This window comes from Paractinoplanes deccanensis (genome assembly GCF_016862115.1).
GTDB classification, from domain to species: Bacteria; Actinomycetota; Actinomycetes; order Mycobacteriales; family Micromonosporaceae; genus Actinoplanes; species Actinoplanes deccanensis.
Genome location: NZ_BOMI01000114.1, coordinates 1 through 55,103 on the forward strand (window position 1 = coordinate 1; position 55,103 = coordinate 55,103).

Genomic DNA, 55,103 nt, shown 5'->3' on the forward strand with positions numbered 1-55,103 from the left:
GCCGACACGGCCCGAACAACGCCCGCCGACACGGCCCGAACAACGCCCGCCGACACGGCCCGAGCAAACCCCGGCTGACGCGATTCCGAGCAGCCCTCGCTGACGGGACCGCAACCCCGGCCACAGCAGCTCCCAGCACCCGTCGCGCCCTCACAACCACCGGCCGGAGCGGAACCGACGTCGCCCGCGGCCCCGGAGCGGGAGCGTGGTGGGCGGCAGGCCGCTCCGCGGGCAGAAGCCGACCGCACGGCGGCCATCAGTCTCTGCCGATAAGCGCCTCCACTGCCGTTGCCGACTCCGGGAAAGCGGCGAGCAAGCCCGCCGCGGCCGTTGCCGGGGACGAGGGCTCCGCCGGCGCGGGAGCCGGCCACTGCCCCGGGCAGCCGAGCAGGGCCGCGACCGCCTCCCCGGCGGTGGGGTGCTCGGCCAGGAACGCGGCGGCCGGTCCCGCACCGGGCGAGGCGACGGCGGACGGCGACTCGGGGGCGCGCCGGGCGCGCCAGGGTGGGATCCAGGCGTCGAGGGCGTCGAGCGTCGCCGGGAAGGTGCGGCCCGCCTCGCGGGTGAGGACCGGCACAAGCTCGGCCGCCTGATCGCGCAGCGTGGTGATCAGGGTGGGCAGCCAGGGCAGCAGCACCGGGTCGGGCAGGCGGCCGAAGGCCTTGGAGAGGATCTCGACCACGAACGGCGCCAGGCGCGGCACCGGTTCGAGCGCCTGCACGAAACCGCTCACGTATTGCGGGACGGTCGGCACGACCAGCGGGTTGCCGAGCAGGTCGTCGACCCTGGTGCGCAGGCCGGTGAGGGGCAGCGAGCCCAGCTGGTGGTGCGCCGCCCACAACAGGGCGATCTTCGCCGGCGTCTCGGGGTGGGACTGGCGCACCGCCAGCTCGAGCTGGGTGCGGTCGCAGCCGAGCGACAGGGCCAGGCTCTCCATGCTGAACAGGAAGCCGAGCATCGCCCCGACCTGGCGGACCCCGGTCTGGTCGTCGACGAAGGCCGTGGGCAGCAGGGTGCAGTAGTGGGCGTACCCCTCGGTGACGAACCGCCCGCACCAGGCCGGCAGCCCCGAAGCCGTGCTCCGGTAGTGGCCGAGCAGCCGTCGCACGCGGCGCAGGACGACCGGGGCCTCGTCGACGGTGCGCTCGGCCGCGAGCAGCTCGACCGCGCGGGCGCCCAGCTCGTCGGTGAGCCTGGGGCTGGCGAGGAAGAGCAGCGAGTCCTCCACCGCCTTGAGGGCGACCGCCGCGGTGGCCGCCGGGCCCCACGCCACGCGGCGCAGGCGCTGCTCCAGGACCTGTTCGAGGGTGACGCCCTCGTAGCCGAGCTCGATGATGCTGCGCTGGTGCCGGCCGAGGTCGAGGTCCCAGCTCTCCTGGAAGTGCCTCTCGCCGAGCCGGCGCGAGCCCATGATCGGCCGGACGGCGTGGTCGGGCAGCAGGTAGCGCAGCATCCACAGCAGCTGGGAGCAGGCCGCGAGCTCGGGCCGGGCGGTCAGGTCGAGCAGCGCCCGCTGGATGGTGCGCTGTTCGAGGTTGAGCCCGAGCGGGGCGAGCCGGTCGAAGACGTCGCGCGCCAGCGGCGGCAGCGCGTCGTAGCCGACCTGGCCGATCCGGTCGCCGCCGAGCAGGATCTCGCAGAGCCGCCGCACGTCGCGCCGCCCGGGCACGACGTCCTTCTCGATGCAGGTGACGGCGGCGTCGGCGAAGTCGTACGGTGTGGGCCGCACCCGGCCGCGCATGCCGGCGAGCAGGACCGACGTCTCGAAGACCGCGATCGCGTCGGCCGTGCTCGCCAGGTATCCGTTGCGGCGGGCCAGCCGGACGATGTCGACGCACCAGCCGCGCAGCTCCTCCTCGTCGAGCCCGTCGAGCGCCGGCGGCCCGGAGAGGTAGCCGGTGAGCTCGTCCGCCGTCGGCTTCGCGGCCACGGGCGGGGGCAGCGCGCGTTTCTTGCTGTTGCGGCCGCCCTTCTGCCCGGCCAGCTCGAACGGCTTGAGCCGGGTCCTGCTCAGCTGCTTCTGCCACGTGGCCGCCGCGATCGACACGGAGCCCGGTGCCAGGCCGAACTGCGCCTCGATCGCCGAATGGCTGGACGGGATGAGGCCGTAGAGCCATGTCGTCCCCGTACGAGGGCTGATCTCGAAGCTCGGCGTGCCGGGGGCCGATCCGACCTCGGGCAGCCGGCTCGCGGCGTGGAAGGCGCCGCAGACGTAGAGGCAGTCGGCGGGATCGGCGCCGGTGGCGGCCAGATGGCCGCGGATGCGCGTCCACATGTAGCGCTCGCGGTCCTCGTCGCTCTCCCACCGGGCCGAGTCGTGCGGCGCGAGGCGGCGGAACAGGCTTCCGATCAGGACCATGACCTGCCTGTACGTGTCGTGGTCGGCGTGCGCGAGCGGCTGCTCGACGTATTGGTCCCACCACTCCGACCAGTGCCGGACCCGGCCGTGGTGCAGCAGGTGCTCCTCCAGCTCGGCGAAGCGCGGCCGCAGGTCGCCGATCTCGACACCGACCGCGTCGCCGTGCAGGTCGTCCTCCGGCGCGCCGCCCGCGTGCTCGGGCCGGGCGCCGGGCTGCCACTGGAAGACGTGGTCGGTCGAGCGGTCGACGAGCACGAGCTCGACCCCGGGCGTCTCCAGCGCGTACGAGATGGCCTGGTATTCCGCGGAGCTCTCGGTGATCGGCGCGATGACGCTGAGCGGCGCCGACTCGGCCGGGAACCCCTCGAGCTCGGCGGCGAAGGCCTGCAACGCCACCGGCAGCCGGCAGTTGCGCAGCTCGGTGAGGAGCGGCGCGAGGTCCTCGCACAGCTCCAGATAGATGACCTTCGGCTGCTTCTCGCGCAGGCGGCGCACCATGGCGAGCGCGGAGGCCGGCGAGTGGTGGCAGACCGGGAAGATCTCCAGCGGCTCCCGCAGCGCGTGCTCGACGTCGTCGACCATGCCGGTGAGGATCTCCGGCAGGGTGGCCGGTCCGCCGGCCAGCGCCTCGGCCGCGCCCAGCAGCTGGGCGCGGAGCGGGTCGAACGGGCTGCTCATGACAACGTCGCGATCGCCTCGCGGCCGCCCTCGAGGAAGCCGGTCCACTCGCCGCCGTCCTGCTTGCTGCGCGGCTCGATCACGCCGTGCCAGTACTTGTTGAGGATGGCGAGGTCCTCGGGGCTGCGCCGGGCCAGCGAGCCGACGAGGGAGCCGGCGAGCGTCTCGGCGGTCAGCTTCTCGGCGCCGAAGAAGGTGCTGTGCAGGATCGCGTCCTCGAGGACGCCGATCTGCTCGGCGGTGGACAGGGCCGACTCGAGCTTCTCGTCGTCGCTGGTCGCGGAGCCGGCGGCGGCGCGCAGGTCGGCGAAGCTCTGCAGCAGCACGTCGAGCAGGGTGGGCGGCACCTCGAGCTCGATGTTGTGCCGGCGCAGCAGCTCCTCGGTGCGGAACCGGACGATCTCGGCCTCGCTCTTGCGGTTTGTCACCACGGGGATGCGGACGAAGTTGAACCGGCGCTTGAGGGCCGAGGAGAGGTCGTTGACGCCCCGGTCGCGGCTGTTCGCGGTGGCGATGATCGAGAAGCCCGGCTTCGCGAAGACGATGTTGTCGTCGTCCAGCTCGGGGATGGAGACGTACTTCTCGGAGAGGATGGAGATCAGCGCGTCCTGCACGTCGCTGGTGGAGCGGGTGAGCTCCTCGAAGCGGCCGATGACGCCGCCCTCCATCGCGGTCATGATCGGCGACGGGATCATCGACGCGCGGGACTGGCCCTTGGCGATGACCATCGAGACGTTCCACGAGTATTTGATGTGGTCCTCGGTGGTGCCGGCGGTGCCCTGCACGACCAGCGTCGAGTTGCGGCTGATCGCCGCCGCGAGCAGCTCGGCGAGCCAGCTCTTGCCGGTGCCCGGGTCGCCGATGAGCAGCAGGCCGCGGTCGGAGGCGAGGGTGACGATCGACCGCTCGACGAAGCTGCGGTCGCCGTACCACTTCTGGCCGATCTCGCGGTCGAGACCGTCGGCGCGTTCGGAGCCGAGGATGAACAGGCGCACCATCTTGGGGCTCAGGCGCCAGGAGAACGGCTTCGGCCCGTCGTCGATCGACTCGAGCCAGTCCAGCTCGTCCGCGTACTTGATCTCGGCAGGGGGTCGCAGCATCTCGCTCACGGGGTCGTTCTCCTTCTCGAGGGTTCTAGGCGACGAAGTTCTTGAGCTCGGTGACGAGCTTCTGGATCTTGCCGGAGATCACGGGGGTGCCGAGATCCGTGAAACGCTGGCGGAACCACGGGTTGACGCTCTGGGTGCCGGAGCTGTTGACCGAGCCGACCGGGATGAAGCGCACCCCGGAGCGATGCACCGCCTCGATGCCGTCGAACAGCGGCTGGGAGCGGTCGAACTCGTAGAAGTCGGAGATCCACACGAGCACCGTGTTGCGCGGGTCGGCGATCTTGGGGCGGGCCATGGCCATCGCGACCGGGCCGTCGTTGCCGCCGCCGAGCTTGGTGCGCAGCAGCACCTCGAACGGGTCGTGCACCCACGGCGTGAGGTCGAGCGCCCTCGTGTCGTAGGCGATCAGGTGCACGTCGACCTTGGGCAGCCCCGCGAAGATCGAGGCGAGGATCGTGCAGTTGACCATCGAGTCGACCATCGAGCCGGACTGGTCGACCACCACGATCATCCGGGCCGGGGTGACCCGCTTGGCGGTCTGCCGGTAGAAGAGCCGGTCGACGTAGAGGCGCTCGTCCTCCGGGTTCCAGTTGGGCAGGTTCTTCCAGATCGTGCGGTCGAGATCGAGGTTGCGGAAGACGCGTTTCGGCGGCACCGACCGGTCGATCGTGCCGGCGCTCGCCTGCGCGACCTGGGTGCGCAGGACCTGGGCGACCTCGTCGACGAACTGGCGGATCAGCCGCTTGGCGTTGGCCAGCGCGACACCGTCGAGGTTGCTCTTGTCGCGCAGGAGCTGCTCGATCAGCGACATGCTGGGCGTGAGCTGCCGGGCCAGCCGGGGATCGGCGAGCACCTCGCGCAACCGCATGCGCCTGACCAGATCGCCCTCGATGCCGGCGAGGACCTTGCCCTCGGGGCGGCCGCGCAGCTCGCCCGGCTCGTGCCCGAGCGCGCGCTCGAACCACCCCGCGTCGGCCTGCCACCGCGCGAGCCGGCCGGCGCTGACGTCGCCGCTGCCCGTGTCGAAGACGTTGAGCAGCAGCTTGGACGCGAGCGCGGCACGGCGCACCTCGCCCTCGCGGTCGTCCGATCCGGGGGTCATCAGGCCGTCGAGCTCCGCGGCGAGGTGCGGGTGGCGCTGCACCAGGTTGTCGACGGAGGCGCTCGGGTCGAGCAGGGCCGCCGGCAGCCCCAGATCGTCGACGATCGCGACGCTCGCGGACTCGAGCGCCGGCTGCTCCTCGGGATCGAAGAGGCGGGCGAGCAGCCGCCAGTAGAGGACCTGGCGCCGGTTGTCGTCGGTCATTTGCGCAGCAGCCTTCCCGCTCGTTCGCGCAGCACCTCGACGGCGCCGCCCGCTGCCTCCTCGGCCTTGGCGGCCTTGGCGTCGGTGGGGCCGAGCGCCCAATCGCCGGTGTGCACGGCGAGCTGCTTCTTGCGCACGGTCGCCTGCACCCCGAGCGGCTGCACCGCCCACCCGCCGCCGTCGAAACGCAGCAGCCCCAGGCAGGCGGTGGCGGAGGCGACCAGTTCGGCGGTGAGCGGGCCGGCGGCCGGCAGCCTGCCGGTGGCCGTGTCGAAGCCGCCCGCCTCGAGCAGGACCGGCTCGGCGATGGCCGCCGGGTGACGGTCGAGCGGGGCCGGCGACGAGGCGACCGCCCCGGCGAGCAGCACCCGCGCGGTGGTGAACGGATCGGCCGACTCCCCCGCCACCGCCACCGCCGCGCCCTCGTCCCAGACGAGGTCGCCGCCGGCGGTCAGCCTCATGCCCGACACCTCGACGCAGCGATGCTCCGCGAGCGCCCCCAGCAGCACCGGGAACGCGGCGAGCATGCGCCAGGCGGACGGGCCGCTGATGGTGTCGACCTTGGCGGCGGCCACGCTGGTGCGGACCAGCCGGACGGCGCCGCCCGTCTCGAGCAGCCCGTGCACCTGGCAGCGGAAGGCGGTCGGATGTTCGTGCAGGTCGGCGCCGAGGATCAGCAGCCGCCCGCCGACCGGCGCGGACGGTTCCGCGGGCAGGCCCTCCTGCGACAGCACCAGCGCGCGGGTCCACAGGTCGGCCCAGCGCCGCACGGGCACCCGCGGCATGGTGGCCACCGGGGCGGCGGCCCGCAGCTCGGCCGAGAAGCCGTCGAGCAGCACCGCGAGGCGCCGCTGGGACGGCTGGGCGAGCAGCGCCTGCACCGTCTGGGCGCCGCCGGCGGCGAGCTCGTGGTCGACGCCGCGCCAGCCGGCGATCGCGAGCTCGCGCAGCCACGACCGGCTGCCCGCGGCGAGCGGGGACGGCTCGGCGGTGCCGGTGGCCGCGCGGTACGGCTCGCGGACACGGCCCGCCGCGGCGTCGAGCCCGGCCAGCAGCGCGTCGTGGGCGGCGCCGAGCAGGGCCACCCGGCAGCCGGCGAGAGCCGCGAGATGCTCGTCGGTGACCGTCCCCGCGACGATCTTGCCGATCGCGTCGGCGGCCCGGCCCGCGAGCGGGGACCCGCCGAAGGCCGCGGCGACCGCCTCGAGGGCGGCGGCCCGGGTGTCGTCGAGCCGGGCCAGGCCGTGCACGAGCGCGTCGTCGAGGCCGTCGACCAGGGCGAGGACGTCGTCGAGCCCGGCGGGGCGGGCCTGGAGCACGTCGGTGAGCATCACCGCGCCTCCCGGCCGGTCGCGGGGAACCACTGAAGGTCGGGAAGCGGATCGGTGCTCGGCGGCACCTCGAGATAGGCCAGGTGGCGCAGGAAGCTGCTGAACACCTCGGCGGCCCGCTGGGGAGCGGCGGCCGGGCGCAGCGCCGGCCAGAGATCGGGCTCGCCCGCCGGCGGCTCGACCTTGAGGTAGCGGGCGACCCGCTCCATCCCGTACTGCGCGACGGCGGCCTCGACGAGGGCCTTCAGGTGGTTGCAGGGGCGCGAGCCGCCGCCGAGGCCGCCGCACGGGCGGTTGTTGTTGGTGTTGCAGCTCAGGCCGTGCTCGGCGGCGGTGATCGACGAGACGTAGACCCGCTCGACGTCGGACCCGCTGGAGACCACCCCCTGCAACCGCCCCTCGGCGAGCTCGACGAACGGCACCTTGGCCAGCTTGCGCGGCCGCACGGGCGCGATGACTGGGGCTGCGCTGTGCCGCTCGTAGGCGACGACCTCGCTTGTCACAACCGCTCCTCCTCACGATCAGGTGCGCGTAGTTCTATCGGATGGGTCCGACAAAACCTCGCCACCAGGCTCAACTCACCGGCCGAGCCGCCGATCATGGCCAGAGCGGTCCCTCCCCCCGGACCGCTGTCGACAAAGGCGGAGGTACACGCCTTGAGCATTGCCCGCTACGGCGCCCGCTCGGCCGGGTTCGCCCTGCTCTACCTCCTGGCCCTGGTCGCCGGGCAAGCGCTGGACGGCGCGCTCTGGCCGGCGGCGGCCGTCGGCGCGGTCTGGCTGGTGGCGCAGGGCGCGCACGGCCCGCGCCGCTTCGACGCGCTCGTGATGATGGTCCTGGCGGCACTGGTGCCGGACACCGACGCGCTGCTCGCGGGCGTGACCCAGGCGCTCCCGCAGGTGCTGCCGGCGGTGCTCTTCGCCTGGCTGCTCGACCGCTGGCTGCCCCTCTACTGGCAGGGCCTGGGCGAGCGGTTCTACGGCGCGTGGCCGGCGCTGGGCCGCCTCGCCGGCGCCGCCGCGGTCGCCGGGCTGTCGGGAGCGGTGCTGCGAAGTGTGCTGTTCCCCGCCGACTTCGCGGCGGGCGAGGCCGTCTGGGCCGTGCTGCGCGACACGCTCTCGGTGGCGGTCACGATCTTGGTGGTACGGGCGATCAACCAGCGGTACGGCACGCGGGCGCCCGAGCCCCGCACCGCCGCACCGTCCGAGGTGAACTACCGCGAGGAGCTGCGGCACCGGCTCGACGAGGTCTTCGCCGAGTCACCCGGCGCCCGCGCCGAGTCGCCGCGTCCCGCGGCCGGGCGCCGCCGGCGCAAGCGGGGTGACGGTCCCGACGGCCGGCCGCACCTGACTATCGTCAAGTGACGTCAGAGAGGAGCCGGCCCATGACCACCGTCGATCCCGCCGCCCGCGAGGCCGAGCGCGCCCGCCTGCGCGCCGAGCACCTGAGGCCGCCCGGCCAGCGACCGGCCTCGACCGCGCGGGGACTGCACCACACCGCGCTGATCAGCAGCGACGTCGAGCGGACCATCCGGTTCTACCAGGACGTGCTGGGCTTCCCGCTGACCGAGCTCATCGAGAACAGGGACTACCCCGGTTCGTCGCACTTCTTCTTCGACATCGGCAACGGCAACCTGATCGCCTTCTTCGACTTCCCCGGCCTGGACGTGGGCCCGTACGCGGAGGTCCTCGGCGGCCTGCACCACATGGCGATCAGCGTCGAGCAGGACCGCTGGCACGCGCTCGTCGGCCGCCTCGCCAAGGCCGGCATCGAGCACGAGGTCCACAGCGGCGTCTCGGTCTACTTCCGCGACCCCGACGGCGCCCGCATCGAGCTGATCGCCGACCCGCTCGGCGAGATGTACGGCCAGCAGGTGCTCTGACGGTTGACCCATCGGCATTCGTCGATGCACACTCTCCGAGGAAAGCGCTTACCTCACCCCGGAGACCGCCATGAGCCCTCGCTTGGCGTACACCGCAGTGCTGCTCGTCGCCGCCGCCCTGCCCACCCCCGCAGCCGCGGCGCCGGGTGAAGGCTCGGCCTCGCCCGCGATGGAACGCCTCGATCGCGGGCTGGTCGTGGCCACGACGAGCGAGGGCCACTTCCTGAGCTGGCGCGTGCTGGGCCGGGAAAAGGCGGCCTTCCACGTCTACCGCGACGGCCGGCGGATCACGACAGTCTCCGACAGCACCAACTACCTGGACCGCGAGGGCTCCCCCGCCGCGCGGTACCGGGTCGCGCCCGTGGGCCCGGGCCCCGCCGGCACGGCCACGGCCTGGGACGCCACCTACTACGATCTGCCGCTGCGCAAGCCGGCCGACGGCGTCACCCCGGCCGGCGAGGCGTACACCTATTCGGCCAACGACATGAGCGTCGGCGACGTGGACGGCGACGGTCAGTATGAGTATGTCGTCAAGTGGGACCCTTCCAATTCCAAGGACGTCTCGCAGGTCGGCTACACCGGCCCGGTCTACATCGACACCTACGAGCTCGACGGCACGCTGCGGCACCGCATCGACCTGGGCGTCAACATCCGGGCCGGCGCGCACTACACGCAGTTCCTGGTCTACGACTTCGACGGCGACGGCCGCTCGGAGATGATGCTCAAGACCGCCCCCGGCACGAAGGTCGTCCGTTACGCCCCCGACGGCAGCGTCCGGTCGCAGCGCCACATCACGATGCCGAGCGCGGACGTACGGGCCGGTTATGCGCACACCGACGACTACCGGCTCAGCGCCGCCGGCTACCACGAGCACCTGGTCGGCGTCTTCCAGGGCTGGCACGCGCATCCCGAGGTGGTCGCCGGCCGGTGGCCCGCGACGCTCGAGGAGGCCTTCGGCATCGCCCCGCGCTACTCCTATCCGCTGAGCCGGGCCGACGCCACGGCACTCGCCGACTACTTCATCGACGTGTACGCGCCCTCGCGCAGCACCCGCAACAACCTGCGGGCCTTCGCGGGCTTCATCGTCGACGGGCCGGAGTACCTGACCGTCTTCGAGGGCGCGACCGGCCGCGAGCTCCAGACGATCCCCTACAAGCCGGGCCGCCACGACGACGGGCTGATGTGGGGCGACTACGCGATGGCCCGCATCGAGCCGGGCAACCGGGTCGACCGCTTCCTCGCCGGCGTGGCCTACCTCGACGGCCGTCACCCCTCCGCCGTCTTCGCCCGCGGCTACTACACCAGGTCGACGCTGGTCGCCTACCGCTGGGACGGGCGGCGGCTCACCGAGAACTGGTACGCCGACAGCGGCTGGACGCCGATGACGAACCCGTTCAACGACGCGCCGCACGGCCGCGACGGCACGGATCCCGAGTTCGCGACCCTGACCACGCAGGGCTTCCACTCGCTCAGCGCCGCCGACGTGGACCGCGACGGCCGTCAGGAGATCGTCTACGGTGCGGCGACCATCGACGACGACGGCAGCCTGCTCTACTCGTCCTTCGGCGTGCTCCCCGAGGGAAGCGCCGCGCCCGGGCAGCGGGTACGGCTCGGCCACGGCGACGCCATGCACGTGACGGACATCGACCCCGGCCGCCCGGGACTCGAGATCTTCACGGTGCACGAGAACGCGACGCTCGCCCCGTACGGCATGGCCATGCGCGACGCGGCAACCGGCGAGGTCCTCTTCGGCACCTATTCCGGCCGGGACACCGGCCGCGGCATGATCGGCGACGTGCTGCCCGGCACGCGCGGCATCGAGTCGTGGGCCAGCATGCCCGGCGGCTCGGAAGCCCTCGGCGTGCACACCGCGACCGGCCAGGTGGTGCCCGGCCCGATCCCCGGCACCAACCAGAGCATCCACTGGGCCGCCGACGGCTCCACCCAGATCGTCAACGGCGCCCTCGACGTGACGCCCACCATCGACGACTGGCAGCGCGGCCGGCTGCTGACCGCCGACGGCACGCTGGCCAACAACGGCACGAAGGGCAACCCCAGCCTGGTCGCCGACGTCTTCGGCGACTGGCGCGAGGAGTTGCTGCTGCGCACGGCCGACAGCTCGGCCATCCGCGTCTATCTGAGCACGGAGCTCACCGATCACAAGCTCACCACCCTGATGCACGATCCGCAGTACCGCGCCGAGGTCGCCCGCCAGCAGACCACCTACAACCAGCCGTCCTACCCGAGCTTCTACCTGGCCGCCGACCGCGACTGGACCGCCACGCACGGCTGAGCGCGCCGCGCCACGGCCGGTCGGCCGGGGACGGCAGCTCTGCCGGAAGGGTGTCCTGAGGCGCATCGGGCCATTCTGCCGAGGCGCCAAAGATCATCGGAGTTATCCACAATACGGGTTATCCACAGGCTGGAAATTCGCCCGGCACGACCGGGACCCGGCCCGGAAGAATGGGCGCGTGACCGAATCTCGCGCCGTCAGCCCACTCCACCGCCCCCTCGACGCCACCGTCCGCCCGCCCGGCTCCAAGAGCATCACCAACAGGGCCCTGCTCTGCGCCGCGCTCGCACCCGGCGAGTCCACGCTCACGGGTGCGCTCTTCGCCGACGACACGCGCGCCATGATGCAGGCCGTGGCCGCGCTGGGCGCGTCGGTCACCGCCGACCCCCCTTCCCGTACGGTCACGGTCGCCGGCGGAGGCGCGCCGGCGCCGGGAGCGATCGTCGACGCGCGGCAGTCGGGCACGACGTCCCGCTTCGCCCTGCCGGCGGCGGCCCTCTTCCCCACGCGGACGGTCGTCGACGGCACCGCGCAGCTGCGCGCCCGGCCGTTCGGCCCGGTGCTCGACGCGCTGCGCCAGGTCGGCGCCAAGGTCGAGGAGCTGGGCGAGCCGGGCTTCCTGCCCGCGGCGGTCAGCGGGCCGATGCACGGCGGCGCGGTCCACGTCAGCGGCCACATCTCGAGCCAGTTCCTCTCCGGGCTGCTGATGGCGGGGCCGCTCATGCGCGACGGGCTCGAGGTGTCGCTCACCTCGGAGCTGGTCTCGGTGCCCTATGTGGAGATGACCAAGGCGGTGATGGCGTCCTTCGGCGTGACTGTCGAGGGCCTGACCGTGCGCCCCGGCGCGTACACCCCACGCGTTTACGACATCGAGCCCGACGCCAGCGCCGCGTCGTACTTCCTGGGCGCCGCCGCAATCGCCGGCGGCCGGGTCACCGTGAGCGGGCTCGGCACGGCCAGCCTCCAGGGTGACGTGCGGTTCGCCGACGTCCTCGAACGCATGGGCGCGACCGTCACGCGCACCGGCGACTCCCTGACGGTGACCAGATCCGGCCCGCTGCACGGCATCGACGTCGACATGGCCGACATCTCCGACACGGCGCAGACCCTCGCGGCCGTCGCGGTGTTCGCCGACTCGCCCACCCGCGTGCGCGGCATCGGCTTCATCCGCGGCAAGGAGACCGACCGCATCGCGGCCGTCGTGACCGAGCTGCGCCGAGCCGGCATCGACGCCGTCGAGGACGAGGACGGCTTCACCATCACCCCCGGCACCCCGGCCCCGGCGAGGTTCGAGACCTACGAGGACCACCGCATGGCCATGAGCCTCTCCCTGCTGGGCCTCCGCGCCCCCGGCATCGAGATCCTCGACCCCACCTGCGTCGCCAAGACCTACCCCGACTTCTTCGCCGACCTCGACGCTCTCACCCGCTGAAGCGCCCTCACCCGCTGAAGCGCCCTCACCCGCTGAAGCGCCCTCACCCCACCACGGCGCCCCCTGTCCCACGGAAAGGCCGCCGATACATTCGGCGGCAGGGCACACGACGGCTGCGGACGGCGAGGGTGCGTCGAGCTAGGGTCAGCGACTTCGGTCGGCGGCGAGGCGTGCGCGGAGGTGGGTCATGGCGCGCAGCATCTCGTCTCGGTGCTTCGCGGACTTCATCCAGGCGGGCAGGCGGGCGGCCATTGTCATGTTGCGGCCCGTCCGCTCGCCGCGTTCACGGAGCCGGGCGGCGACGAAGGACTCCAACTCGTCGAGATGGCTTCGGTTGAACGCCCACAGAATCCTCCCGTGGCGGCAGGGGGCGCGCAGCCAGAGCGGGCGGCGGAAATACGGGTCCACCGGACCGCCCCAGCAAGACCCGGATCGCTTGTCCGTCCAGTCCTTCGCGACGCCGCAGTGGTGGCAGATCAGCCGTCGCGGAGAGGAGATCGGGTATGGATCGTCACACGGCAGCCGGCGCACGGCAGCGCGCCTGGAGCAGCGCGGACAAACGACGTCGATGTCCGCGACGGCGAAGTCGCACAGCAGCGCCTTGCTGTCCCGATGGCGGTCGTCCATCGGGACAGCATCTGGCAGATGCTGGACAGGCGCCTCTCGATTACGCGTTCTTCAACACTTCTGTCGACTGTTACGCGTTTCGTAGGTACGGTGGTGGGCATGTCGAAACCGCTGCTGATCCTGATCGCTGGGCCCTATCGGTCCGGCACCGGCGATGATCCTGAGCTGATGGCCGCGAACCTGGCTCGGCTGGAGGAGGCTGCTTGGCCGATTTTCGAGGCGGGGCACATTCCGATGATCGGGGAGTGGGTTGCCCTGCCCGTGCTTCGCGGGGCCGGCGGCACCGGGGTGACCGATCCGATCGCCGAGCGGGTGATGTATCCGACGGCCGAGCGGCTTCTTCAGCACTGCGACGCGGTGTTGCGGCTGCCCGGCGCGTCGACCGGCGCCGATCAGGACGTGGCGATCGCTCGGAAGCGGGGCATTCCGGTCTATCACCGGGTCGAGGAGATCACTTCCGCCGTGTGAGGGTGTCGATCGCGCTCTCCCAGGAGCTCAGGAAGTTCGCGTAGTCGGCGGCGAAGGCGGCCAGCCACTGCCCGCCTTCGGGGGTGAGTGGGGTGAGGCGGTAGGTGACCGTAACGCGACTGCCACTCCCGGACGGCGCCAGGGCGACCTCGACCGTCCCGGCGTCGCGGCCCGTGGCCACCCGGGCATAGCGGATGAGGCGGTCGCCGATGCGGTCGATCACGATCCACGTGATGTGCTGACCGCCGGCGTCGGTTTCGAAGACGGTGCCGACCTCGGCGTCGTCTTCGATGGGGAGGGGGAAACGCGGCTCCCACCCCTCCACCCACGCGCGCTCGCCGCGCGCCGTGAAGAGCCGGAACGCCGCCGCGAGCGGCAACGCGACCCGAAAATCCCCCGTCAACGTCATGCCTGACGCCCCTCTCGCCGCGCAAATGATCACCCGACGCCACCCTTCGCGGCAAGGGCAAGGGCAAGGGCGGAGAGGAGCGTGGCGGGCGGGGCCGCCGGCCGCACATGACTCGGCTTGCGTGCGCCCGGTGGCCAGCACACCGGGCGCACGCGGGCATGTCAGGCGGGGACGGCGGGGAGCTTGGCCATCGCCTCCTTGACCGCCTCGCTCGACAGCTCGTGGTCGGTCATCTCGCCTGCCAGGTAGCGGCCGTAGGCCGGCAGATCCAGGTGGCCGTGGCCGCACAGGGCCGTCAGGATGACCTTCGGCTCGCCGGTCTCCTTGCAGCGCAGCGCCTCCTCGATGCAGGCGGCCAGGGCGTGCGTCGGCTCGGGGGCCGGGATGATGCCCTCGCTGCGGGCGAAGCGGACGCCCGCCTCGAAGCATTCGCGCTGGTCCTTGGCGACCGCCTCGATCAGGCCCAGCTCGTAGACGTGCGAGATCAGCGGGGACATGCCGTGGTAGCGCAGGCCGCCGGCGTGGATCGGGTCGGGGATGAAGTCGTGCCCGAGCGTGTGCATCTTCATCAGCGGCGTCATCCCGGCCGTGTCGCCGAAGTCGTATGCGTAGACGCCCTTCGTCAGGGACGGGCACGCCGCCGGCTCCACCGCGCGGATCACCGTGTCGATGCGGCCGGCCAGCTTCTCGCGCAGGAACGGGAACGCCAGGCCGGCGAAGTTGGAGCCGCCGCCCGTGCAGCCGACGATCACGTCCGGCACCTCGCCGGCCTTCGCCAGCTGGAGCAGCGCCTCCTCGCCGATGACCGTCTGGTGCAGCAGCACGTGGTTCAGCACGCTGCCCAGCGCGTAATTCGTGTCGGCGTTCTGCGCGGCCACCTCGACCGCCTCGCTGATCGCGATGCCCAGCGACCCCGGCGACCGCGGGTCCGACTCGAGGATCCGCCGGCCGGCCTCCGTCAGGGTGGACGGCGACGGGTGGATCGTGCCGCCGAACGTCTCGATCATCATCTTGCGGTACGGCTTCTGGTCGTACGACGCCCGCACCTGCCAGATCTCGCACTCGAGCCCGAACTGCACCGACGCGAACGCCAGCGCGGTGCCCCACTGGCCCGCGCCGGTCTCGGTCGTGAGGCGGCGGATGCCGGCCGCCGCGTTGTAGAACGCCTGCGGCACCGCCGTGTTCGGCTTGTGCGAGCCGGCCGGCGAGACACCCTCGTACTTGTAATAGATCTTCGCGGGGGTGCCGAGAGCCTTCTCGAGCCGGTGCGCCCGATAGAGCGGGGACGGCCGCCACAAACGGTAGACGTCGAGCACCTCGTCGGGGATCGGCACGTACCGCTCGGTGGTCACCTCCTGCTCGATCAGCGCCATCGGGAAGAGCGGGGCCAGGTCGCCGGGGCCGACCGGCTGAAGCGTGCCGGGGTGCAGCACCGGCGGTGGCGGGCTCGGCAGATCGGGCACGACGTTGTACCAGTTCCGCGGCATCTCCGACTCGGACAGCAGGATCTTCGTGGCGGTCATGCCCGGATTCTGCCCGGATCGGCCGCTTTCCAGTAGACCCGATCAAGCGTTCACCCAAAGTGGTTGACTTGCAACTCTCCGTAATGACTACTAGCCTCGAAGGCTACGCCTCGGAAGTCGTGAAAGCCCCTTTCGCGCACTTCGCCATTATCCACGGCTTGCGGTTACCGGAACAGAGGTCCGGTCTGATCCCGCCGCACAAATGGTGTCCGGTCTCTCCACTGTGGACACGATGGGCCGCTCGGCATGAGCTGCGTGTCGGCAACCCGACAGTGTCCGGTACGCGCACGCTCCGTACACGATCGGGCACTTGACTGGGGAAGGCTAGTCAGGCGCCACCCGACGGACAGCTAGTGCGACTACGCCTTGTGAAGGCCACGATCAGCGTGAGAGTTTTCCCGAGGCCCCCCAGCCCCGTGACTCGCCGTTCGCGTCAGCCGGAGACCCGGACGACGGGTGCACACGGCGCCCGAACGAACAGAGAGTCGAGATGATCGATCTACCGACAATCGCGTCGATCGCCGCCCTTCTCGCGGTGGCGGTCTTCCTGGCGGCCCAGCAGCAGCAGACGCGCGCCGCGCAGATGACCGACATCCGCGAACGGCACTTCGAGCTGATCAAGCTGATGCTGGAGCACCCCGAGCTGGACTACAACGCGACCGACCGGCCGGCCGGCGACGAGCGGATGACGGCCATCGGCATGAGCATCTGGGTCGCACACTGGAACACCCTGTGGCACATGGGGCAGATGGACGAGAAGGCGCTGCGTTTCAACCTCGCCGACCTGTTCCGCAAGCCCGAGGCGCAGAAGTGGTGGACCGAGGTGGGCGACGGCTGGTCCTCGAAGGCCAACCGGCGGGAGCGCCGCTTCATCACGATCGTGACGGAGGAGTGCCGCGCTGCCGCCACCACGCGCCCGGTGGCACACACCGGCGTCAGATGACCACCCGGTCGAGTGTGGGGGTTGCCCGCCCGGAGCAATATGGATCCTCCGGGAGAGAAGGGCACCCCCATGCTGATCCAGATCACGTCCAGCGACGACGCGAGCCTGCACAGCCTCGCCGAGTGGCTCGAGGCCGATGACCACCGGGCGTCGCTCGCGTCCTCCGGCGCGAGGCGCGGCGCCCAGAGCCCGGTCGACCTGATCGACGTGGTCCTCAGCAACGCGACCGCCATAGCAGCCTTGATCCTCTCCTACGCCCAGTGGCGCCGGTCGAAGGAGCACGACGCGGCCTCGAAGATCACCTTCCGCAGGGGTGACGTCGAGATCACCGCCGAGGACGCCGACGAGGAGACCGTTCAGCGCATCATCAAGGCCCTGGACGACGACGAACGGCCGTGAACCTCCCCGACCCCGCACGCTCCTGGGCGGTGCTGATCGGCGCGGCGCACTTTGCGTCCATGGACGACCTCCCCGCCGTCACGAGAAACCTGGAGCGGCTCGCCGAGCTGCTGCGCGACGAGCGCGTCTGGGGCCTGCCCGACGATCACGTGGTCGTGGTGCCCGAACCCCAGTCGCCCGGCGAGGCCCTGGAAGAGGTGCACCGGGCGGCCGCCGCGGCGAGCGACACCCTGCTCGTCTACTACGCCGGCCACGGGCTCCTCGACGGCGGCGACGAGCTGCTGCTCGCCCTTCCCGGCACCGACCGGGCCAAGCCTTTCACGGCGATCAGGTTCGATGACGTACGCCGTCAGGTGCAGCGCTCGCACAAGCGGTCGGCCAAGGTGATCGTGCTCGACTGCTGCTACAGCGCCCGCGCGATGTCCGGCGGGATGACCCCGGACGAGCCGCTCGCCGACAACCTCGCCAACCGGGCCGCCGTCGAGGGCAGTTACCTGCTCGCCGCCGCCGCCGAGACGAAGACCGCGCTGGCGCCGCCCGGCGAGACCTACACCGCGTTCACCGGAGAGCTCATCAAGATCCTCGAGGAGGGCATCGAGGACGCGCCGGAGCTGATCACGGTCGAGCAGATCTACTGGCGCATGCACGGCGAACTGCTCGCCAAGGATCGGCCTATCCCCCAGCAACGGGTACGCAACGCGGGCGCCCGCATCGTGCTCAGCCGCAACCGCTGGTCGCCGGAAGCGCCCCCGCCCTCGATCCCGGCGACCGAAGCGTCCACGGCAACGACCGGCGCGTCCACGGCAACGACCGGCGCGTCCGCAGCGCCCACCGAAGCGTCCACGCCGCCCACCGGAGCGGCCGCGACCACCGGAGCGGCGGCGACCACCGGAGCGGCGACGGCCACCGAAGCGGCGACGGCCACCGAAGCGGGTTTGGTGACGGAGAAGGACGACCCCGGCGCGGAGCTGGAGCGCGCCGGACGGGAACGGCCGGACCAGGAGATCGCCGGCATGCTGCTGACCCTGAGCGCGGACGAGGTGCGGCCCGTCCTGCGCGGCGCGGCGACCCGGCCGCCGGCCGTCGTCCGGGGCATCCTCGAGCTGCTCGGCGACATGGAGGCCGATCAGCTCGCCGACGGCCTGCTCCGGGCCATCGCCGACGGCGCCGCGGAGCGGACCGTCGACTTCATCGCGAACCTGCGGGACACGAGGGACGCGCGGCTGTGGAGCGACCGCCTGCTCCGGCACGCCGTCGCCCTCGCCGCCCGCGGCCACCCCCGGCGGGTCATCGACCTGATCTCGGGGCTCTCGGCGCGGGGCCTGCGGGACACCGCCGACAGCGCCATCGACCAGGCCGTCGCCCTGATGGAGGGCGAGGACGCCGCGCGCGTCGCCGACACGCTGCGCGAGGCGGGCCGGGACAGCGAGGCAGCCCGGTTGTACGCGGCCGCGATCCCGGCCATCGCCGGCCGCGAGCCGGAGGAGCTGGCGGCGATCGCCCGCCACATGAGCGACCAGCGCTTGTCCCGGGCCGCCCAGGAGCTCGCGGCGCGCGCCGCCGAACGCGACGCCCCGGCCGCCGTCCGCGCCGGCCTGCTGATCGCCTTCAGTCGCGAAAATGCCGGCGGCGCGACCGGTGGAAAAGACAGCGGCAACAGCGGCAGCACAAGCAGCGGCAGCACAAGCGGCGCCAAGGACAGCGGCAACGGCGGAGACGATCTGGCGCGATGCCGAGCTCTCGTGATCGAGCGACTGGCCGCATTGGACGAGAACGAGCTCGACGCCATCGTGGCGGAGCTCGGCAGACGCGGCGAGGGCGACCCCGTCGAGCTGTACATCGCCGCCGCCACGGATCGCCCGATCGAGCGCCTGACGAGATTCGTCCGGATCCTGCTCGGGCACAGCCGTCTGCGGGACGCCTTCCACCTGGTGGAGTGGGCGGCGCGCCACCGGCCCGCCGGCGACCTCGCCGAGCTGACCGCCTCGCTGACCCCGCCCCACCGCGCCGGCCTGCTGCGCAAGCTGATCGCCGCCCTGCCCGGCCCGCCGGACGCCGGTCTCGCCGACTTCGCCCTCCTCGCCCACAGGACGAGCGACAACCAGGCAACGAGCGACAACCAGGCAACGAGCGACGACCACGCAACGAGCGACGACCGGCTGGCTGCGATCGAGCGCGAGATCAGCAACCGCCCGGACGACCAGTTCCTGCGCCTCATCGCCCAGCTCTCGGTGCGCGGCAGGACGGACCTGGCCGCCGAATGGCTCGGCGCGCGCTCCGGCGGCTTCAACCCGCGAAGCCTCCCCGACGACACCGAACTGTGGCGCGACCTCATCCCCGTCGTCGCCCGGATCCCGGTGCTCGCGGCCGGCCTGGTGCGCCTCGTCTGCAACACCCCGCAATGGACGATCGCCTCCCTGCCGGCCGCCTCGATCGCCGCCGTCGTCCAGGCGTTCCGGGAACACGCCGACAGCACCCAGCGCGCCACCCTGGACGGGCAACTGGCCACGCTTCCCGCCGAGCAGGCCGAGGCGGTCCTCACTGCGATGGCCCAGCACGGCCGTCCGGACGCCCTCGAGCACGTCTTGCGCACCATCGGCGCCGTCGGCGATCGGATCGCCGCCGCCCTCGGCGCACTGCCCCCGCAACGCCGGTCCGCCCTGCTCATCGCCTTCCGCGAGGTGGCCCCCGCTGCCGAGATCTTCCGGCTCGGCGCCCTCCTCTGGCGCTCCGGCGCCGCCGAGGAGGCGCGTGTCGTGCTGGACGGACGCCTCTTCCTGCCGATCGAGGAGGCCGGCGACCCCGTCGCGCTCGCCGTGGCCGAGCTGGCACACGACCGCGCCGGCCGCTACGGCATGTCGGTGAGCCATCCCGTCGACCAGGCGGTGCTCGACGAGCTGGTGCAGCGCGGCCAGCTCGGCGCCGGGGAGACCTGCCTGCTCGTCTTCCGTTGGAACATCTTCACGAAGCGCAATCCGATCGTGTTCACGCCCACCGAGGCACGGTATTGGCTGCCGTCCGCGACCCGCGTGGACTATCGCGATCTCGCCACCCTCGGTGACATCGGCACCGAGGGCAGGCAGCTCACCTTCCGGTCGGCCGACGGCGAGCTGCCGTTGCGTGGCTGGCGGCTGAACACGGCCGACGAGGCGGCGACCGTGCGTGACCTGTTCCGCGAGATCCGGCTGGCGGTGCTCGCCGTCGGGGTGACGCCGGACACGCCGTCAGGGGGCAGCATCGATCCGGCTCGCTGAGTAGGGTCGAGGTTCATGGATCTTTCACGCCGCTCCCTGTTGATCTCGGGAGCCGTCGCCGGCGCCGGCCTTCTCGGCGCCGCCACGCCCGCCGCGGCCGCCCCGAACGAGCACGAGCGCGACCCGCTCGAGCGACTGCTGGCCGGCAACCGCCGCTTCATCTCCGGCCGGGCCCGCCACCTCGACCAGAGCCTCGACCGCCTGCACGAGGTCGCCACCGGCCAGCACCCGTTCGCCGTCACGATCGGCTGCGCCGACTCCCGCGTACCCCCGGAGGTCCTCTTCGACCAGGGCCTCGGCGACATCTTCGACAACCGGGTCGCCGGCAACATCGTGGACGACCTGCTGCTGGGCAGCATCGAGTTCGCGGTCGAGGAGTTCGGCAGCCCGCTCATCGTCGTGCTCGGGCACGAGCGCTGCGGTGCGATCACCGCGACCGTCGACGCCATCGAGAGCGGCGGCACGGCACCCGGCCACATCGGCGCCATCGTCGACGCGCTGCGCCCGATCGTCGAGCCGCTCGTCGGCGGGCCCGGCGATGTCGTGGAACGTGGCGTGCGGGCCAACGTGGTCGCCCAGGTGGCGGCGCTGACCGCGCGCAGCGAGCTGATCGCCGGGCACGTCGCCGCCGGCGAGCTGCGGATCGTGGGTGCCCGCTACGACCTGGACACGGGCAAGGTCACGCTGCTCCGGTAAGGGCCGGGAAGCGGTCGATGTTCGCCACCGCCCACCGCCGCAGGGCGGCGAGCGGCACGCACGCGTCCTCGCCGAGGGCGGTGAGCGAATATTCGACGTGCAGGGGCACGGAGGGATAGACCGTCCGGTCGATCAGCCCCTGCTCCTCGAGCCGCCGCAGGGTGGCGGTGAGCACTTTCGGGCTGACGCCGTCGAGGCGGTCGCGCAGCGCGCCGAAGCGCCGCGGGCCGTCCTCGAGGGCGCCCAGCGCGAGGGCGCTCCACTTGTTGGCCAGCAGATCCAGCAGTTGACGGCACGGGCAGGACGCGTCGTAGACGTCGTGCTGCCGCGAGCAGGAGTCGGTCCTCACTCGCCCATCGTAGTACCCAAAGGGAACTAAGATCCCTTGCCGGTAACTAGGGCCATCGGAATACCGTTCCCGTCATGAGCGACACGATGCGCGCGGTGGGCTACCGCAAGAACCTTCCGATCTCCGACCCGGCGGCCCTCGAGGATCTCACCCTCCCCGTTCCCGAGCCCGGCGAGCACGACCTCCGGGTACGGATCAAGGCCGTCTCGGTCAACCCGGTCGACGTCAAGCTGCGCGGCGGCAGCGATCCGGGCGGCGAACCCCGCGTCCTCGGCTTCGACGCAGCCGGCGTCGTGGAGAAGGTGGGTGCCGCGGTCACGCTCTTCCGCCCCGGCGACGAGGTGTGGTACGCGGGCTCGATCGCCCGCCCCGGCACGGACGCCGAGCTGCACCTCGTCGACGAGCGGATCGCCGGGCCGAAGCCGGCGTCGCTGGACTTCGCCGAGGCCGCCGCGCTGCCGCTGACCGCCCTGACCGCGTGGGAGGCGCTGTTCGACCGGCTGCGCCTGACCTCGGAGAGCACCGGTTCGATCCTCGTGCTCGGCGCCGCCGGCGGGGTCGGCTCGATCCTCGTGCAGCTGGCCAGGCGCCTGACCAACCTCGAGATCATCGGTACGGCGTCACGCCCCGAGTCCCAGCGGTACGTGCTCGACCGCGGCGCGCACCGGGTGGTCAGCCACCGCGACGACCTGCGTGCCGCGCTGCCGGACGGCGTCGACTACGTCTTCAGCCCGCACTCGGCCGGGATGATCGAGACCTTCGCCGACATCGTCCGACCGTACGGCACGGTGGTGGCCATCGACGACCCCGAGGGCCTGGACCTGCTGCCGCTGAAGTCGAAGAGCATCGCCTGGCACTGGGAGCTGATGTTCACGCGGCCGCTTCACGACCCGGCGAGCCGGGCGCAGCACGACATCCTCACCCGGGTGGCCGAGCTCGTCGACAAGGGCGTCCTGCACACCACGCTGACCAAGCGCATCGAGGGCATCGACGCCGCCGGGCTGCGCGAGGCCCACGCGATCGTCGAGGCCGGCTCGGCCATCGGCAAGACGGTGCTGGTCAGCCGCTGATCTCGCGCGCCCACGGGATGAGGACCCGCTCGATCGCGGCGACCGTGTAGAAGAGCGTGACGCTGAGCGCGGCGAGCAGCATGATCGCCGCGAACGCGAGCGGCGTGTCCGCCGACGTGCTGGAGAGGACGACGACCGCGCCGAGACCGCCGTCGGGATTGCTGATCTCGGCGACCACGGCCCCGATGACGGCGAGCGAGACGGCGACCTTGAGGCCCACGAAGATCTGCGGCAGCGCCCAGGGCAGGCGCAGCCGCAGGTAGGCCTGCCAGCGCGGGGCGTCGAGGGACTTGACGTATTCGGTCAGCTCCACCGGCGTCGAGGTCAGCCCGGCGGCGGACGCCAGCACGATCGGGAAGAACGAGATCAGCACCACCAGCACGATCTTGGGCTGAGCGCCGAACCCGAGCCACACCACCAGCAGCGGCGCCACCGCCACCTTGGGCACCGCGTTCACGGCGATCAGCAACGGCAGGATCGCCCGCTCGACGGTGCGCGAGGTGGTGAGCACGACGGCGAGCAGCACACCGGCGACGGCGGCGAGCGCGAAGCCCGCCGCCGTCTCGGCGAACGTGCGGCCCAGCTCGCGCAGCAGGTAGCCGGGCTGCCGGCGGAACGCGGCGACGATGTCGGGCGGCGCCGGGACGAAGAACGGCCGGATCCGCAGCGTGGCGGTCGCACCCCACCAGAGCGCGACCGCCACCACCGCCGCGGTCAGCGGCGCGACGACGCGAGGCACCCTCATGCCCGGCCCGAGGCAAAGCCCGAAGCAGAGCCGCCCGAAGCGGAGCGGCCCGACGTGGAGCGGCCCGACGTGGAGCGGCCCGACGTGGAGCGCCCCGAAGCGGAGCGGCCCAGAGTCGAGTAGACGAGATGACCGCGCAGCACCGTGCCGGGATCGGCCATCATGGCGACCACCCGGTCGAGGGTCTCGGCGGGCACTCCCGCGCCGATCAGGGCCGTACGCTGCTGCGCGATGTTCGCCACGATCAGCCGGCAGCCGGGCGAGCCGCCGGTCCAGGAGCGCGCGTGGATCTCGGTGTCCACGCCGGTCAGCCCGAGATCGATCAGCTCCGCGTGCACCCGGCCGGCCCAGGCGGGGTCGTTGCCCCGGGCCGGAAGCACCGACCCGATCAGCGCCGCGTGGTAGCGCTCGTACGCGGCGACGTCCTCCTCGCTCGCGGCGCGCATCACCGCCTTGCCGTACGTCGTCTCGAAGTCCTCGACGAGCAGCGCGCCGCCGGGAGCGAGCGCACCGGCGAGCCGGCGCAGGATCTCGTGCCGGCCCGGCAGGTGCATGAGCAGCAGGCGCGCGTGCACGACGTCCCACTCGCCCAGCGGCAGCGGATCGGCGGCGAGGTCGTGGCGCAGCACCCGGTAGGGCGCGCCGGCCGGCAGGTGGCGCACGTTGATGTCGGTGGCGGTGACCTCGGCCTTGCGGGCGGCCAGCCAGGACGCGACGCTGCCGGCGCCCGCCCCGAGCTCGAGGCAGCGCCGCCCGGCGAGGTCGCCGAGCGCGGCCAGGCGGCGGGTGGTCAGCTCGTCGAGCATGGCGGCGAGGCTGCTCAGGCGGCCCGCGGACGCCGGGTCGTCGTTGTCGAAGGCGTACGTCACGGCGCGATGACCTGCTCGGCGGTGAGCCCGGCCGGGAACAGGCCGGTGTCGCTGAGCAGCGCGAGCGCCCGGGTCACCTTCGCGCTGTCGAGGGCGCCCAGCGGCTGGGTGTACGGGGTCATCAGCTCGATCTCGGCCCGCGCGGCCTCGGCGGAGCTCGCCGGATGCTCGCGGTGCAGCAGCTCCGCGGTGGCCGCGGGGTCGGCGATCGCGTCGGCCAGGCCCTGGAGCGCCGCCTCGCGGAAGCGCTTGACCAGGTCGGGTTCCGCGCCGAGCAGGTGCGTGGTGGTGACGATGCCGTTGCCGTACAGGTCGGGCAGGTAGTCGCCGTAGGGCAGCACGATCATCGGCTTTCCGGCGGCCTTCTCGATGCCGGGCCGTCCGATGAGGAAGGTGCTCAGCGCGTCGACGCGGCCGGCGGCGAGCAGCGCGGGCACCTGCTGCGGGCTCGCGTTGACCCAGCGGACGGCGGCGGGGTCGAGGCCGGTCTTCTTCGCGTACGCCGGGAAGAGCAGCTGGTTGACCGAGCCGGTCGCCGCGCCGAGGGTCTTGCCGTTGAGGTCGGCGGGCTTGCGCACGGGCCCGCCGGCGGGCGCGACGATCGACACGAGGGTCTGCTGGTGTATCGCGGCGATGGCCCGGAAGTCGGTGTATTTGCCCTGGCCGGCGAGGATGAACCCACCGATCAGGTCGAGCATCGCGAACTGGGCCTGCCCGGCCGCGAGGGTCTTGAGATTTTCGGCGGTGGCCGCGCCGAGCTTGATGTCGACGTCGAGCCCGGCCTCGCGGAAGTAGCCCTTCTCGCGGGCCGTCCAGATGAACGCGTCGCGGCCGGCGGCGCCGAAGGCGGTGATGTACGTGACGCGGCGCAGGTCCGGCGCGGCCTCCTCGCCGCCGCCGTCGTCGCCGCAGGCGGTGGCCGCGAGCAGGATCGCGCAGGCGGTCAGGATTCCCAGGAACTTCTTCGCTCGGCCCATCGTGGGGCCTCCCCGTGAGTCGAAAGATCCTCGAAATCCGAGACTATCGATTTATGGCATTGATCGGCACCGTTTCGCCCGGTCTGATCAGAATCGGCCGCCGCCACCCCGCCGTCCGCCACCGCCGGACCGGTGACCGCTGCCGCCGAAGCCGCCCGTGAAGCCGCCGTGGCCCCGCCCGTGCCCGCCGCCGCCCGCCAGGATGCCGCCGAGGACCGCGCCGGCGAACGCTCCCGCGTCGAAGCCGCCCGCCCGGCCGTAGCCGCCGCCGGACCAGCCCTGCACGTCCACCCGGGCCGCCTGGCCGGCGCGGGCCGCCAGCTGCTGGGCCTGCTGCGCCTCGGACAGGGCGGCCGCCGGGTCGGAGGCGGCCAGGCTCTCGGCGAGGGCCAGGTGGCGCTGCGCCTCGGACAGGGCCGCGCGGGCGCCGTAGTCGACCGCGCCCCGCCGGGTGGTGATGAAGTCGTTCGCGGCGAGCACCTCGGCGCGGGCCACCGGCAGGGCCTGGGCCAGCATGCTCCGGGCCCGGGCGCCCCGTTCGGCCGCGTCGCGGGCGGCCGCCAGCGCGGCGTCGAGCGCGGCGTCCGCCGCCTGGAGCCGGGCCACCGCGCCGACCGGATCGGGCCGCGGCCCGGCCAGGGCCGCGCGCACCTCGGCCAGGACCTGTTCGCCGCCGGCCACCGCGGCGGCCAGCCCGGGCGGCACCTCTCCCCCGCCGGTCAGCGCCGCGCGCCCGGCGGCGGTCTCGGCGGTCACCTCGGCCAGCAGGCCGTCGGCGGCGGACCGGGCCGCGGGCAGCTCGGCGGCGGCCCGCTCGACCGCCTCGACCAGATGGGCGGCCTGGTCGACCGCCTGCTCGGCGCCGCGCACGGCCAGCGCGGCCTCGGCCTTCCCGCCGCTCGCGAGGGCCTCACGGGCCTGGCGCACGGCGTCGGCGGCGAAGGCCAGCCGCTCCCGGGCCTGGCCGGCGTTGCCGGCGATCGCGGTGAGCGCGCCGCCGGAGAAGCGGGTCTGCAGATCGTGGACGGTGGCCTCCGCCGCGGGCAGCGCCGCCTCGATCGCGGCGCGGCGGCGGTCGACCTCGCCGGCCACCTCGGCGGCCCGGCCCTCGAGGTCGCGCAGCCGGTCGAACGCGTCGGACTCGGCGTCGAGCCGCTTGTCGGCGGTCTCGCAGAGCTCGATGATCCGGATCAGCTTGGCCCGCTCGTCGGGGGTGGGCCGCTCGTCGAGCGTCATCCGCAGCTGGAACGCCTCCCCGACGTTGGCGCGGGCCTCGTCGAGCGCGGCGCGGAACGGGGCGGTGGCGTCCTGGCCGTACTGGGCGGTGGCCAGCTCCAGCTCGCGCTCGCTCGCCCGCAGCTCGTCGTCGAGCTCGACGAGCAGCGCGTTCGCCCGGCCGGACAGGTCGGCGAGGCTCGGCCCCGCGGGCTCCTGAGGAGCCGCCCGGCGGTGGCGGCGGCGCAGCAGCACCCAGGCGAGCCCGGCCACGACGATCAGCCCCACGACGAGGACGGCCCAGATCAGGCCGCTGCCCGAGCTCGCCGCGTCCTGGTACCCCTGTGCCGCCGCGACGACCGCGCCGGACCAGTCGCCCGCCGCGAGCGCCGGCTCGATCCGCTTCTCGGCGACCTCGGCGAGCTCCTGGTCGGACAGGCGCGAGTCGGCGGGGAACGAGTACGCGTACGCCCGGTCCTCGACCGCGATGGCCAGCAGCGCGTCGCGGTCGCCGAGATCGCTGAGCCGGGCCGTCTCGTCGGTCCAGCTCTGGGCCGGGGTGCCGTCGAAGGAGTCGACGAGCACGACCCAGAGCTGGAGGCCGGTCTTGTCCTGGAGCTCGCCGAGCGCGTCGTCGACCGGCGCCCGGTTCTCGATCCAGCCGGACGCGTCGGTGACCTGGCTCGCGAGGCGCTGGGGCGGCTCCGCCCGGGCCGGCGCCGCCACGAGCAGGGCGGCCAGCAGGACGATCAGGGCGGGAACGACTCGGCGCGGCATGCCTTCAACTTAGGCGAACGCCCGGTCGTAGAGGTCCTGGAGGCCGGGCGCGTCCGCCTCGCCGCTGTAGCCGCAGATCAACATGTTGCCCCCGGCCGACGCGACGAGGTATTTCTTGCCGTTCTCGAACCTGCCGCTGCCCATCATCTGCTCGGAGCTCTCGCCGGCCTGGGCGATCCGGACCTCGTGGACGGTGCTGCCGCGATAGACGCGGGTGACGTCCAGCGTGACGGTGCCGTTCGCGAGCGCGGTGACCGTACCGGCGAAGGCGAAATCGGCGCGGCTCGCCAGCGTGTCGGCGGTGGGCTCGACACACTTGGCCTGGACCGCGGGGGCGGTGAGCTGGGCGACGATGCGGGGCAACGCCTGCACCAGCGGAGGCTGCGGCTCGGGGCGCAGGGCCAGCCAGCCGATGCCGGCGGCCACCAGCACCAGGGCGGCCGCGGCGAGGACGAGCACCGGCCGCCGCCGGGAGCGGGCGGGAGCGGGCGTGGCGGTGGCGGTCATGGTCTCCTCCAGGAGTCGCGAGACGCGGTCGGGGGCGGCCGGCGGCAGGTCCCGGGCCGGGTCGGCGCGGCGCAGGCGCGCGCGCAGCTCGTCGTCGGTCATGGCCGGCTCCCCTCTGTCTCCCCCTCATGTCCGGCGGGCGTCCCGGCCTTTCGCAGCTCCTCGCGCAGCTTCTCCTTGGCCCGGTGCAGGCGGATCGACGCGGCGTTCGCCGAGATGCCCAGCACGACGGCGATCCGCGGCGGCGTCAGGTCCTCCCAGGCCCACAGCCGCAGCAGCTCCGCGTCGGCGTGGCGCAGCCGCGCCATGGCCGCGGCGAGATCACCGTCGGGCGGCTCGGGACCGTCGGTCACCCGCCGCGGCGGGTCGATCGCCGCGATCCGCGCGAACAGCCGCGCCTGCCTGCGCCGCGACCGCTCCGCGTTGGCCAGGCAGTGGCGCGCCACGCCGTACGCCCAGGGAAGGTGATCCTCGGGCATGTCGCCGAGCCGGCGCCAGCACACAAGCAGCGTCTCGGACAGCACGTCCTCCGCGGTGGCGGCGTCCGTGCGCCGCGCGAGATAGCGGCGCACCGCCTCGATCACCGCGGGGGCCAGAGCCTCGAACCGGGCCCGGCGCCCCTCCACACTCACAGGGTCCACCCTCATCCATGTCCGGGAGCGGACCGCTCCTTTCACCGGGCGGCATCCTCGCACGCTACGACGGCCGTCACTTTCGGGGCGGCTGCGCCGTTGTGCGGCTGGCGGTCGGCGCGCGCGGGCAACCGAGGACGCGCTCGCTGCGTACACCACGGGGAGGAGCTTGGTGGGAGGGTGGACTCGTGCGCACGGCGCAGGGCTGGGCTGGCATCGGGACGGTGGCGGTGGAGACGATTCGCACGCTGATCGTGGACGACGACGCGGCGTTCCGGGAGGGGCTGCGGGCGCTGCTCGAGACGGCCGACGACATCGAGGTGGCCGGCGACACCGCGGACGGCGAGCAGGCACTGGTCGTCGCGCCGCGGGTGCGTCCCGACGTGGTGCTGCTCGATCTGACCCTGCCGGGGATGGGCGGGACCGCGGCGACCGAGCGGCTCCTGCTCGCCACGCCGGGGGCGCGCGTGCTGCTCATGGCCCTGGCGGAGGACGACGAGCCGGTGTTCGAGGCGCTGCGGGCGGGGGCGCGCGGCTACGTGCTCAAGGGGGCCGGCCGGGCCGAAGTGCTCCGCGCGGTGCGCGCCGTGGCGGCGGGAGAGATCGTGGCCCCGGCACTGTAGAGTGTCCACGTCGTCACTCTCGGTGAATCTTGGGGATGGGATGCGTCGCTGGCACGTCATCGCGCTCGCCTTGCTCGGAGTCTTCGCGCTGGCCTGCGAGGAGGGCACGGGGGCGGCGGATCCGAAGCCCACGGGCTCGTCCAAGTCGTACCCGTCGTCGATGGCCGCCCTCGGTGACTCGATCACCGCCGGGTTCGCGAGCTGCTTCGCGCTGATCGCCTGCGAGCGCCGCTCGTGGTCGACGGGCAGCGACGCGGCGGTGGACAGTCACTACCGGCGGATCCGCGACGCGAACGCGGCGATCAAGGGCAAGGCGTACAACTACGCCGACTCGGGCGCCGAGGCCGCCGACCTGGCCGGCCAGGCGAACAAGGCGGTCGCCGCCAAGGTGCAGTACGTGACGGTCCTGATCGGCGCGAACGACGCCTGCGCCGCGACCGCCGAGGGCATGACGCCGGTCGCCACCTTCCGCAAGCGGGTCGACGCGGGCCTGGCCCGGCTCAAGCGCGGCCTGCCCAAGGCGCGCGTGCTCGTGGTGAGCATCCCGGACCTCTACCGGCTGTGGGAGGTGGGTCACGAGGACGCGAAGGCGGTGCGCGCCTGGAACGGCGGCATCTGCCCGTCGCTGCTGGCCCGCCCCACCTCGACCGCGGCCGCCGACGAGAACCGGCGGCGCCAGGTCGACAGGCGCATCGACGCCTACAACGACGCGCTGGCGGACGCCTGCCGCGCGTACGGCAAGAGATGCCGCTGGGACGGTGGCGAGGCACACAGCGTGCGCTTCGACCTCGAGCTGGTGAACCGCATCGACTACTTCCACCCCAGCACGGAGGGGCAGGCGATGCTGGCGAAGGTCAGCTATCCGGGGCGCTTCACCTGGTGATCATCGCTTGCCGGCCGCCATGTCCATCAGGCGGCCGAGCACGTCCTCGCCCGCGGTGCGCAGGCCGTCGTGCTCGTGCTCGTTGGTGATCCAGGTGCGCACGTTCGGCACGGCGGCGGCCGTCTCCAGCGACAGGCCCATGTCCACGTACATGTCGTCGGCGTAGACGGCGGCGACGACCGGCACCTCGTTCGCGGCGAGCCGCTCGACGTCGTAGAGCGGGGGCCAGTCGTCCGCGGCGGCGAGGATCTCGGCGGCGCCCGCGAACGGCCGCAGCGCGCGGATCTGCTCGAACATCCAGGGATACATCATCTCGCCGGTGAACAGCAGCGGGCTGGCGCCGGCGGCGAACTCGGGGCGCTGCTCCATCGCCCGGGCGGCGGCCCAGTTCGTCGGGCCGGTGCCCTGGCCGTAGCAATACTCCTGGAGCGCGAACAGTGGCTGGTCGACGAAGCCGGTGAGCCGCATGGCCTCGTACAGGAAGGTGTCGGTGAAGGCCTCGTCGAGGAGCCAGTGCAGCTGGGCGTAGCCGTAGCTCATGCCGAACGCACTGCCCAGGAACCGGAAGCGCTCGACGGTGAGCCGGTCGCCGTCGGGCAGCCGCACGTCCTCGCCGGCCAGGCGGTCGGCGATCGCGCGGACCGCGGCGACGTCGTCCGGGAACGCGCGGTAGTACTCGGCGTTCTTCGCGGCGACGCGGGGGTACGTGCGGGCGTACACGTCGTCGGCGGTGGCGGTGAGACCCGGCAGGCCGCCGGTCACGTAGCTGGTGCGCACGCCGTGCGGGGCCCGGGACAGGTAGGTCATGGTGACGAACCCGCCGTAACTCTGCCCGAGCGTGTCCCAGCGCTGCCCGCCGGCCAGCCGCGCCCGCAGGATCTCGCAGTCGGCCACGATGCTGTCGGCCCGGAAGTGCCGCAGGTATGCGGCCAGCTCCTCGGCCGTCCGGCCGGCGGCCGTGCGCGCGCTGATCGGCGTGCTCCGGCCGGTGCCCCGCTGGTCGAGCAGCAGCACCCGGTGGGTCTGGACGGCGCGGGCGATCCAGCTCTCCGAGCGCAGCGGCCGCGTCGCCTTGCCGCCGGGGCCGCCCTGGAGGAAGACGAGCCACGGCAGATCGTCGCCGGCCTTGTCGGACGCGACGACCTCGCGGGCGAAGACCTCGATCGTTCCCTGGCCCGCGTCGCTGTGGTCGAGCGGCACGGTGACGGTGTGGTCGGCGAAGCGGAGTCCCGGATGCGCGATCATCCGACCACCCTACGCACATCAAAGATCTTCAGTCGTTATGACCCGCCGTTCGAGGAGCCGGTCGATTTAGGTTAGCCTCACCTCATGACCAGGGACGCGGCGCTCACCGGAGCCGATCTGACGCTCGCCTACGACGGCAGGACCGTCGTGCACGGCGCGGGACTGGAGCTGCGCGCCGGGACCGTCGTGGCCCTCGTGGGCCCCAACGGCTCCGGCAAGTCGACGCTGCTGCGGTCGCTCGCGCGGCTGCACACCCCGGTCTCGGGGACCGTCGCGCTGACCGACGGCACCGAGGCCACCGACGCCTTCGCGCTGCGGCCGAAGGACTTCGCGCGGCGGGTCACGCTGCTCACGCAGTCGCGGCCCACGCCGGGCGGCGTCTCGGTGCGCGACGTCGTGGCGTACGGGCGGCACCCGTACCGCGGCCGGTTCGGCTCGGGCGACCCGGACGGGGCGGCCTTCGTGGACAAGGCGATGGCGATGACCGGCGTCGCCGCGATGGCCTCGCGCGCCGTCGACGAGCTGTCCGGCGGCGAGCTCCAGCGCGTCTGGCTCGCCACCTGCCTGGCCCAGGACACCGGCGTCGTGCTGCTCGACGAGCCGACCACCTATCTCGACCTGCGGTACCAGGTGGAGATCCTGGACATCGTCCGCGAGCTCGCCGACGACCACGGCGTGGCGGTCGGCGTGGTGCTGCACGACCTCGACCAGGCGGCCGCCGTCGCCGACCGGGTCGTGCTGATGTGCCAGGGCGTCGTCCGCGCCGACGGCCGCCCCGCCGAGGTGCTCACCTCCGAGCTGCTCACCGAGATCTACGGCCTGCGCATCGAGGTGGCCGTCGGCGACGACGGCCACGTCCGCACACGCCCCATCGGCCGGCACACCAGCCGGTCACTCACCTCCTGAAACAGATAATCCGAAAGGGACCCCCTCACATGGCTCTCACCCGCCGCGCCTTCACCGCCGGCGCGGTCGCGATCAGCGCCCTGCTGCTCACGGCCGCCTGCGGCACCACCGAGGACCCCGCCGACGAGGCCGGCGCCGCGTCCCCCGCGGTCTCGAGCGGACCGGTCGAGATCAAGGACGAGCGCGGCACGGTCAAGCTCGACGCGCCCGCCAAGAACGTCGTCTCGCTGGAGTGGGGCCTCACCGAGAACCTGGTCGCGCTCGGCGTCAAGCCGGTCGGCCAGGCCGACGTGAAGGGCTACAACAACTGGGACAAGAGCGCCCCGATCGACGCCTCCACCCCGGACGTCGGCCAGCGCGGCGAGCCCAGCCTCGACTCGATCGTGGCCCTCAAGCCCGACCTGGTCGTCACCACCAAGGACCTGCCCGAGAACGTCATCGCGCAGATCGCCAAGCAGGTGCCGGTCCTGACGCTGCGCGGCTCGGACGGCACCGACCCGATCGGCTACATGCGCAAGACCGTGAACGTGCTCGCCCAGGCAACCGGCACCGAGGCGCAGGGCACCAAGCTGCTCGCCGACTTCGACGCCAAGGTCACCGCCGGCAAGGACGCGCTCGCCAAGGCGGGCAAGACCGGCGCCGCCTTCACCATGGGCGACGGCTGGGTCGACGCCGGCACGGTCTCGCTGCGCATGTACACCCCGCAGTCGTTCTTCGGCGCGATCGCGGCCGAGCTGGGCCTGAAGAACCAGTGGACCACCGGCGGCGACAAGGACTACGGCCTGGCCCAGACCGACGTCGAGGGCCTCACCAAGATCAAGGACGCGTCGACCACCTACATCTACGTCGCCAACGACGCGGACGGCGGCGACTTCACCGACTCGCTGAAGAACAACGCCGTGTGGAAGCAGCTGCCGTTCGTCACCGGCAACAACGTCAAGCGCATCCCGGACGGCATCTGGATGTTCGGCGGCCCGGCCTCGGCGAACGCCTACATCGACGCCCTCACCACCGCCCTGACCGCCTGACACACCGATGAGCAGCGCGACTCTCGCTCCCTCCCCTCCGCCCTCTCTGGAAGGCGGCAACGGCCGGCGTGTCCACGGCGTCGTCGCCGTCTTCACCGCGGCGGTCGTGCTGCTCGCCGTCCTGGCCGCGGTGCACCTCACCCAGGGCACCGCGAACATGGGCCTCGGCGAACTGCTGACGGCCCTGAACCCGTGGGCCACGGACAACGACGAGGCCGTGGCGGTGCTCGTCGCCAGCCGCTTCCCGCGGCTGGCGGCGGCCCTGCTCGTCGGCCTCGCGGTCGGCGTCGCCGGCGCGGTGCTCCAGTCGGTGGCCCGCAACCCGCTGGCCTCCCCCGACACCCTGGCCGTCAACGCCGGCGCGTACGTCTCGGTGGTGGCCGTGGCCGCCTTCGGGATCGCGCTGCCGTTCGCGTTCAGCGGGCTGGTCGCCTTCGTGGGCGGCCTGCTCGCGGCCGGCGTCGTGCTGCTCGTCTCGCGCGGCGGCGCGGCCGGGCCGACCCGGCTCGTGCTCGCCGGCTCCGCTGTGGCGCTCGCGCTGAACGCGCTCACCTCCGTCCTGCTGATGCTCTTCCAGCAGAACACGGTGGGCCTGTTCGCCTGGGGCAGCGGCACGACCGTCCAGTCCGGCTCCGAGAACGTCAAGCTGACCGCGCCGATCGTCCTCGTCGGCCTGATCGCCACGATGCTGCTCGCGCACCGGCTCGACGTGCTCGGCCTCGGCGACGACTCGGCCCGCGTGCTCGGCGTCGACGTGCGCCGCACCCGGGTGCTGTCGGTCGTCGCGGCGGTGCTGCTCTCCTCGATCGCGGTGACCGTCGCCGGCCCGATCGGCTTCGTCGGCCTCTGCGCGCCGGTGATCGCCCGCCTGATCGCGCGGCGGGTCCCCGGCCTCGGCAGGCACCTGCTGCTGCTGCCGTTCACCGGCCTCTGCGGCGCGCTCGTCGTGGTCGCCGCCGACGTGCTGCTGCGCCTCGCCCTGCCGGCCGACGTGGCGATCTCGGTGCCGACCGGCGTGGTCACCACCCTCGCCGGCGCGACCGTGCTGGTCTGGCTCGCCCGGCGGCTGCGCGACGGCGGCCCGGCGGCCGCACCGGCGCGCGGCGCGCACGGCACCGTCCACTCCCGCGCCTGGGTCGTCACCGTGGGCGTCCTGCTCGTGGTCCTGCTGGTCGCGGCCTTCGTGGCGGCGCTGCTGCTCGGCGACCGCGTGGTGCTGCTCGGCGACGTGATGAACTGGATCAGCGGCAACGCCGGACGGCAGGTCGGCTTCGTGCTCGACCAGCGCTGGCCGCGCGTGCTCGCCGCCCTGCTCGGCGGGGCGGCGCTCGCCCTGGCCGGCGCGATCATCCAGGCCGTCTGCCGCAACCCGCTCGCCGAGCCCAGCCTGCTCGGCGTGACCCCCGGCGCCAGCGTCGGCGCGGTCGCGGTCGTCCTGCTGCTGCCCGGCATCGGCGCCTGGCCGGTGATGGGTGTGGCCACGCTCTTCGCGCTCGGCACGTTCGCCCTGGTCTACTGGCTGGCGGCCGGCCGCGGGATGGCCTCGGACCGCATCGTGCTGGTCGGCGTCGGCGTCAGCGCGGCGGCCACCGCGATCACCACGCTGGTCGTCGTGGTGGTCTCGCCGTGGAACGTCAGCGTCGCGCTCACCTGGCTCGCCGGGTCCACCTACGGCCGCAGCATCGGCCAGGTCGTCCCGGTGGCGCTGGTCCTGCTGGTCGCGCTGCCGCTGGCCCTGGTCGCCGGCCGCACGCTCGACCTGGTCGCGCTCGACGAGGACGTGCCCCGGCTGCTCGGGGTGCCGCTCAACCGCTCCCGCCTCGGCCTGCTGACCGTCGCCGCGGTGCTGACCGCGGCGGCGGCGACGGCGGTCGGCGCGCTCAGCTTCGTCGGCCTGGTCGCCCCGCACGCGGCCCGCGCCCTGGTCGGCTCGCGCAGCGCCCGCGCCGTCCCGGTGGCGGTCGGCCTGGGCGCGCTGCTGGTGAGCGTGGCCGACACCCTCGGCCGTACGGTCATCGCGCCCTCGCAGCTGGCGGCCGGCCTGGTGACCGCGCTGATCGGCGCCCCCTACTTCGTCTGGCTGCTCTGGCGGAGCCGGCCGGTCAGCTGAATCGCCGTCCGATCGATAGGGTGCGGCGGTGAGTCAGCAGATGTACGCGCCGCCGCACCACCCACAGTGGAACGGCAAGACCAACGGCTTCTCCATCGCCGCGCTGACGCTGTCCCTCTTCGGCTGCGCCGGCCTGGTCAGCATCGTCCTGGCCGTGGTCGGGCTGCGGCAGAGCCGGCGCAACGGCGACAAGCGCGGCAAGGTCCTCGCCATCGTGGCGCTGTGCGTCTGCGGCCTGTGGATCTCTGTCATCGCCGCGGTCGCGGGCATCGCCATCGCCCGCGACGTCGCCGACGGCCCCGACCGCGACGCGTCCGGCGCCCTGCGCGGCGAGCGCTCCATCAGCCTGGACGACCTGCGCCCCGGCGACTGCGTCAAGGACCTGATCCACGAGACCGGCGACTATGTCGACGCGCTCCCCTGCTCCTCCCCGCACAGCAGCGAGCTGGTCGCCACCTTCGACCTGCCGGTCGACGCGCCGGAGGCGTCCGCCGACGCCGGCTGCGAGAAGCGCTTCGAGGCGTACGCGGGCCGGAAACGCCCTGCGGGCGCCGAATACATCGTCTTCACAGCGCGCATGACGGAGCTCGGCGAGACCGACGACCCGGGCGTGCTGTGCTTCGCCCATCAGGTCACCGGGACCACCACCGGATCGCTCCGGCGCTGACGGGTACCGTGCCGGGTGGCACAAACCATGCGAGGTGCCCCGCCGGCCGCAAGCCACGGGGAGAATCGGGAAGCCGGTGCGAATCCGGCACGGGCCCGCCGCGGTGACCGGGGAGCCGCCGCCCACACGCTGTTCGCGTAGCCACTGGCCGCAAGGCTGGGAAGGCGGGCGGTGAGGCGACGATCCGGGAGTCCGAAGACCGGCCTCGCACACACCACAGCGGGAGCCTGTCCATGGACCTGTACGACGTCATCCACACCCGCCGCGACGTGCGCGGCCAGTTCACCGGCGAGCCCCTCGGCGAGGACGTCCTCGACCGCGTCCTGACCGCCGCGCACGCCGCGCCCAGCGTCGGCATGTCCCAGCCGTGGGACTTCGTCGTCATCCGCGACCGCGCGACCCGCGAGGCGTTCCACCGGCACGTGCACCACGAGCGCGACGTCTTCGCCGCCACCCTCGGCCCGGACGCGGCGGCCCGCTTCGCCCGCATCAAGATCGACGGCGTCCTCGAGTCCACCCTGTCCGTCGTGGTCACCTACGACCCGTCCCGCGGCGGCCCCGCCGTCCTGGGCCGCCACGCGATCGCCGACGCCGGCCTCTACTCGGTCTGCCTGGCCATCCAGAACCTGTGGCTGGCCGCCACGGCGGAGCGCCTCGGCGTCGGCTGGGTCTCCTTCTACCGCGAGGACTACCTGCGCGACCTGCTCGGCATCCCCAGCGGCGTGCGCCCGGTCGCCTGGCTCTGCCTCGGCCCGGTCACCCACCTCGAGGAGGTCCCGGACCTGGAACGCCACGGCTGGCGCAGCCGCCGGCCCCTGCACCAGGCCCGCCACGAGGACCGTTGGGATCCCGGCCTCGCCGAGACGGGCGCGTGACCCGCTCGTTCGCCGGCGTCATCCATCCGGTTAGTTGGTAGTGCGCGGCAGACTCTCCGCACCCGAGCGACCGGGGCCAGGCAGCGTTGCCGCGACGGTTTCCGTCGCCACGCGGGTTCGGCAGCGGCAGTCAGTCATGCCCGGCCGAGCGGCTCGCGGCAGGGGACGCTCAAAAGCTTCCCGTGACCTGACGGCCGTCGCCGATGAGCGTGGCGCCCGTCCGGCCCGGCCGCCAGGACGGGGCGTTCTCCGTTGTCACCTGGATCCGGGGTGGCCGGCCACCGAGCCCGAAGAGTGCGTCCCACCAGCGCCTTCCCGCGGCGATGAACTCCTCGACGGGCTCGGGCACGCCGTCCGCGCGGATGATCTGAAGACTGTCGAAGTCGACGGCCCCTTCGATGCAGTATCGGGTGCCGTCGCCGCGTGTCCAGCATTCGGTGAACCAGAACAGTGAGTGCGAAGCGGGCCCTGGTCGGATGTCTATGGTGAGGCTCGGCTCCGCGGGCCAGTCATCGAGGCGCCCAGGGCGGTCGATGTAGTCCCAGCCATACATCGCGTCCCCTCCGCCGAGGGACGCGAAGAAGGCTTCCACGTCCGCCAGATCGGTCAGCGGCATTGCCGGACCGTAACCGTCGCGCTGCTCCTCGCGGAGAAGCACCCGAACCCGCGTGGTGCCGAGCAGCCGAAGCACCCGTCGTGGATCCGGGTCCGGCCCCCCTTGCTCCGGTTGAGCGCAAACGTGCGGAAGAAGCTCGCAAACAGAACCCGGAGAGCCGATACGCAGGCCCAGCACTTCCGCCTCGTTCGGGCCGCGGTAGCCACCTTTTTGTGGGTACTTGCCGGGGGTTGGCGCCTGCCCAAGACTTGATCGTGCGGGCCGGCGGGAACGGGAGGTACGGCGTGTCAGGAGACCGGTAGGGAATCGGTCAGCTTCGCCAAGCGGCGGTGCCCCCAGTCGGCGAGCGGTGCCAGCGCTTCGGAGAGGTCGCGGCCGAACGGGGTCAGGGAGTACACGGTCTTGAGCGGCCGTACCTCATGCACCTCCCGGTGGATCAGCCCGTCGGCCTCCATCTCCCGCAGCGCCTGGGTCAGCACCTTCTCGGTGAGGCCCGGCAGCCGCCGGCGCAGCTCGCCGGGGCGGCGCGGACCGGACTCCAGCAGCCACAGCAGGGCTGTCTTCCACTTGCCGTCGATCACAGCGATCGCGGCCGTCACCCCGCAGACGTTCGGATCCCGGGCGCGGCTACGCGTCATCATCGGCCCCATTCATCCCAGTTTGCTCGCCTTCAAGGAGTTGAGGAATGACCTCGCACATGGACCATTCTGCCGTCACCGTGCTCGGCCTCGGGCCCATGGGCCGGGCCCTGGCCGGGGCGTTCCTGGACGCCGGCCTGCGGGTCACGGTCTGGAACCGCACGCCCGGCAAGGACCGCGACCTGGTCGCCCGGGGTGCGGCCGGCGCCCGGTCGCCCGAGGAGGCGGTCGCCGCGAGCGGGCTGACCGTGGTCTGCGTGGTGAACTACGACGCGGTGGACGCCGTCGTGCGGCGCGATGCGGTGGCCGAGGCGCTCAAGGGGCGTACGGTCGTCAACCTGACCGCCGACACCCCCGATCGGGCCCGGGACGCCGCGGCGTGGGCGGCCGACCACGGCATCGGCTACCTGGACGGTGCGATCATGACGCCCACCCCGACCATCGGGACACCGGCCGGGGTGTTCCTGCACAGCGGCCCGGGGGAGCTCTACGCCCAGCACCGGCCGGTGCTGGGCGCTCTGGGCGGCACCCACACCCACCTCGGTGCGGACATCGGCCGGGCGGCCGCCTACGACATCGCCCTGCTCGACATCTTCTGGACCGCGATGGCGGGATATGCGCACGCGCTCGCGGTGGCACGGGCCGAGGGGATCGGCGCGCGGGAGCTGGCGCCGTTCGCCAACGGCATCGCCGCGATCCTGCCGCCGCTGTTCGAGTCGGGCGCGCAGGACGCGGACAACGGCACCTACTCCGGTGCGGGCAACCCGCTCACCTCGGCGGTGTCGTCCATGGCCCACATCGTGCACACGTCCGAGTCGCACGGCATCGACGCGAGCGTGATGCGCGCCGCCGAGTGCCTGGCGCGCCGCGCCATCGGGCGTGGTCACGGCGCCGGCGGGTTCCTGCGGATCGCCGAGATCATGAGTCCGCGCTGAATGTCGGGCGCCTGACGGCGGTCCGCGCCCGCGGCCCGCACACTGGCGGGATGCCGAAACTCGGCGATGTTGTCGAGGACGTGCGGTGGCGGAGCTTCGTCGGGCGGGCCGCGGAGGTGACCCGGTTCGACGACGCGCTCGCCGGGCGGACGTCGCGCCGCGTGCTGTTCGTGCACGGGCCCGGCGGCATCGGCAAGACCACGCTGCTGCTGCATCTGCGCAGCCGGGCCCGGCGGGCGGGGCGCCGCGTGGTGTACGTCGACGGGCAGGAGCTGCGGCCCACCGCCGAGGACTTCGTGGGTGCCGTCGGCGGGACCGAGCCGCAGGTCCTGCTCGTCGACGGCTACGAGGGGCTCGGCGCGCTGGACGGATGGCTGCGGCGCGACCTCGTCCCCGCGCTCCCGGCCGAGGCGGTGGTCGTGCTGGCCGGACGCGATCCCCCCGCGGCCGCGTGGCGCTGCGATCCCGGCTGGCGCGCCGTCGTCGGCGTACACCTGCTGTCGGCTCTGGACGATCGGGCCAGTGACGCCCTGCTCGACCGGGCCGGGGTCGCGGAGCCGCAGCGGGCGGACGTGGTGCGGCTCGCGCGGGGGCATCCGCTGGCCCTGTCGCTGCTCGCCGACGTGGTGACGGCCGGCGGGGACGTGCCGCGCAGCCTCGCCGAGGCGCCCGACCTGATCTCGGCGCTGACCGCGTCGGTGGTGCGCGACGCGCCGTCCGAGGCACATCTGCTCGGGCTCGCGACATGCGCCAAGGCGCAGGTCACCACCGAGGACCTGCTGCGCCTGACGGTCGGCGAGGCGGACGCGCCCCGGGTCTGGCAGTGGCTGCGGGACCGGCCGTTCGTCAGCGCCCGGCCGCAAGGGCTGATGCCGCACGACCTGACCCGCGAGGTGCTCGACGCCGAGTTCGAGCGCCGCTCGCCCGAGCGCTATCGCGGCCTGCACAGGGTCATCCACGACCACGTCGTGACGGGGCTGCGCGCCGCGACCGGCATGCGCCGGCAGTCGCTGGCGCAGCAGCTGGCCTATCTGCATCGGCACGGGCCGTTCAGCGACCAGTTCCGCACGGTACGAGCGCACGGCGCGATCGCGGTGGTGCCGGCCCGCCCCGAGCGGCTGCCGGCGGTGGCCGAGCGGATCGGGAAGCAGATCGGCCCGCGGTCGGCGGCGATCGCGCGCGAGTGGTTCGCCGCGCGGCCCGAGGGGGCGAGCGAGGTGGCGGGCGGCCGCGGCTTCGCCTACCACGCGCTGTGTCCCACGGGCACCGATCAGGAGCGCGACGATCCCGTCGTACGGGAAATCCTCGGCCATGTCGCCCGCACGGCGCCGCTGCGGCCGGGTGAGCAGGTCGACATCGCGCGGTTCCTGATGGGCGAGGACGGATCGCAGACCGACCGGGTCGCGGTCTTCGCCGGCTCGGTGTCGTCGCTCGCCGCCTGGTGCGGCAGGCCGCTCGCGTGGGCGTTCATCGTCACCGTCGCACCGTCGTTCTGGGGCCCGTTCTTCGACTACCTCGGCTTCCGCGAGGTGCTGTCCGTGACGTGCGACGAGCGGCGGCACGTCGTGTACGGCAACGACTGGCGGCGCTTCCCGCTGGAGGCGTGGCTCGACCTGATGAACGAACGCGAGCAGTACGGCGGCAGCGGACCGCCCCCGCCCGAGATGACCCGGCCGGCACCGCTGCGCCGGGAGGACTTCGCGGCGGCCGTACGCTCCGCGCTCCAGCACCCCGGCGGTGACGCGCTCGTCGGCACCGCGCTCGGCGACGACCCGCAAGCCGTGCGCGCCGCGCTGGAACGGGCGGTCGACGCGCTGGCCGACAAGCCGCGCGGCGACCGGCTGCGGGCGGTGCTGCGCCGCACGTACGTCAAACCGGCGGCCACCCAGGAAGCCGCCGCCGAGGCGCTGGGGTTGCCGTTCAGCACCTACCGCCGGCACCTGGCGAAGGCCGTCGACGAGCTCACCGCCGGCCTGTGGGCGGCCGAAACCGGGCAGCGATCGGGCAGCGTACGGCCTGGAGAGTGAGCAGTCCGCGGCCGCACGCTGCGGGCATGGCGACGATGACGATCCTCGGTGCCGGCCTGGCGGGCCTGAGCACCGCGATGATGCTGCACCACGACGGCCACGACGTGACCGTCCTCGAACGCGATCCGGCGTTGCCCGGCGACCGGCCGTGGGACACCTGGCAGCGGCCCGGCGTCAACCAGTTCCGGCTGCCGCACTTCCTGCTCCCGCGCTGGTGGAGCGCGCTGTCGGAGGACCTGCCGGCGGCCGCCGCCGAGCTCGTGGCCGCCGGCGGCACCCGCTTCCTGCCGGTGCCCGGCGAGCGGCGCGACGGCGATGCCCGCTTCGAGACGGTCACCGCCCGGCGGCCGGTCGTGGAGGCAGCGCTGGCCCGGGCCGCGGCGGCGGCGGGCGTCACGGTGCGGCGCGGGGTGCGCGCTTGCGGCGTACGACTCGATGGCGCGACCCGGGTGACCGGCGTGGCCACCGACCAGGGTGTGGTGCCCGCCGACCTGGTGATCGACTGCTCGGGACGGCGGTCGCCGATGCCGGCGTGGCTGGGCGAGCGGAAGCCCGTCGAGGAGCGCGACGGCGGCGGCTTCGTCTACTACGCCCGGCACTTCCGCGGCGAGATGCCCGAGCTGCGAACGGTGCTGCAACAGCAGTACGAGTCGGTGTCCCTGCTGACCCTGCCGGCGGACAACTCCACGTGGAGCGTGGTGGTCATCGCGAGCGCGAAGGACCACGCGCTGCGGGCCCTGCGCGACCCGGCGGTGTGGACGGCCCTGGTGTCCCGCTATCCGCTCGCCGCCCCCTGGATCGAGGCGGCACCGATCACCGGCGTCGACGTGATGGCCGGCATCGAGGACCGCCTCAAGCACTACACGGCCGACGGCGCACCCGTCGTCACCGGCATGGTCCCGGTCGGCGACGCGTGGGCCTGCACCAACCCGTCCCTCGGCCGGGGCGCGGCCTTCACGCTGCTGCACGCCCGCGTGCTGCGCGACGTGCTGCGCGACACCGACCCCGCCGACCACGACAAGCTGGCCCGCCGCTTCCACGAGGCCACGGCACGCACGATGCTGCCGCTCTACCGCGCCACGAACGCCTTCGACACCCACCGCCTGGCCGAGATCGACGGCGACGTGACCGGCGTCCCGTACCGCCCCGAGGACCCCCGCTGGATCGGCGCGAAGGCGCTGTACGCGGCCGCCCAGCGCGACCCGGACATGCTGCGCGCCTACCTGGCGATCTCGTCGTTCCTGGAGACACCGGACGAGGTCTTCGCCCGCCCGGGTCTGCGCGACCGGGTGCTGGCGCTGGGGGTGTCGGCGCCGCAGTATCCGCTGGGCGGCTGCAGCCGAGCCGAGATCGTGAGCGTCTGCCGCTCGGCAGCGACGGAGAGATGACCCGGACATGGTCGCCGCGCTGCGCGATACAGGTAGCGAAGCCGGCCCCGATCCCGGCGGCAGTGACCATCGACCTCCCGCCCTGGTCAGAACCGGGAGGAGGCGCGCGGCGCACCGTCAACCCGCGACCTGAGCCGGAAAGCGCTCTTGCCTCGCGAGCATGAGCCGCACACGGCCACGTGCGCTTGCGGGGGGTGCGGCATGATCACCGGCGTGGGTGAGCTGCGCCGGTTCCTGTTGTTGCTGGTTGTTCCGTTGCTGGCCGCATGCACCGAGCCGTGGCAGGCCACCAGCGGGCTCGCGCCCACGCCTGCGCCCAGCGTCGCGGCCTCGCCGGCCGGGGTTCGCGGCTCCGGTGAGCCCACCACGCCGGTGGCTGTCGAGCCGGTGTCCGCGTGCTCCCTGATCGGGGTGCAGATCACCGCGGACCGGGGGGACGCGGCCATGGGATACCGGGAGATGTCGCTGCACCTGCGCAACTGCGGCACCGAGCCCTACCTGGTCGAGGGGCGGCCGGACATCGTCGTGCTCGACGAGGACGGCCGGCCGCTGAAGATCTCCGTCCAGCCCAGCGTGCACTACACCGCGGCGCCGGGGCGGCTCGTGCTCAAGCCGGGCACGAGTGCGCGGGCCGTGCTGTCCTGGCGTAACACCGTCACCAACATCAGCGGCGGGGCGGACACCGGGGCGTCGCTGGCGGTGGCCGTCTCCGAGGGCGGGATGCGCCAGTCCGTCAGCCTGCCGGCGCCGCTCGACCTCGGCAACACCGGGCGGCTCGAGGCCAGCGCCTGGTTCTGAGTCCGGTCCGGGGCGTCAGGACGGCGCCGGGGAGGTCACCGGGCAGTCGCCGTCGCACCGCTCGTACACGATGCGGTTGTCCAGGTCCGGGTCGCCGAGGGAGAAGACCAGGACGACGGCGTCGCCGGCGCTCTCCGCGGTCAACGACAGGCCGACGGCGGCGGGCTTGCCGGCCAGCTCGCGGACCGCCAGCAACACCGTGGAACGGGGCCCGTCCGGCGGCCCCAGCCCGGTGGTGAGGTGCCAGTCCCCGGAAGCCGGCAGCCGGTCCCGGGTCACGTCGAACCCGGGCGGAAGGTCCTCCTCGTAGTGGGGGATCTCCTCGTAGGGCACGTTGCTCGCCGCGAACCGGCCGTCGGCGGTGAACGTCAGCACCGCCCCGCCGCGCGCCTCCCGCCAGGAGCCGGCCACGTCCGGCGCGCTCAGATCGGCCGGCACCCTCGGGCTCGACGAGCCGGAACCGGAGCCGGGCCCGCCGAAGCATCCGGCCGACAGGGACAGCAGGCCCACCAGGACGGCCGTGCCCCACCGCTGCCCCCGGCCGTATCGCCGGGCAAGCGCCCGCTTCGCCACGGTGGTCCCGCCCATCGCCGGATATCAGTGTTCGCTCAGGAGCGTAGCGACATCCCCGGCGCGACCATGGGAGGATCCGGCGGTGAACGACTTCGCGCGGCCGCTCGCCGGCCACAGTGCACTGATCATCGGGGGCGGGGGCGAGGGGATCGGGCGGGCCATCTCGCGGGCCTTCGCGGCGGCGGGGGCCGCGGTCGCCGTCGCGGACATCGACCCGGAGCGGGCGGGTGCTGCCGCCCAGGAGCTGACCGGCCGAGGCGCGCGGGCTCTCGCGCTCGCCGGGGACGTGCGCTCGCCGTCCGATGTGGATGGTTTCGTGCGCCGCAGTGCCGACGAGTTCGGGCGGCTCGACACGCTCGTGACCGTGGTCGGTGGGCAGGTGGCGTTCGTTCCCGCCGTGCGGCTGCACGAGATGAGCGACGGCGACTGGGATCTGGCCTACGAGATGAACCTGCGCTATGTGGCGCGGGCGGCCCGTGCCGCGATCCGGGTCTTCCTCGGCCAGGGTGGGGGCGGGTCCATCGTGAGCGTCGGGTCGGTGGCGGGTGTGATGGCCGCGCCCATGCAGGCGGGGTACGGTGCCGCCAAGGCCGGGCTCAACAGCCTCGCCCGGACGGTCGCCGCGGAATACGCCGCGGACGGGATCCGCATGAACGTGGTGACGTGCGGCGCCATCGCGACGGCCACGGCGAACGCGGAGCAGGCCGGTGCCGAGGTGCCGGAGATTCCGTTGCGGCGGCTCGGCGCGCCGGCGGACGCCGCGGCGGCGGCCGTCTTTCTCGCCTCGCCGCTCTCGTCCTATGTGACCGGGCAGAGCCTCGTGGTCGACGGCGGGGTCACGGTGCGGGGTCCGTTCGAGGTGTAGGGCCGAGCCGGAGCAGGCCGGCTCGGGTCGGGCGGAAGCCGCAGCTCTCCAGGTAGAAGCCCGCCAGCCCGGCCTCGAAGTCGACGTGCAGCCACTCGCAACCGGCGTCCCGGGCCGCCGAGGTGGCCTCGGCCACCAGGCGGGCGCCGATGCCGCGGTGCTGGCGATCCGGGTCCACCGCGGTGTCCAGCAGGAAGGCGTGGCTGCCGCCGTCCCAGCAGACCTGGACGAAGCCCACCAGCGCGGTGCCCTCGAAGGCGCCGATCCAGGTGAGCGCGTGCCGGTGCAGGCGCTCGGCCCAGGGCCGCACGTGCGAGGGCGCGCCGAACGCTCGCGCGTGCAGAAGGCTCAGCGAACGGTCGTCGACGGGGAAGCGCGGAACGTACGAGATCGTCACCCGGGTGACGGTAGTGCCGCGGCCGGCGTCCTGGCGGTGACGCCGGCCGCGGTCTTTCTAGGAGTTGTAGGCGTGGGCGGTCACCTTCAGGCCGCGCGGGCGGCCCAGGCGGGACGGCCAGGTGATGCCGACCTTCCGGGACTCGCCGGGGAGCAGCCAGAAGTAGTTGTCGGTGTACTGGGCGGGCAGCACCCGGTCGCCCTTGCCGTCGCGGAGGGCGACCCGGATCAGGGCGGCGGCCGCCTTGCCGCGGTTGGTGACGGTGGCCGTGACGCCCGCGCCGGCCGCGGTGGTCCGGACGTCGAGGGCCGTGCGCGGCATCGTCGACAGCGCCCGCATGTCCGAGGGCTTGCCGTACCGCCAATACGTGTTCTCCGAGAGGAGCTCGCCCTTGGCGGTGCGCATCTCCAGTCGTACGAGATGAAGCGGTTGACCCTCGACGGCGGCGACCGTGAAGGCCGGGGTCGTCGAGGACGGGGCCACCGACAGTGTCTGGCTCTGGGGAGCGCCGAGCGGGCGGCCGGCGAGATCGTAGGCGCGGGCGGTGACGGTCACGCCGGTCAACGCGGACGGGGTGTGGTTGACCGCGCGCACACGCCACGTACCCGGGTCGGCCTGGACGTGACGGGGTGAGCAGCTCTTGCGGGAGCCGTAGTAGGCCCCGTTGACGTCGAGGTCGTAGTCGTAGGTCTGCCAGACCGTGCTGTACCAGGCCGGGTGCGACATCCAGAGCAGCAGGCCGGACGCGTTGTCGAACAGCGACGAGTTCCACGCCTCGAACATGGCGCGGTGGTTCTCGTAGTTGACGAACTGCGCGCGGGCGGTGAACTCCTCGAGCGACGACGCCACGCCGAGCCGTTCCTCGATCGCCTTCTGGTAGTCGCCGACGTGCTGGTTGCCGATCAGCGCCCAGTCGTGGTAGCCCCAGACCTCGCCGATGGGCCACGCGGGCTGGTCGGCGGCGAGGTTGCGCATCGTCTCCGGGTGCGGCACCACGGGCATGCCGATCTCGGTGTGGAAGCCGAGCGTCCCGTTCTTGTAGATGGCCGGGTCGGGATAGGTGGTGGGGTCGATCCAGTGCCACGGGCCCGATCCGCTGACGATGCCGGCGTTCGACGACGGCACGTAGACGATCTCGGGGTTGAGCTCGGCGACCGCCTTGCGCAGGCCGGCGTCGATCGCGGCCGGCGGGAACTGCTCGTTCGCCCCGCACCAGACGGCGATGCTGGGGTGGTGCCGGTAGCGGCTGATGGTGTCGGCCACGACCGCGTCGTAGGTCGCGGACGAGTCGATGAACGGGCCGGCCTCCCAGAAGTCGTTCCAGACCAGGATGCCGTACTCGTCGCAGGCGGCGTAGAGCTCCTCGCGGTTGCTGCTGCCGATCCAGTTGCGGATCATCGTGAAGTTCATGTCGCGGTGCATCGCGACCGTCTCGCGGGTGCGGTACGGCTCGGTGCGGCGCAGCAGCTCGTCCCAGCCCCAGTTGCCGCCGCGGCAGAAGACCGGCACGCCGTTGACGCTGATCTTCAGCTCGGTGGCGCGGTTGTCGACCGCCTTGACGTCGGTGAACGTGGTGCCGTCGAGCGAGGTCCGCACGACGAAGTCGCGGGCGTACGCCTGCTCCCAGTCGATCCGCACCTGGTCGAAGGCGGCGGGCGCGCCGAGGTCGACCTGGATCCATTGGTTGTCGGCGGACTCGGAGGCCCATCGGGTACGGGGATTGCCGTCGGTGACGTTGCTCGCGGGGTTGGACGACTCGCTCGACGACGCCGTGGCCGGCTTGCCGCGCGCGAGGTCCTCCCCGCCGGCGAGGACCGAAAGCGCCCACATCGACACGCCCCAGTCGGTGGCCCGCTTGCCGGTCTGGATCCGGACGTACCGGCCGGTGGCGTTCTCGACGGGCACGACCTGCCGGCCGGTGTTGCCGGGCGGCGTCTCGTTGTCCACCGCCTTGACGTCGGCCCACGCGTCGCCGTCGTCGGAGACCTGCACCCGGTAGTCCAGCGCGAACGCCTGCTCCCACAGGATCGTCACGCGGTCGAAGTCGGCCGCCGCCCCGAGGTCCACCTGGATCCACTCGTTGTCGCGGTACTCCGAGCTCCACCGGGTGCCCGCGTCGCCGTCGACCACCGCGGCGGGGCTCGTGCCGTCCGCGGCCGACGACGCGGTGGCCGTGCGGTGCAGCGCGAGGTCGGGGCCGCTGCCGTCGGTGACCGAAAGGGACCACATCGACACGCCCCAGCCGGTGGCGCGGGCGCCCGCCTGGATGCGCACGTGCCGCTTGTGCTGCCGGTCGAAGGTGACGGTCTGCGACGCCTTGCCGTCCTGGAAGTCCAGCGGTGGCTTCGCGGCCGGGCTGATCACCACGGGCAGGTGCGACTCGTACGAGAACTCGCGGATGCCGTAGCGGATCGTCCGGCTGTCGCTCACCGCGCGCCCGACCGTGGCGGTGACCGTGAGGTCGTGCAGGTGCGGCTCGCCGTACCCGTTGGGCCACCACAACTGGGGGTCACGCACGTGGACGGTGCCGAGCGTGACGTCCAGGGCGCCGCCGGCCGGGACGGTGACCGTCCTGCTGACGCCGAGCGACGCCTTCAGCGTCACGGTGACCGGGGCGGCGGCGACGTTGCGGACCGGGACGGTGACGGTGATCTCGGCACGCTTCAGGTCCGGGACCTTGGTGACCACGTGCAGGTCGCCGATGACGATGTCGCCGGTGCTGCGCAGCCGCACGTGGTTCCAGATGCCGGAGGCCCGGTCGCGCACGGCGGGCATCCAGTCCCAGCCGGACACGGCGAGGTAGGTCGGCGAGTCCTTCCAGATCGAGCCGCCGCCGAGGAACGTCCAGCTGTTGAGCGTCTTGTCGCCGGGCGTGCCGGGGTGCGGCATCGGCGAGATCTTGACGCGGACGGTGTGCTCGGCGTGGCCCTTCAGCGCCGAGGTGATGTCGAAGGCCCCCCGCGCGAACGGGTGGGTGACGGTGCCGACCTCGACGTCGTTGACCCAGGTGGTCGCGGCGTGGTTGACGCCGTCGAACTCCAGCCAGACGCGGCGGGAGGCGTCGAAGCCGCGCGGCAGCCGGAAGTCGCGGCGGTACCACCACGCGTGCCGGGACAGCGCCTCGGGGATGCGCAGGTTCTCGAAGCCGGCGACCGGGTCGGGCAGGTGGCCGCGCTCGACCAGGGTGGCGAGGACCGTGCCGGGGACGGTGGCGGGCACCCAGTCGCGCAGGTCGTCGCCGGCGAAGTCGTCGAGGGTGAGCGCCCAGCCGGACTCCAGCGGGACGGTGCCGTCCTCGGCGACGCGCAGCGCGGGCGCCGGGGCGGTGTTGCCGCCGGCCCAGTCGGTCCAGCCCTCGGCCCGGGGGCGGGGGCCGAGCGCTCGCCCGTACACCTGCAGGCCGTTGAGACCGGCCGGGTTGGCGTTGTGCCGCGTGAGGACGGTCAGCCGCACGTGCCGGGCACGCACCGGCCGGGCCGGCGTGATCCGCTGGACCCCGCCGGCGCCGTCGGTGGTCTCGTGCACCAGGGTCCAGGCCGCGCCGTCCGTGCTGGTCTCGAGCTTGTACGCCGTGGCGGCGCTGGACAGGATCTCGTCGCCGTCGGTGGCGCCGTAGTTGCCGTCGAACGGCCCGTCGGCGAGGGTCGCCTCGAACGTGAGCGTGACCGACTCGATCTCGCAGACCGCTTGGAGGTCGACCGCGATCCATTGCGGGTCGCCGCCGCCGGCCCGCCAGCCCGATCCCTGGACGCCCGCCTGGGGCAGCCGGTCGACGACGAACGAGGGCTGGGTGGGCGCGTACGCGGTGGACGACGCGGTGACCGGCCGGTGCAGGGCGAGCTCGGTGCCGGCGGGTGCGGGGGCGGCGGCGCGGGCGGGGCCGCCGAGGGGCAGCGCGACGGACGCGAGCAGCCCTCCGCCGGCGCCGAGGAACGCCCGGCGGGACACGGACGGGGTATCGACCATGAGTGACTCCAGGAGGACGGTGACAACGTTGTCATAAGACGACCATGAATCCGTTGTGTCAAGACCATGTTTCGGTGTCCCCCGGCGCCGTCTACGGTGGAGCGGTGCGACGTCCCTGGTGGCAGTGGGTGATCGGCTGGCTCGGCGCGGCCGCTTTCGCCGGCACGTTGGTGTTGTACGCGGCCGGTGGCCTCCTGGCGCCCGCGTGGGCCATCGCGCTGCTCCTGCTCGCCTGGCTCGCCCTGCTCTGGCTGGTCGTCAGGCTGATGCGCACCGGGCGGCCGCTCTGGGTGCCCGCCGTCCCGGTCGCCGCCTACACGCTGTGGTACGCGGCCCTCACCGCCGGCGAGAGATGGCTCGGCTGGACCGGCTGAGGACGGCCGCTCGCCGGGGCGAGCCTACGATGGCGCGGTGGAGGACATCCTGCTGATCGCCGTCGTCGACATGGCCGCGAGCCGGGCCGGCCACGAGGCGTTCATGGCCGATCCGGAGCGGCTCGCGCCACGCGCGCGGCTGGGCGGCGCCGCGCCCAGCACCCGGGTGCTCGACGTTCACGAGTGATCCTCGCGGGCCACCCGGGCCGCGATGCGGGCGACCTCCTCGACGGTGAGCGCGATGATCGGCTCGTCCGGGCCGCCGGCGGCCAGGCCGCGCTCGACGTGCGGGGCGTGGATCTCGGCGGCGACCCGCTGGTCGAGGGTCTCGTGCAGGCGGTCGGCGATGCGCTGGGCCAGGTCGTTCATCACAAGCGCCAACCGTAGCGGTGCCGCCGGTCAAGCGGCGAGCGCGTGGTCCGCGGGGGTGGGGTCGTAGACGGTGACCACCACGCCGCGTGCCCAGCGCATGCGCGTGGCCGCGCTCTCGGGGTAGTCGCCGTAGGCGGTGGCGAGCACGGCCACGCAGCCGCGCGTGCCGCCGCGGGAGCGGACCGCCTGGACAATGGCCGCGTCCACGGCGCGGGAGGTGGGCCGGGAACCGGCCGGCAGGTCGCTGGCGAACAGCGCGGCGGCCCGCGCGGCGAGCAGTTGGCTTCGCATGTCGATCAACTCCGGTCGATGCGGTGACTGAGGATTTCAGAGTGAACCCTCGATGCCACCGCGCGCCTCCGGCGATCTACCTAGGGAGCGGTCCGGTTGGCGACAGCCGGAACGCGTTGAGGACCATCTCGGCGTAGCGCCGCCACACCGCCGGGTCGGTCTCGCCGAGCACGATGAGCTGGCGCACGGCGCCGCAGAGCACCACGCGGACGTCCGTCTCGCCCGCGTCCGGCCGGATCGGCCCGTCCCTCGCCGCGCGCCGCAGCAGCTCCCCCACCTGGGCGAGGATGACCGCGGCCGGCAGGATCTCGCCGTCGAACAACGCGTCGGCCAGCACCCGGTCGGCCGCCAGCGCCGCGAACATGCCGGGCACGTAGGAGCAGAGCGCCTCGTACGCGTCGTCCCGGGCGAGGGCCGCCTCGGTGTCGCTCGCGAGCCGCCGGAACTGCTCGCGCGCGACCGCGACGACGAGCTCCTGCTTCGTCGGATAGCTGCGGTAGACGGTCGCCTTGCCGACACCGGCGCGCTCGGCGACCTGCGGCACGGTCACCCCGAGCCCCTGCTCGGTGAAGAGCTCCCGGGCCGCGGCGATGACCCGCTCGTGGTTGCGCACGGCGTCGCTGCGGCGGCGGGTCTCCCTCACCCTCTCAGTCTGACGCACGCCGATCCCCCGGTACGCGGGCGGCCAGGAACCCGGTCTTCGCGCGGGTGACGAACCCGAGCCTCTCGTAGAGCCGAAGGGCCCCGGCGTTGGCCTCGTTGACGTGCAGGAACGCCTCGTCGCCGCGCTCGCGGATCAGGCCGGTCAGAGCCCGCACGAGCGTGCTCGCCAGCCCCTGCCCGCGCATCGCCGGATCGGTGCAGACGGTGCCGATCTCGGTCCATCCCGGCACCCGGATCCGCTCCCCCGCCATCGCGACGAGCGCGCCCTCGCGGCGGAGGCCGAGGAACGTCCCGATCTCGACCGCGCGCGGCGCCAGCGGTCCCGGCCTCGTCCGCTCCACAAGATCGAGCATGTCCGGTACGTCGTCAGGGCCGAGCCGCAGCACGCCGGCGCTGTCGAGGGCCGCCACGTCGCGCGCGGTCATCTGGTAGCCGTCGCCGCTGCCGAGCAGCTCCCAGCCGCGCGGCACCCGGGCGCCGGCGCCGGCCAGCGTGACGATCTGCCCGGGGCCGGCCAGCGCGGCGAGGTCGGCCCACGCGCTCGCATCGTCCCAGTCGCGCACCGCGGCCAGGGGGGACAGTCCGGGCAGGTAGCGGCCCGCCGCCCCGCGCAACTCCGCGAAGTCGCGCTGCGGCCCGGTGAGGGCGGCCCAGACGAGGTTGTCGGGGATCATGGTCATGCGGCAGTCCTTTCCGAGGTGACCACGCTCGCGAGCGGGGCCGGGTTCACACGAGGGATGCGCGTCGCAACGGCCGCGGCCAGCAGCCCGGCGACGGCGCAGAAGACGTAGGCGAGGGAGAGGGCGCGGGCGCCGGAGGCCGCCTGGGACGCCAGGATCCCGGCCATGACCTGCGTGCCGACGGAGGATCCGACCGACCGGATCAGCGAGTTGACGCCCGCCGTCTCGGCGGCGCGGGCCGCGGGAACGGCCTCGACGACGACGGCCGGGATGACGGCCAGGGCCAGTCCCACGCCGAGCAGGGCCAGCACCGACCAGGCGAGGACCTCGGCCTCGCTGCCGTGGCCGGCCGCCGGCAGCAGCGAGCCCGCGGCGGTCACGACCGCCGCCAGGGCGAGCGGCACGCGCCCGCCGTAGCGCAGGTGCAGCCGGGCCGCGAGCGGGCCGCCCGCCATCATCGCCAGGCTGCCCGGCAGGAGCAGCAGGCCCGCCCGGGTGGCGTCCACGCCGAAGCCGTAGCCGGTGCTCGCCGGCGCCTCGGCGAACTGCGGCACGAGCACGAAGGCGCCGAACATGCCGCAGCCGACCAGGAACGTCGCGAGGTCGGCCGCCAGCAGCAGCGCGCCGGCCACGTCGGCCCGGCCGCCCGGCGCGGCGCCGGACGAGGGCAGCAGGAAGCGGACGGCGACGGCCGCGACGGCGGCGGGGATCGCCGTGCTCCAGAAGATCCAGGCGAGCGGCGCATGGTCGACGATCAGGCCGCCGAGCACTAGGCCGAGGCCGGTGACGAGCAGCCGCCGCCCGGCGAGCGCCCAGCGCGGCGAGGGGGATGGGCTCATCGGTGTCTCCGAGCTGGAAGTGGACTCTTAGGTCCGGATGCCTGGAACGATAACCGGACTTCGGGGTCCATCTACACGCGATGTGGTGGCGGGCACACGTGGCCGTAGCCACGCACTCGTTCGCCACTGGGATTCCACTGGGGCTTCCTAGCTTCGGCCGGACACAGGAAAACCACAGGAGGAACCCCATGTCGGATGCCACCGAGCCGGTCGTCGTGCTCGTGCACGGCGCGTTCGCCGAGTCGGCCAGCTGGGACGGCGTCGTCGACCGGCTGACCGCCGAGGGCGTGCGCGTCGTCGCCGTCGCCAACCCGCTGCGCGGCCTGCTCAGCGACGCCGCGTACGTGCGGGACGTGATCGCCTCGCTCGGCGGCCCGGTCGTGCTGGCCGGGCACTCGTACGGCGGCAGCGTCATCACCCAGGCCGCCGGCGACAACGCGGCCGTCAAGGCGCTGGTCTACGTCTCCGCCTTCGCGCCCGAGAACGGCGAGAGCGCGCTGGAGCTGTCCGGCAAGTTCCCCGGCAGCACGCTCGGCGACGCGGTGGTCAGCCGCCCGCTCAGCTCCGGTGGCAGCGAGCTCTCCATCGACCAGGCCAAGTTCGCGCACCAGTTCGCCGCGGACGTCGACCCGGCCGTCGCCGCCCGGATGGCCGTGGCGCAGCGCCCGGTCACCGAGGAGGCGCTCACCGCCGGCCTGGCCGCCGGCACCCCGGCGTGGCGGTCGCTGCCGAGCTGGTTCGTCTGGGGCGGCGCCGACCTCAACATCCCGGCCGAGGCCCTGCGCTTCATGGCGGAGCGGGCACAGGGCCGCGGCCTCCGCGAGATCCCCGGCGCCGGCCACGCGCTCCCGGTGTCGCAGCCGGGGCCGGTCGCCGAAACCATCCTCCAGGCCGTGCGGGCCTGAGACCCGAAGGAGACAAGGACATGAAGAAGACCCTCAGCATCGTCGGCGCCGGCGCCGTCCTCGCGGCCGGCCTCACCGGCACCGCGGCGTACGCGGGCGGCCACGCGCCGCAGAAGCCGACCGTCGTGCTCGTGCACGGCGCGTTCGCCGACTCCAGCGGCTGGAACGCCGTCACGCAGCGGCTGCTCAAGGACGGCTATCCGGTCGTCGCCGCGGCGAACCCGCTGCGCGGCGTGGCCTCCGACGCCGCCCAGGTGCGGGCCCTGCTGGACAGCATCGACGGCCCGATCGTCCTGGTCGGCCACTCGTACGGCGGCAGCGTCATCTCCCAGGCGGCCGCCGGCGACAAGGACGTCAAGGCGCTCGTCTACGTCGCGGCGTTCCTGCCCGCGGCCGGCGAGAGCGCGGCCGAGCTGTCCGGCAAGTTCCCCGGCAGCACGCTCGGCGACACGCTCAAGCAGGTCGCGCTCCCGGACGGGCACGTCGACCTCTACATCGACCAGGCCAAGTACCCGCAGCAGTTCGCCGCCGACGTGCCGCTCAAGGAGGCGAAGCTCTCGGCGGTCTCGCAGCGCCCGATCGACCAGGCGGCGCTCAACGAGGACGCGACCGGCGCGCAGGCGTGGCAGACCATCCCGAGCTACGACCTGATCAGCGGCGCGGACAAGAACATCCCGCCGGCCGCCCAGCAGTGGATGGCGAAGCGCGCGCACGCGAAGGTCGAGACGGTCAAGGGCGCCTCGCACTCGGTCTTCGTCTCGCACCCGGGCACCACGGCCGCGTTCATCGAGAAGGCCGCGCGCGAGACCGTGCGGAAGTAAGAAGAACCACCTGAACCGCGTGCACGGCCGCGCACCGGGTTCAATGGCGAACGTGGGTGCGACGACGTTGCGGTTCAGCATTCTGGGCCCCGTGCGGGTCCGGAACGGCACGGTGGACCTGGAGCTGGGCGGGCGCCAGCAGCGGTTGCTGCTGGCGCTCCTGCTCGCCCGGGCCGGCTCGGTGGTGGGCCTCGGCGAGCTCGTCGACGCGATCTGGGGCGACGACCCACCGGCCAGCGCGGTCAACAGCATCCACCGCGCGGTCGGCACGCTGCGCCGGCTGATCGAGCCCAACCTGCCGGTGCGGGCGGTCGGCGAGCACCTCGTGCGGCACTCGGCCGGCTATCGCCTCGAGGTGGACGAGGACGCGCTCGACCTGTTGCGCTTCCGGTCCCTGGTGCGGCGCGCGCGGCAGGCCGCGGGCGACGCCGAGGCCGTCCACCACTACGCCGAGGCGCTCGCGCTGTGGCAGGGGCCGCCGGCGGCGGGGCTGGAGCCGGTCTCACGTACCCATCCCGCCTTCATCGCCCTGGAGGCCGAGCTGGCGCAGACCGTGCGCGAGGCCGGCGACGTGGCCCTGCGGTCGGGCGGCTCGCGGCTGCTGCTGCCCACGTTGCGGCGGATCGCCGGCTGGCGCCCGTTCGACGAGGCGCTGCTGGCCCGCGTCATGCTCGCGCTGGCCGCGGAGGGCCGCCAGGCCGAGGCCCTCGACGCCTATCAGGAGGTGCGCCGCCGCCTCGCCGACGAGCTGGGCCTCGACCCGGGCCCCGAGCTGCGGCAGGCGCGCGATCGCGTGCTGCGCGGGCTCGCGGAGACCGAGCCCGTGCACGAGGAGGCGGCGGCGCCCACCCGGTTCGTGCCGGCTCAGCTGCCGGGCGACCACCCCTACTACACCGGCCGGGCCGACGTGCTCGCCCGCGCCGAGGCGATTCTGGCCGACGACCGCCGCCAGGGCCGCCCGACCGTGGCGCTGGCCTTCGACGGCATGCCCGGCGTCGGCAAGACCACCTTCGCGGTCCACCTCGCCCATCGGCTCGCACCGTCCTATCCGGACGGCCAGCTCTACGTGGACCTCCGCGGCTACGCCCCGGAGGGTCCGATGACCCCGGCCGAGGCCTTGCGGGGCTTCCTCAGCTCCCTGGGTGTGCGCGGTGAGGACCGCCCCGCCGAGCTGCACGCCGCCGCCGGCCTGTTCCGCAGCCTGCTCGCGGGCCGCCGCATGCTGATCGTGCTGGACAACGCCCGCGACTTCGAGCAGGTGCGCCACCTGCTGCCCGGCACCGGTGGAAGCCTGGTCCTTGTCACCAGCCGGGCCCGGCTCACCGACCTCATCACCGCGGGCGCCCACCCGCTGCCGATCGAGCTGCCCTCCTCGGCCGAGGCCCGCGACAACCTCGTCAGCCGCCTCGGGCGCGCCCGGGTGGAGGCCGAGCCGACCGCGGTGCAGGCCATCATCGAGCGCTGCGCGCGGCATCCGCTGGCGCTGGCCATGGTGGCGGCGCGGGCCATGGCGCTGCCGGACACGCCGCTCACCGAGATCGCCGCCGACCTGACCGGGGACCGGGAGCGCCTGGACGGCTTCGACGGCGGCCTGGCGGCCATCTTCTCCTGGTCCTACCGGGCCCTCTCCCCCGCCGCCGCGCGCCTGTTCCGGCTGCTGCCGGTCTATCCCGGCCCGGACATCACGGTGGACGTGGCGGCCGCGCTCGCGGGCACGGACGAGCGCACCGCACGGTCGCTGCTCGGCGAGCTGGCGGCGCAGATGCTC

Annotated in this window: 53 protein-coding genes and 1 riboswitch (1 of these 54 running past the window's edge); of the genes, 27 read left to right on the top strand and 26 right to left on the bottom strand. The window is 73.2% G+C overall.

Going from position 1 to position 55,103, the window contains the following annotated elements; all coding sequences use genetic code 11:
* Positions 1-256: 256 nt before the first annotated feature.
* The 5 genes from Ade02nite_RS28085 to Ade02nite_RS28105 are packed head-to-tail and all read right to left on the bottom strand — an operon-like array spanning position 257 to position 7,286.
* Positions 257-3,037: a DUF5682 family protein gene (locus Ade02nite_RS28085; protein WP_203770351.1), complete on the bottom strand. Its 2,781-nt coding sequence runs from the start codon at positions 3,035-3,037 to the stop codon at positions 257-259.
* Complete coding sequence (locus Ade02nite_RS28090; protein WP_203770353.1) at positions 3,034-4,146, bottom strand: ATP-binding protein; 1,113 nt, start codon at positions 4,144-4,146, stop codon at positions 3,034-3,036. The genes Ade02nite_RS28085 and Ade02nite_RS28090 overlap by 4 nt, the downstream gene beginning before the upstream one ends.
* Positions 4,147-4,171: 25 nt before the next feature.
* On the bottom strand, positions 4,172-5,452 hold the full coding sequence (locus Ade02nite_RS28095; RefSeq protein WP_203770355.1) for a vWA domain-containing protein: 1,281 nt from the start codon (positions 5,450-5,452) through the stop codon (positions 4,172-4,174).
* Positions 5,449-6,783, bottom strand: coding sequence for a hypothetical protein (locus tag Ade02nite_RS28100; RefSeq protein WP_203770711.1), 1,335 nt, complete (start codon positions 6,781-6,783; stop codon positions 5,449-5,451). The genes Ade02nite_RS28095 and Ade02nite_RS28100 overlap by 4 nt, the downstream gene beginning before the upstream one ends.
* Positions 6,783-7,286 carry a hypothetical protein gene (locus Ade02nite_RS28105; protein WP_203770357.1) on the bottom strand — a complete coding sequence of 168 codons (504 nt, stop codon included), beginning with the start codon at positions 7,284-7,286 and terminating at the stop codon, positions 6,783-6,785. Before Ade02nite_RS28105 ends, Ade02nite_RS28100 begins: the two co-directional genes overlap by 1 nt.
* A gap of 153 nt (positions 7,287-7,439) precedes the next feature.
* Here Ade02nite_RS28105 and Ade02nite_RS28110 point away from each other — a divergent pair, with 153 nt between their 5' ends.
* The 4 genes from Ade02nite_RS28110 (at position 7,440) to aroA (ending at position 12,390) form a co-directional block, all read left to right on the top strand.
* Positions 7,440-8,147, top strand: a complete 708-nt coding sequence (locus tag Ade02nite_RS28110) for a hypothetical protein (protein ID WP_203770359.1) — start codon at positions 7,440-7,442, stop codon at positions 8,145-8,147.
* A gap of 20 nt (positions 8,148-8,167) precedes the next feature.
* Entirely contained in the window at positions 8,168-8,665 is a 498-nt protein-coding gene (locus Ade02nite_RS28115; protein ID WP_203770361.1) for a VOC family protein, read from the top strand.
* 70 nt (positions 8,666-8,735) lie between these two features.
* Positions 8,736-10,958 (top strand): rhamnogalacturonan lyase, encoded by a 2,223-nt coding sequence (locus Ade02nite_RS50390; protein ID WP_203770363.1) that lies wholly within the window; start codon positions 8,736-8,738, stop codon positions 10,956-10,958.
* A gap of 178 nt (positions 10,959-11,136) precedes the next feature.
* A complete protein-coding gene (gene aroA / locus Ade02nite_RS28125; protein ID WP_203770365.1) occupies positions 11,137-12,390 on the top strand; it encodes a 3-phosphoshikimate 1-carboxyvinyltransferase in 1,254 nt (417 codons plus the stop codon).
* 144 nt (positions 12,391-12,534) lie between these two features.
* Here aroA and Ade02nite_RS28130 read toward each other — a convergent pair whose 3' ends face one another.
* Complete coding sequence (locus Ade02nite_RS28130; protein ID WP_203770367.1) at positions 12,535-13,017, bottom strand: hypothetical protein; 483 nt, start codon at positions 13,015-13,017, stop codon at positions 12,535-12,537.
* A 99-nt stretch (positions 13,018-13,116) separates the two neighbouring features.
* On the opposite strand from Ade02nite_RS28130, the gene Ade02nite_RS28135 reads away from it, so the two are divergent.
* Complete coding sequence (locus tag Ade02nite_RS28135) at positions 13,117-13,485, top strand: DUF4406 domain-containing protein (RefSeq protein ID WP_203770369.1); 369 nt, start codon at positions 13,117-13,119, stop codon at positions 13,483-13,485.
* Here Ade02nite_RS28135 and Ade02nite_RS28140 read toward each other — a convergent pair.
* Entirely contained in the window at positions 13,469-13,894 is a 426-nt protein-coding gene (locus Ade02nite_RS28140; RefSeq protein WP_203770371.1) for an SRPBCC family protein, read from the bottom strand. The genes Ade02nite_RS28135 and Ade02nite_RS28140 overlap by 17 nt on opposite strands.
* 161 nt (positions 13,895-14,055) lie before the next feature.
* Positions 14,056-15,417 carry a TrpB-like pyridoxal phosphate-dependent enzyme gene (locus Ade02nite_RS28145; protein WP_203770373.1) on the bottom strand — a complete coding sequence of 454 codons (1,362 nt, stop codon included), beginning with the start codon at positions 15,415-15,417 and terminating at the stop codon, positions 14,056-14,058.
* 490 nt (positions 15,418-15,907) lie between these two features.
* Between Ade02nite_RS28145 and Ade02nite_RS28150 the strand changes: the two genes are divergently transcribed.
* The 4 genes from Ade02nite_RS28150 (at position 15,908) to Ade02nite_RS28165 (ending at position 20,709) form a co-directional block, all read left to right on the top strand.
* Positions 15,908-16,360 carry a DUF6082 family protein gene (locus Ade02nite_RS28150; RefSeq protein WP_203770375.1) on the top strand — a complete coding sequence of 151 codons (453 nt, stop codon included), beginning with the start codon at positions 15,908-15,910 and terminating at the stop codon, positions 16,358-16,360.
* 69 nt (positions 16,361-16,429) lie between these two features.
* Positions 16,430-16,759 carry an effector-associated constant component EACC1 gene (locus Ade02nite_RS28155; RefSeq protein WP_203770377.1) on the top strand — a complete coding sequence of 110 codons (330 nt, stop codon included), beginning with the start codon at positions 16,430-16,432 and terminating at the stop codon, positions 16,757-16,759.
* A gap of 29 nt (positions 16,760-16,788) precedes the next feature.
* Positions 16,789-20,013, top strand: a complete 3,225-nt coding sequence (locus Ade02nite_RS28160; protein WP_275409949.1) for a caspase, EACC1-associated type — start codon at positions 16,789-16,791, stop codon at positions 20,011-20,013.
* Between the two features lie 15 nt (positions 20,014-20,028).
* Entirely contained in the window at positions 20,029-20,709 is a 681-nt protein-coding gene (locus Ade02nite_RS28165; protein WP_203770382.1) for a carbonic anhydrase, read from the top strand.
* On the opposite strand, the gene Ade02nite_RS28170 is transcribed toward Ade02nite_RS28165, so the two are convergent.
* Entirely contained in the window at positions 20,693-21,058 is a 366-nt protein-coding gene (locus Ade02nite_RS28170) for a winged helix-turn-helix transcriptional regulator (protein WP_203770384.1), read from the bottom strand. The two genes, Ade02nite_RS28165 and Ade02nite_RS28170, sit on opposite strands and share 17 nt — an antisense overlap.
* A 74-nt stretch (positions 21,059-21,132) precedes the next feature.
* On the opposite strand from Ade02nite_RS28170, the gene Ade02nite_RS28175 reads away from it, so the two are divergent.
* Positions 21,133-22,128, top strand: coding sequence for a zinc-binding alcohol dehydrogenase family protein (locus tag Ade02nite_RS28175; RefSeq protein ID WP_239169109.1), 996 nt, complete (start codon positions 21,133-21,135; stop codon positions 22,126-22,128).
* On the opposite strand, the gene Ade02nite_RS28180 is transcribed toward Ade02nite_RS28175, so the two are convergent.
* From Ade02nite_RS28180 to Ade02nite_RS28205, 6 genes are all read right to left on the bottom strand, one after another.
* Entirely contained in the window at positions 22,118-22,873 is a 756-nt protein-coding gene (locus tag Ade02nite_RS28180) for an ABC transporter permease (protein WP_203770386.1), read from the bottom strand. The genes Ade02nite_RS28175 and Ade02nite_RS28180 overlap by 11 nt on opposite strands.
* Entirely contained in the window at positions 22,870-23,742 is an 873-nt protein-coding gene (locus Ade02nite_RS28185) for a class I SAM-dependent methyltransferase (protein WP_239169110.1), read from the bottom strand. The genes Ade02nite_RS28180 and Ade02nite_RS28185 overlap by 4 nt, the downstream gene beginning before the upstream one ends.
* Positions 23,739-24,719: an ABC transporter substrate-binding protein gene (locus Ade02nite_RS28190; protein WP_203770388.1), complete on the bottom strand. Its 981-nt coding sequence runs from the start codon at positions 24,717-24,719 to the stop codon at positions 23,739-23,741. Before Ade02nite_RS28190 ends, Ade02nite_RS28185 begins: the two co-directional genes overlap by 4 nt.
* Before the next feature lie 87 nt (positions 24,720-24,806).
* Entirely contained in the window at positions 24,807-26,711 is a 1,905-nt protein-coding gene (locus Ade02nite_RS28195) for a TPM domain-containing protein (protein ID WP_203770407.1), read from the bottom strand.
* Between the two features lie 9 nt (positions 26,712-26,720).
* Positions 26,721-27,320 (bottom strand): hypothetical protein, encoded by a 600-nt coding sequence (locus Ade02nite_RS28200; RefSeq protein ID WP_203770409.1) that lies wholly within the window; start codon positions 27,318-27,320, stop codon positions 26,721-26,723.
* Entirely contained in the window at positions 27,317-27,850 is a 534-nt protein-coding gene (locus Ade02nite_RS28205; protein WP_203770411.1) for an RNA polymerase sigma factor, read from the bottom strand. The genes Ade02nite_RS28200 and Ade02nite_RS28205 overlap by 4 nt, the downstream gene beginning before the upstream one ends.
* Before the next feature lie 188 nt (positions 27,851-28,038).
* Between Ade02nite_RS28205 and Ade02nite_RS28210 the strand changes: the two genes are divergently transcribed.
* Positions 28,039-28,473, top strand: coding sequence for a response regulator (locus tag Ade02nite_RS28210; RefSeq protein WP_239169111.1), 435 nt, complete (start codon positions 28,039-28,041; stop codon positions 28,471-28,473).
* Between the two features lie 40 nt (positions 28,474-28,513).
* Positions 28,514-29,356 (top strand): GDSL-type esterase/lipase family protein, encoded by an 843-nt coding sequence (locus Ade02nite_RS28215; RefSeq protein WP_203770413.1) that lies wholly within the window; start codon positions 28,514-28,516, stop codon positions 29,354-29,356.
* On the opposite strand, the gene Ade02nite_RS28220 is transcribed toward Ade02nite_RS28215, so the two are convergent.
* Positions 29,357-30,601 carry an alpha/beta fold hydrolase gene (locus Ade02nite_RS28220; protein ID WP_203770420.1) on the bottom strand — a complete coding sequence of 415 codons (1,245 nt, stop codon included), beginning with the start codon at positions 30,599-30,601 and terminating at the stop codon, positions 29,357-29,359.
* Positions 30,602-30,685: 84 nt separating this feature from the next.
* On the opposite strand from Ade02nite_RS28220, the gene Ade02nite_RS28225 reads away from it, so the two are divergent.
* The 5 genes from Ade02nite_RS28225 (at position 30,686) to bluB (ending at position 36,187) form a co-directional block, all read left to right on the top strand.
* A complete protein-coding gene (locus Ade02nite_RS28225; protein ID WP_203770422.1) occupies positions 30,686-31,507 on the top strand; it encodes an ABC transporter ATP-binding protein in 822 nt (273 codons plus the stop codon).
* A 29-nt stretch (positions 31,508-31,536) separates the two neighbouring features.
* Positions 31,537-32,535: an ABC transporter substrate-binding protein gene (locus tag Ade02nite_RS28230; protein WP_203770425.1), complete on the top strand. Its 999-nt coding sequence runs from the start codon at positions 31,537-31,539 to the stop codon at positions 32,533-32,535.
* A gap of 7 nt (positions 32,536-32,542) precedes the next feature.
* On the top strand, positions 32,543-34,645 hold the full coding sequence (locus Ade02nite_RS28235) for an iron ABC transporter permease (protein WP_203770427.1): 2,103 nt from the start codon (positions 32,543-32,545) through the stop codon (positions 34,643-34,645).
* A 28-nt stretch (positions 34,646-34,673) separates the two neighbouring features.
* Complete coding sequence (locus Ade02nite_RS28240; protein WP_203770429.1) at positions 34,674-35,312, top strand: DUF4190 domain-containing protein; 639 nt, start codon at positions 34,674-34,676, stop codon at positions 35,310-35,312.
* A gap of 15 nt (positions 35,313-35,327) precedes the next feature.
* Positions 35,328-35,534: riboswitch (cobalamin riboswitch) on the top strand.
* An 11-nt stretch (positions 35,535-35,545) separates the two neighbouring features.
* Positions 35,546-36,187, top strand: coding sequence for a 5,6-dimethylbenzimidazole synthase (gene bluB / locus Ade02nite_RS28245; protein WP_203770437.1), 642 nt, complete (start codon positions 35,546-35,548; stop codon positions 36,185-36,187).
* 169 nt (positions 36,188-36,356) lie between these two features.
* Here the strand turns inward: bluB and Ade02nite_RS28250 are convergent, their stop codons facing one another.
* Both Ade02nite_RS28250 and Ade02nite_RS28255 read right to left on the bottom strand, forming a co-directional pair.
* A complete protein-coding gene (locus tag Ade02nite_RS28250) occupies positions 36,357-36,878 on the bottom strand; it encodes a hypothetical protein (protein ID WP_203770439.1) in 522 nt (173 codons plus the stop codon).
* Positions 36,879-37,090: 212 nt separating this feature from the next.
* Positions 37,091-37,444 (bottom strand): winged helix-turn-helix transcriptional regulator, encoded by a 354-nt coding sequence (locus tag Ade02nite_RS28255; RefSeq protein ID WP_239169112.1) that lies wholly within the window; start codon positions 37,442-37,444, stop codon positions 37,091-37,093.
* A gap of 44 nt (positions 37,445-37,488) precedes the next feature.
* Here Ade02nite_RS28255 and Ade02nite_RS28260 point away from each other — a divergent pair, with 44 nt between their 5' ends.
* The 4 genes from Ade02nite_RS28260 (at position 37,489) to Ade02nite_RS28275 (ending at position 42,589) form a co-directional block, all read left to right on the top strand.
* Positions 37,489-38,376 carry an NAD(P)-dependent oxidoreductase gene (locus tag Ade02nite_RS28260; RefSeq protein WP_203770441.1) on the top strand — a complete coding sequence of 296 codons (888 nt, stop codon included), beginning with the start codon at positions 37,489-37,491 and terminating at the stop codon, positions 38,374-38,376.
* A 50-nt stretch (positions 38,377-38,426) separates the two neighbouring features.
* Positions 38,427-40,403, top strand: coding sequence for an ATP-binding protein (locus Ade02nite_RS28265; RefSeq protein WP_203770443.1), 1,977 nt, complete (start codon positions 38,427-38,429; stop codon positions 40,401-40,403).
* 26 nt (positions 40,404-40,429) lie between these two features.
* A complete protein-coding gene (locus tag Ade02nite_RS28270) occupies positions 40,430-41,791 on the top strand; it encodes an NAD(P)/FAD-dependent oxidoreductase (RefSeq protein ID WP_203770445.1) in 1,362 nt (453 codons plus the stop codon).
* A gap of 201 nt (positions 41,792-41,992) precedes the next feature.
* Positions 41,993-42,589 (top strand): DUF4232 domain-containing protein, encoded by a 597-nt coding sequence (locus Ade02nite_RS28275; RefSeq protein ID WP_203770447.1) that lies wholly within the window; start codon positions 41,993-41,995, stop codon positions 42,587-42,589.
* A 15-nt stretch (positions 42,590-42,604) separates the two neighbouring features.
* Here Ade02nite_RS28275 and Ade02nite_RS28280 read toward each other — a convergent pair whose 3' ends face one another.
* Positions 42,605-43,177 carry a hypothetical protein gene (locus Ade02nite_RS28280; protein ID WP_203770449.1) on the bottom strand — a complete coding sequence of 191 codons (573 nt, stop codon included), beginning with the start codon at positions 43,175-43,177 and terminating at the stop codon, positions 42,605-42,607.
* Positions 43,178-43,244: 67 nt separating this feature from the next.
* Here Ade02nite_RS28280 and Ade02nite_RS28285 point away from each other — a divergent pair, with 67 nt between their 5' ends.
* Positions 43,245-44,027: an SDR family NAD(P)-dependent oxidoreductase gene (locus tag Ade02nite_RS28285; RefSeq protein WP_203770451.1), complete on the top strand. Its 783-nt coding sequence runs from the start codon at positions 43,245-43,247 to the stop codon at positions 44,025-44,027.
* On the opposite strand, the gene Ade02nite_RS28290 is transcribed toward Ade02nite_RS28285, so the two are convergent.
* Both Ade02nite_RS28290 and Ade02nite_RS28295 read right to left on the bottom strand, forming a co-directional pair.
* On the bottom strand, positions 43,999-44,424 hold the full coding sequence (locus Ade02nite_RS28290; protein ID WP_203770453.1) for a GNAT family N-acetyltransferase: 426 nt from the start codon (positions 44,422-44,424) through the stop codon (positions 43,999-44,001). The two genes, Ade02nite_RS28285 and Ade02nite_RS28290, sit on opposite strands and share 29 nt — an antisense overlap.
* 57 nt (positions 44,425-44,481) lie before the next feature.
* Positions 44,482-48,390, bottom strand: a complete 3,909-nt coding sequence (locus Ade02nite_RS28295; RefSeq protein WP_203770455.1) for a discoidin domain-containing protein — start codon at positions 48,388-48,390, stop codon at positions 44,482-44,484.
* A gap of 104 nt (positions 48,391-48,494) precedes the next feature.
* Between Ade02nite_RS28295 and Ade02nite_RS28300 the strand changes: the two genes are divergently transcribed.
* The gene (locus Ade02nite_RS28300; protein ID WP_203770457.1) at positions 48,495-48,764 is read left to right on the top strand and encodes a hypothetical protein; all 270 of its coding nucleotides are present in this window, start codon (positions 48,495-48,497) and stop codon (positions 48,762-48,764) included.
* 37 nt (positions 48,765-48,801) lie between these two features.
* Positions 48,802-48,951, top strand: coding sequence for a hypothetical protein (locus Ade02nite_RS28305; RefSeq protein WP_203770459.1), 150 nt, complete (start codon positions 48,802-48,804; stop codon positions 48,949-48,951).
* On the opposite strand, the gene Ade02nite_RS28310 is transcribed toward Ade02nite_RS28305, so the two are convergent.
* The 5 genes from Ade02nite_RS28310 to Ade02nite_RS28330 all read right to left on the bottom strand — a co-directional run bounded on the left by Ade02nite_RS28310 (position 48,942) and on the right by Ade02nite_RS28330 (position 51,609).
* Positions 48,942-49,136 (bottom strand): hypothetical protein, encoded by a 195-nt coding sequence (locus Ade02nite_RS28310; RefSeq protein WP_203770461.1) that lies wholly within the window; start codon positions 49,134-49,136, stop codon positions 48,942-48,944. The genes Ade02nite_RS28305 and Ade02nite_RS28310 overlap by 10 nt on opposite strands.
* 27 nt (positions 49,137-49,163) lie before the next feature.
* Positions 49,164-49,427 (bottom strand): hypothetical protein, encoded by a 264-nt coding sequence (locus Ade02nite_RS28315; protein ID WP_203770463.1) that lies wholly within the window; start codon positions 49,425-49,427, stop codon positions 49,164-49,166.
* 76 nt (positions 49,428-49,503) lie between these two features.
* Entirely contained in the window at positions 49,504-50,070 is a 567-nt protein-coding gene (locus tag Ade02nite_RS28320; protein WP_203770465.1) for a TetR/AcrR family transcriptional regulator, read from the bottom strand.
* A 4-nt stretch (positions 50,071-50,074) separates the two neighbouring features.
* Complete coding sequence (locus Ade02nite_RS28325; protein WP_239169113.1) at positions 50,075-50,770, bottom strand: GNAT family N-acetyltransferase; 696 nt, start codon at positions 50,768-50,770, stop codon at positions 50,075-50,077.
* On the bottom strand, positions 50,767-51,609 hold the full coding sequence (locus tag Ade02nite_RS28330; RefSeq protein WP_203770473.1) for an MFS transporter: 843 nt from the start codon (positions 51,607-51,609) through the stop codon (positions 50,767-50,769). Before Ade02nite_RS28330 ends, Ade02nite_RS28325 begins: the two co-directional genes overlap by 4 nt.
* 188 nt (positions 51,610-51,797) lie before the next feature.
* On the opposite strand from Ade02nite_RS28330, the gene Ade02nite_RS28335 reads away from it, so the two are divergent.
* The 3 genes in view from Ade02nite_RS28335 to Ade02nite_RS28345 are tightly spaced (at most 52 nt apart) and all read left to right on the top strand, a layout consistent with a single transcriptional unit that may run on beyond the window.
* Positions 51,798-52,514, top strand: a complete 717-nt coding sequence (locus Ade02nite_RS28335) for an alpha/beta fold hydrolase (RefSeq protein WP_203770475.1) — start codon at positions 51,798-51,800, stop codon at positions 52,512-52,514.
* Positions 52,515-52,534: 20 nt separating this feature from the next.
* Positions 52,535-53,335 (top strand): alpha/beta fold hydrolase, encoded by an 801-nt coding sequence (locus tag Ade02nite_RS28340; protein ID WP_203770477.1) that lies wholly within the window; start codon positions 52,535-52,537, stop codon positions 53,333-53,335.
* A gap of 52 nt (positions 53,336-53,387) precedes the next feature.
* A protein-coding gene (locus tag Ade02nite_RS28345; RefSeq protein WP_203770485.1) for an AfsR/SARP family transcriptional regulator crosses the window boundary here: on the top strand, positions 53,388-55,103 show its 5' portion. The gene runs 183 nt beyond the window's last position; the window shows 1,716 of its 1,899 coding nt (coding positions 1-1,716); it begins with the start codon at positions 53,388-53,390; its stop codon lies beyond the right edge, outside the window.

Bases quoted from the DNA above. Each gene is read 5' to 3' on its own strand.
- Ade02nite_RS28085 (WP_203770351.1), bottom strand. From the start codon at position 3,037: ATGAGCAGCCCGTTCGACCCGCTCCGCGCCCAGCTGCTGGGCGCGGCC.
- Ade02nite_RS28095 (WP_203770355.1), bottom strand. From the start codon at position 5,452: ATGACCGACGACAACCGGCGCCAGGTCCTCTACTGGCGGCTGCTCGCC.
- Ade02nite_RS28100 (WP_203770711.1), bottom strand. From the start codon at position 6,783: ATGCTCACCGACGTGCTCCAGGCCCGCCCCGCCGGGCTCGACGACGTC.
- Ade02nite_RS28115 (WP_203770361.1), top strand. From the start codon at position 8,168: ATGACCACCGTCGATCCCGCCGCCCGCGAGGCCGAGCGCGCCCGCCTG.
- Ade02nite_RS50390 (WP_203770363.1), top strand. From the start codon at position 8,736: ATGAGCCCTCGCTTGGCGTACACCGCAGTGCTGCTCGTCGCCGCCGCC.
- Ade02nite_RS28130 (WP_203770367.1), bottom strand. From the start codon at position 13,017: ATGGACGACCGCCATCGGGACAGCAAGGCGCTGCTGTGCGACTTCGCC.
- Ade02nite_RS28135 (WP_203770369.1), top strand. From the start codon at position 13,117: ATGTCGAAACCGCTGCTGATCCTGATCGCTGGGCCCTATCGGTCCGGC.
- Ade02nite_RS28140 (WP_203770371.1), bottom strand. From the start codon at position 13,894: ATGACGTTGACGGGGGATTTTCGGGTCGCGTTGCCGCTCGCGGCGGCG.
- Ade02nite_RS28145 (WP_203770373.1), bottom strand. From the start codon at position 15,417: ATGACCGCCACGAAGATCCTGCTGTCCGAGTCGGAGATGCCGCGGAAC.
- Ade02nite_RS28150 (WP_203770375.1), top strand. From the start codon at position 15,908: ATGATCGATCTACCGACAATCGCGTCGATCGCCGCCCTTCTCGCGGTG.
- Ade02nite_RS28155 (WP_203770377.1), top strand. From the start codon at position 16,430: ATGCTGATCCAGATCACGTCCAGCGACGACGCGAGCCTGCACAGCCTC.
- Ade02nite_RS28165 (WP_203770382.1), top strand. From the start codon at position 20,029: ATGGATCTTTCACGCCGCTCCCTGTTGATCTCGGGAGCCGTCGCCGGC.
- Ade02nite_RS28175 (WP_239169109.1), top strand. From the start codon at position 21,133: ATGAGCGACACGATGCGCGCGGTGGGCTACCGCAAGAACCTTCCGATC.
- Ade02nite_RS28180 (WP_203770386.1), bottom strand. From the start codon at position 22,873: ATGAGGGTGCCTCGCGTCGTCGCGCCGCTGACCGCGGCGGTGGTGGCG.
- Ade02nite_RS28190 (WP_203770388.1), bottom strand. From the start codon at position 24,719: ATGGGCCGAGCGAAGAAGTTCCTGGGAATCCTGACCGCCTGCGCGATC.
- Ade02nite_RS28195 (WP_203770407.1), bottom strand. From the start codon at position 26,711: ATGCCGCGCCGAGTCGTTCCCGCCCTGATCGTCCTGCTGGCCGCCCTG.
- Ade02nite_RS28200 (WP_203770409.1), bottom strand. From the start codon at position 27,320: ATGACCGACGACGAGCTGCGCGCGCGCCTGCGCCGCGCCGACCCGGCC.
- Ade02nite_RS28215 (WP_203770413.1), top strand. From the start codon at position 28,514: ATGCGTCGCTGGCACGTCATCGCGCTCGCCTTGCTCGGAGTCTTCGCG.
- Ade02nite_RS28220 (WP_203770420.1), bottom strand. From the start codon at position 30,601: ATGATCGCGCATCCGGGACTCCGCTTCGCCGACCACACCGTCACCGTG.
- Ade02nite_RS28225 (WP_203770422.1), top strand. From the start codon at position 30,686: ATGACCAGGGACGCGGCGCTCACCGGAGCCGATCTGACGCTCGCCTAC.
- Ade02nite_RS28230 (WP_203770425.1), top strand. From the start codon at position 31,537: ATGGCTCTCACCCGCCGCGCCTTCACCGCCGGCGCGGTCGCGATCAGC.
- Ade02nite_RS28235 (WP_203770427.1), top strand. From the start codon at position 32,543: ATGAGCAGCGCGACTCTCGCTCCCTCCCCTCCGCCCTCTCTGGAAGGC.
- bluB (WP_203770437.1), top strand. From the start codon at position 35,546: ATGGACCTGTACGACGTCATCCACACCCGCCGCGACGTGCGCGGCCAG.
- Ade02nite_RS28255 (WP_239169112.1), bottom strand. From the start codon at position 37,444: ATGATGACGCGTAGCCGCGCCCGGGATCCGAACGTCTGCGGGGTGACG.
- Ade02nite_RS28260 (WP_203770441.1), top strand. From the start codon at position 37,489: ATGACCTCGCACATGGACCATTCTGCCGTCACCGTGCTCGGCCTCGGG.
- Ade02nite_RS28265 (WP_203770443.1), top strand. From the start codon at position 38,427: ATGCCGAAACTCGGCGATGTTGTCGAGGACGTGCGGTGGCGGAGCTTC.
- Ade02nite_RS28270 (WP_203770445.1), top strand. From the start codon at position 40,430: ATGGCGACGATGACGATCCTCGGTGCCGGCCTGGCGGGCCTGAGCACC.
- Ade02nite_RS28275 (WP_203770447.1), top strand. From the start codon at position 41,993: ATGATCACCGGCGTGGGTGAGCTGCGCCGGTTCCTGTTGTTGCTGGTT.
- Ade02nite_RS28280 (WP_203770449.1), bottom strand. From the start codon at position 43,177: ATGGGCGGGACCACCGTGGCGAAGCGGGCGCTTGCCCGGCGATACGGC.
- Ade02nite_RS28295 (WP_203770455.1), bottom strand. From the start codon at position 48,390: ATGGTCGATACCCCGTCCGTGTCCCGCCGGGCGTTCCTCGGCGCCGGC.
- Ade02nite_RS28315 (WP_203770463.1), bottom strand. From the start codon at position 49,427: ATGCGAAGCCAACTGCTCGCCGCGCGGGCCGCCGCGCTGTTCGCCAGC.
- Ade02nite_RS28325 (WP_239169113.1), bottom strand. From the start codon at position 50,770: ATGACCATGATCCCCGACAACCTCGTCTGGGCCGCCCTCACCGGGCCG.
- Ade02nite_RS28330 (WP_203770473.1), bottom strand. From the start codon at position 51,609: ATGAGCCCATCCCCCTCGCCGCGCTGGGCGCTCGCCGGGCGGCGGCTG.
- Ade02nite_RS28335 (WP_203770475.1), top strand. From the start codon at position 51,798: ATGTCGGATGCCACCGAGCCGGTCGTCGTGCTCGTGCACGGCGCGTTC.
- Ade02nite_RS28340 (WP_203770477.1), top strand. From the start codon at position 52,535: ATGAAGAAGACCCTCAGCATCGTCGGCGCCGGCGCCGTCCTCGCGGCC.